58 protein-coding genes (2 of these 58 cut by a window edge) are annotated in these 57,671 nt (G+C 46.6%); 1 reads left to right on the forward strand and 57 read right to left on the reverse strand.

Going from position 1 to position 57,671, the window contains the following annotated elements:
- From ACESLK_RS11360 to sucC, 55 genes are all read right to left on the reverse strand, one after another.
- Window positions 1–3,864 carry the 5' portion of a PolC-type DNA polymerase III gene (locus ACESLK_RS11360; protein ID WP_373229630.1) on the reverse strand. Its footprint begins 447 nt before the window's first position, so only the first 3,864 of its 4,311 coding nucleotides appear in the window; it begins with the start codon at window positions 3,862–3,864; its stop codon lies off the left edge, out of view.
- Window positions 3,865–4,101: 237 nt separating this feature from the next.
- A complete protein-coding gene (gene proS, locus ACESLK_RS11365) occupies window positions 4,102–5,550 on the reverse strand; it encodes a proline--tRNA ligase (RefSeq protein ID WP_373229554.1) in 1,449 nt (482 codons plus the stop codon).
- A gap of 26 nt (window positions 5,551–5,576) precedes the next feature.
- Window positions 5,577–6,836, reverse strand: coding sequence for an RIP metalloprotease RseP (gene rseP, locus ACESLK_RS11370; protein ID WP_373229631.1), 1,260 nt, complete (start codon window positions 6,834–6,836; stop codon window positions 5,577–5,579).
- 87 nt (window positions 6,837–6,923) lie between these two features.
- Window positions 6,924–8,066, reverse strand: a complete 1,143-nt coding sequence (locus tag ACESLK_RS11375; protein ID WP_373229555.1) for a 1-deoxy-D-xylulose-5-phosphate reductoisomerase — start codon at window positions 8,064–8,066, stop codon at window positions 6,924–6,926.
- Between the two features lie 39 nt (window positions 8,067–8,105).
- Entirely contained in the window at window positions 8,106–8,894 is a 789-nt protein-coding gene (locus ACESLK_RS11380; RefSeq protein WP_373229556.1) for a phosphatidate cytidylyltransferase, read from the reverse strand.
- Between the two features lie 4 nt (window positions 8,895–8,898).
- The gene (locus tag ACESLK_RS11385) at window positions 8,899–9,699 is read right to left on the reverse strand and encodes an undecaprenyl pyrophosphate synthase (protein ID WP_373229557.1); all 801 of its coding nucleotides are present in this window, start codon (window positions 9,697–9,699) and stop codon (window positions 8,899–8,901) included.
- 85 nt (window positions 9,700–9,784) lie between these two features.
- Window positions 9,785–10,339 (reverse strand): ribosome recycling factor, encoded by a 555-nt coding sequence (frr, locus tag ACESLK_RS11390; protein ID WP_373229558.1) that lies wholly within the window; start codon window positions 10,337–10,339, stop codon window positions 9,785–9,787.
- Window positions 10,339–11,067: a UMP kinase gene (gene pyrH / locus ACESLK_RS11395; protein WP_373229559.1), complete on the reverse strand. Its 729-nt coding sequence runs from the start codon at window positions 11,065–11,067 to the stop codon at window positions 10,339–10,341. Before pyrH ends, frr begins: the two co-directional genes overlap by 1 nt.
- A gap of 71 nt (window positions 11,068–11,138) precedes the next feature.
- Window positions 11,139–11,789, reverse strand: a complete 651-nt coding sequence (gene tsf / locus ACESLK_RS11400; RefSeq protein WP_373229560.1) for a translation elongation factor Ts — start codon at window positions 11,787–11,789, stop codon at window positions 11,139–11,141.
- 138 nt (window positions 11,790–11,927) lie between these two features.
- The gene (gene rpsB / locus ACESLK_RS11405; RefSeq protein ID WP_373229561.1) at window positions 11,928–12,626 is read right to left on the reverse strand and encodes a 30S ribosomal protein S2; all 699 of its coding nucleotides are present in this window, start codon (window positions 12,624–12,626) and stop codon (window positions 11,928–11,930) included.
- Between the two features lie 205 nt (window positions 12,627–12,831).
- Window positions 12,832–13,413: a hypothetical protein gene (locus ACESLK_RS11410; protein ID WP_373229563.1), complete on the reverse strand. Its 582-nt coding sequence runs from the start codon at window positions 13,411–13,413 to the stop codon at window positions 12,832–12,834.
- Window positions 13,406–13,987, reverse strand: coding sequence for a hypothetical protein (locus tag ACESLK_RS11415; protein WP_373229564.1), 582 nt, complete (start codon window positions 13,985–13,987; stop codon window positions 13,406–13,408). The genes ACESLK_RS11410 and ACESLK_RS11415 overlap by 8 nt, the downstream gene beginning before the upstream one ends.
- A 23-nt stretch (window positions 13,988–14,010) precedes the next feature.
- A complete protein-coding gene (locus ACESLK_RS11420; RefSeq protein ID WP_373229565.1) occupies window positions 14,011–14,328 on the reverse strand; it encodes a hypothetical protein in 318 nt (105 codons plus the stop codon).
- Window positions 14,329–14,382: 54 nt separating this feature from the next.
- Complete coding sequence (locus ACESLK_RS11425) at window positions 14,383–15,801, reverse strand: flagellar assembly protein A (protein WP_373229566.1); 1,419 nt, start codon at window positions 15,799–15,801, stop codon at window positions 14,383–14,385.
- A gap of 19 nt (window positions 15,802–15,820) precedes the next feature.
- Entirely contained in the window at window positions 15,821–16,609 is a 789-nt protein-coding gene (locus ACESLK_RS11430) for a FliA/WhiG family RNA polymerase sigma factor (protein ID WP_373229567.1), read from the reverse strand.
- 16 nt (window positions 16,610–16,625) lie between these two features.
- Window positions 16,626–17,039, reverse strand: a complete 414-nt coding sequence (locus ACESLK_RS11435; RefSeq protein ID WP_373229568.1) for a hypothetical protein — start codon at window positions 17,037–17,039, stop codon at window positions 16,626–16,628.
- A gap of 1 nt (window position 17,040) precedes the next feature.
- A complete protein-coding gene (locus ACESLK_RS11440) occupies window positions 17,041–17,535 on the reverse strand; it encodes a chemotaxis protein CheD (RefSeq protein WP_373229570.1) in 495 nt (164 codons plus the stop codon).
- Window positions 17,535–18,119 (reverse strand): chemotaxis protein CheC, encoded by a 585-nt coding sequence (locus tag ACESLK_RS11445; RefSeq protein WP_373229632.1) that lies wholly within the window; start codon window positions 18,117–18,119, stop codon window positions 17,535–17,537. Before ACESLK_RS11445 ends, ACESLK_RS11440 begins: the two co-directional genes overlap by 1 nt.
- A 36-nt stretch (window positions 18,120–18,155) precedes the next feature.
- Window positions 18,156–18,617, reverse strand: coding sequence for a chemotaxis protein CheW (locus ACESLK_RS11450; protein ID WP_373229571.1), 462 nt, complete (start codon window positions 18,615–18,617; stop codon window positions 18,156–18,158).
- 30 nt (window positions 18,618–18,647) lie between these two features.
- Window positions 18,648–20,717 (reverse strand): chemotaxis protein CheW, encoded by a 2,070-nt coding sequence (locus ACESLK_RS11455; RefSeq protein ID WP_373229572.1) that lies wholly within the window; start codon window positions 20,715–20,717, stop codon window positions 18,648–18,650.
- 46 nt (window positions 20,718–20,763) lie between these two features.
- Window positions 20,764–22,212: a protein-glutamate methylesterase/protein-glutamine glutaminase gene (locus tag ACESLK_RS11460; protein WP_373229573.1), complete on the reverse strand. Its 1,449-nt coding sequence runs from the start codon at window positions 22,210–22,212 to the stop codon at window positions 20,764–20,766.
- Window positions 22,213–22,276: 64 nt separating this feature from the next.
- A complete protein-coding gene (locus ACESLK_RS11465) occupies window positions 22,277–23,143 on the reverse strand; it encodes a MinD/ParA family protein (protein WP_373229574.1) in 867 nt (288 codons plus the stop codon).
- Window positions 23,136–24,566 (reverse strand): flagellar biosynthesis GTPase FlhF, encoded by a 1,431-nt coding sequence (flhF, locus tag ACESLK_RS11470; RefSeq protein ID WP_373229575.1) that lies wholly within the window; start codon window positions 24,564–24,566, stop codon window positions 23,136–23,138. The genes ACESLK_RS11465 and flhF overlap by 8 nt, the downstream gene beginning before the upstream one ends.
- On the reverse strand, window positions 24,563–26,596 hold the full coding sequence (flhA, locus tag ACESLK_RS11475; RefSeq protein ID WP_373229576.1) for a flagellar biosynthesis protein FlhA: 2,034 nt from the start codon (window positions 26,594–26,596) through the stop codon (window positions 24,563–24,565). Before flhA ends, flhF begins: the two co-directional genes overlap by 4 nt.
- 220 nt (window positions 26,597–26,816) lie before the next feature.
- A complete protein-coding gene (gene flhB, locus ACESLK_RS11480; RefSeq protein ID WP_373229577.1) occupies window positions 26,817–27,905 on the reverse strand; it encodes a flagellar biosynthesis protein FlhB in 1,089 nt (362 codons plus the stop codon).
- A 32-nt stretch (window positions 27,906–27,937) separates the two neighbouring features.
- Window positions 27,938–28,723 (reverse strand): flagellar biosynthetic protein FliR, encoded by a 786-nt coding sequence (fliR, locus tag ACESLK_RS11485; RefSeq protein ID WP_373229578.1) that lies wholly within the window; start codon window positions 28,721–28,723, stop codon window positions 27,938–27,940.
- A 6-nt stretch (window positions 28,724–28,729) separates the two neighbouring features.
- Window positions 28,730–28,999, reverse strand: coding sequence for a flagellar biosynthesis protein FliQ (gene fliQ / locus ACESLK_RS11490; RefSeq protein ID WP_373229579.1), 270 nt, complete (start codon window positions 28,997–28,999; stop codon window positions 28,730–28,732).
- A gap of 33 nt (window positions 29,000–29,032) precedes the next feature.
- On the reverse strand, window positions 29,033–29,779 hold the full coding sequence (fliP, locus tag ACESLK_RS11495) for a flagellar type III secretion system pore protein FliP (protein ID WP_373229580.1): 747 nt from the start codon (window positions 29,777–29,779) through the stop codon (window positions 29,033–29,035).
- A complete protein-coding gene (locus ACESLK_RS11500) occupies window positions 29,776–30,312 on the reverse strand; it encodes a flagellar biosynthetic protein FliO (RefSeq protein WP_373229581.1) in 537 nt (178 codons plus the stop codon). The genes fliP and ACESLK_RS11500 overlap by 4 nt, the downstream gene beginning before the upstream one ends.
- A gap of 20 nt (window positions 30,313–30,332) precedes the next feature.
- On the reverse strand, window positions 30,333–30,695 hold the full coding sequence (locus tag ACESLK_RS11505; RefSeq protein ID WP_373229582.1) for a response regulator: 363 nt from the start codon (window positions 30,693–30,695) through the stop codon (window positions 30,333–30,335).
- Between the two features lie 21 nt (window positions 30,696–30,716).
- Window positions 30,717–31,943 carry a flagellar motor switch phosphatase FliY gene (fliY, locus tag ACESLK_RS11510; protein WP_373229583.1) on the reverse strand — a complete coding sequence of 409 codons (1,227 nt, stop codon included), beginning with the start codon at window positions 31,941–31,943 and terminating at the stop codon, window positions 30,717–30,719.
- Complete coding sequence (gene fliM / locus ACESLK_RS11515) at window positions 31,933–32,934, reverse strand: flagellar motor switch protein FliM (RefSeq protein WP_373229584.1); 1,002 nt, start codon at window positions 32,932–32,934, stop codon at window positions 31,933–31,935. The genes fliY and fliM overlap by 11 nt, the downstream gene beginning before the upstream one ends.
- 94 nt (window positions 32,935–33,028) lie before the next feature.
- Complete coding sequence (locus ACESLK_RS11520; RefSeq protein WP_373229585.1) at window positions 33,029–33,511, reverse strand: flagellar basal body-associated FliL family protein; 483 nt, start codon at window positions 33,509–33,511, stop codon at window positions 33,029–33,031.
- Window positions 33,508–33,741 (reverse strand): flagellar FlbD family protein, encoded by a 234-nt coding sequence (locus tag ACESLK_RS11525; RefSeq protein ID WP_373229586.1) that lies wholly within the window; start codon window positions 33,739–33,741, stop codon window positions 33,508–33,510. The genes ACESLK_RS11520 and ACESLK_RS11525 overlap by 4 nt, the downstream gene beginning before the upstream one ends.
- 67 nt (window positions 33,742–33,808) lie before the next feature.
- Complete coding sequence (gene flgG, locus ACESLK_RS11530) at window positions 33,809–34,627, reverse strand: flagellar basal body rod protein FlgG (RefSeq protein WP_373229587.1); 819 nt, start codon at window positions 34,625–34,627, stop codon at window positions 33,809–33,811.
- Window positions 34,628–34,715: 88 nt separating this feature from the next.
- Window positions 34,716–35,102: a TIGR02530 family flagellar biosynthesis protein gene (locus ACESLK_RS11535; RefSeq protein ID WP_373229588.1), complete on the reverse strand. Its 387-nt coding sequence runs from the start codon at window positions 35,100–35,102 to the stop codon at window positions 34,716–34,718.
- The gene (gene flgD / locus ACESLK_RS11540) at window positions 35,095–35,562 is read right to left on the reverse strand and encodes a flagellar hook assembly protein FlgD (RefSeq protein WP_373229589.1); all 468 of its coding nucleotides are present in this window, start codon (window positions 35,560–35,562) and stop codon (window positions 35,095–35,097) included. The genes ACESLK_RS11535 and flgD overlap by 8 nt, the downstream gene beginning before the upstream one ends.
- A 24-nt stretch (window positions 35,563–35,586) precedes the next feature.
- A complete protein-coding gene (locus ACESLK_RS11545) occupies window positions 35,587–36,996 on the reverse strand; it encodes a flagellar hook-length control protein FliK (protein WP_373229590.1) in 1,410 nt (469 codons plus the stop codon).
- Between the two features lie 37 nt (window positions 36,997–37,033).
- Window positions 37,034–38,029, reverse strand: coding sequence for a MotE family protein (locus ACESLK_RS11550; protein WP_373229592.1), 996 nt, complete (start codon window positions 38,027–38,029; stop codon window positions 37,034–37,036).
- A complete protein-coding gene (fliJ, locus tag ACESLK_RS11555; RefSeq protein ID WP_373229593.1) occupies window positions 37,989–38,414 on the reverse strand; it encodes a flagellar export protein FliJ in 426 nt (141 codons plus the stop codon). Before fliJ ends, ACESLK_RS11550 begins: the two co-directional genes overlap by 41 nt.
- A gap of 30 nt (window positions 38,415–38,444) precedes the next feature.
- Window positions 38,445–39,764: a flagellar protein export ATPase FliI gene (gene fliI, locus ACESLK_RS11560; RefSeq protein ID WP_373229594.1), complete on the reverse strand. Its 1,320-nt coding sequence runs from the start codon at window positions 39,762–39,764 to the stop codon at window positions 38,445–38,447.
- Entirely contained in the window at window positions 39,751–40,485 is a 735-nt protein-coding gene (locus tag ACESLK_RS11565) for a FliH/SctL family protein (RefSeq protein WP_373229595.1), read from the reverse strand. Before ACESLK_RS11565 ends, fliI begins: the two co-directional genes overlap by 14 nt.
- A 100-nt stretch (window positions 40,486–40,585) precedes the next feature.
- Window positions 40,586–41,602 (reverse strand): flagellar motor switch protein FliG, encoded by a 1,017-nt coding sequence (fliG, locus tag ACESLK_RS11570; protein WP_373229633.1) that lies wholly within the window; start codon window positions 41,600–41,602, stop codon window positions 40,586–40,588.
- A gap of 10 nt (window positions 41,603–41,612) precedes the next feature.
- Window positions 41,613–43,184 (reverse strand): flagellar basal-body MS-ring/collar protein FliF, encoded by a 1,572-nt coding sequence (fliF, locus tag ACESLK_RS11575; RefSeq protein WP_373229596.1) that lies wholly within the window; start codon window positions 43,182–43,184, stop codon window positions 41,613–41,615.
- Window positions 43,185–43,272: 88 nt separating this feature from the next.
- On the reverse strand, window positions 43,273–43,560 hold the full coding sequence (gene fliE, locus ACESLK_RS11580; RefSeq protein WP_373229597.1) for a flagellar hook-basal body complex protein FliE: 288 nt from the start codon (window positions 43,558–43,560) through the stop codon (window positions 43,273–43,275).
- Window positions 43,561–43,621: 61 nt separating this feature from the next.
- Complete coding sequence (gene flgC / locus ACESLK_RS11585; protein ID WP_373229598.1) at window positions 43,622–44,065, reverse strand: flagellar basal body rod protein FlgC; 444 nt, start codon at window positions 44,063–44,065, stop codon at window positions 43,622–43,624.
- A gap of 3 nt (window positions 44,066–44,068) precedes the next feature.
- Complete coding sequence (gene flgB / locus ACESLK_RS11590) at window positions 44,069–44,482, reverse strand: flagellar basal body rod protein FlgB (protein WP_373229599.1); 414 nt, start codon at window positions 44,480–44,482, stop codon at window positions 44,069–44,071.
- A gap of 255 nt (window positions 44,483–44,737) precedes the next feature.
- A complete protein-coding gene (codY, locus tag ACESLK_RS11595) occupies window positions 44,738–45,508 on the reverse strand; it encodes a GTP-sensing pleiotropic transcriptional regulator CodY (protein WP_373229600.1) in 771 nt (256 codons plus the stop codon).
- 26 nt (window positions 45,509–45,534) lie between these two features.
- Complete coding sequence (gene hslU / locus ACESLK_RS11600) at window positions 45,535–46,923, reverse strand: ATP-dependent protease ATPase subunit HslU (RefSeq protein ID WP_373229601.1); 1,389 nt, start codon at window positions 46,921–46,923, stop codon at window positions 45,535–45,537.
- A 14-nt stretch (window positions 46,924–46,937) separates the two neighbouring features.
- Window positions 46,938–47,480 carry an ATP-dependent protease subunit HslV gene (hslV, locus tag ACESLK_RS11605; RefSeq protein WP_373229602.1) on the reverse strand — a complete coding sequence of 181 codons (543 nt, stop codon included), beginning with the start codon at window positions 47,478–47,480 and terminating at the stop codon, window positions 46,938–46,940.
- Between the two features lie 96 nt (window positions 47,481–47,576).
- On the reverse strand, window positions 47,577–48,917 hold the full coding sequence (trmFO, locus tag ACESLK_RS11610; protein ID WP_373229603.1) for an FADH(2)-oxidizing methylenetetrahydrofolate--tRNA-(uracil(54)-C(5))-methyltransferase TrmFO: 1,341 nt from the start codon (window positions 48,915–48,917) through the stop codon (window positions 47,577–47,579).
- A gap of 29 nt (window positions 48,918–48,946) precedes the next feature.
- The gene (topA, locus tag ACESLK_RS11615) at window positions 48,947–51,043 is read right to left on the reverse strand and encodes a type I DNA topoisomerase (RefSeq protein WP_373229605.1); all 2,097 of its coding nucleotides are present in this window, start codon (window positions 51,041–51,043) and stop codon (window positions 48,947–48,949) included.
- Between the two features lie 59 nt (window positions 51,044–51,102).
- On the reverse strand, window positions 51,103–52,257 hold the full coding sequence (dprA, locus tag ACESLK_RS11620) for a DNA-processing protein DprA (protein WP_373229606.1): 1,155 nt from the start codon (window positions 52,255–52,257) through the stop codon (window positions 51,103–51,105).
- Window positions 52,258–52,416: 159 nt separating this feature from the next.
- Window positions 52,417–53,343, reverse strand: coding sequence for a succinate--CoA ligase subunit alpha (gene sucD / locus ACESLK_RS11625; protein WP_373229607.1), 927 nt, complete (start codon window positions 53,341–53,343; stop codon window positions 52,417–52,419).
- A gap of 31 nt (window positions 53,344–53,374) precedes the next feature.
- Window positions 53,375–54,535, reverse strand: coding sequence for an ADP-forming succinate--CoA ligase subunit beta (gene sucC, locus ACESLK_RS11630; protein WP_373229608.1), 1,161 nt, complete (start codon window positions 54,533–54,535; stop codon window positions 53,375–53,377).
- 438 nt (window positions 54,536–54,973) lie between these two features.
- On the opposite strand from sucC, the gene ACESLK_RS11635 reads away from it, so the two are divergent.
- On the forward strand, window positions 54,974–56,533 hold the full coding sequence (locus ACESLK_RS11635; protein ID WP_373229609.1) for a YifB family Mg chelatase-like AAA ATPase: 1,560 nt from the start codon (window positions 54,974–54,976) through the stop codon (window positions 56,531–56,533).
- A 16-nt stretch (window positions 56,534–56,549) separates the two neighbouring features.
- On the opposite strand, the gene ACESLK_RS11640 is transcribed toward ACESLK_RS11635, so the two are convergent.
- A complete protein-coding gene (locus ACESLK_RS11640; RefSeq protein WP_373229634.1) occupies window positions 56,550–57,299 on the reverse strand; it encodes a GTP pyrophosphokinase in 750 nt (249 codons plus the stop codon).
- Window positions 57,300–57,377: 78 nt separating this feature from the next.
- Window positions 57,378–57,671 carry the 3' end of a protease modulator HflC gene (gene hflC, locus ACESLK_RS11645; protein WP_373229610.1) on the reverse strand. Its footprint extends 573 nt past the window's final position, so 294 of the gene's 867 nt are visible here — the last part of the coding sequence; its start codon lies off the right edge, out of view — the gene reads right to left on this strand; the stop codon is at window positions 57,378–57,380.

Here is a 57,671-nt window from a genome sequence, read left to right on the forward strand (position 1 = left end):
TTGAATCGGATAATAGAGCTTAAAGAAAGCTGTTCTTACAGCAGAGATAACATAAGCGGCAGCATGGGCTTTCGGGAACATATATTCAATGCGAAGGCAGGAATCGATATACCACTGCGGAACCTTGCAGTTTTTCATCTCTTCGATCCACTCTGGAGTAAGCCCTTTTCCCTTCCGCACGCTTTCCGTGATCTTAAAGGCGAGTGAAGCATCCATGCCCGCTTTATAAATAAGAAAAAGCATGATATCGTCACGGCAACCGATAACCGTCTTGATTGTGCACGTATTATTCTTGATGAGCTCTTGTGCGTTACCAATCCAAACGCCGGTACCGTGTGAAAGCCCGGAAATTTGCAGTAAATCCGCGAAGGAAGCCGGTTTTGTCTCATCTAACATTTGCCGTACGAACCGAGTTCCCATCTCGGGCACCCCGAAGGTTGCGACTGGAGAACGAATTTGCTGAGGGCTGACTCCAAGCGCTTCCACGGAATTGAACATGCTCATAACCTTCGGATCGTTCATCGGTATTGTGGTGGGATCAATTCCAGTCAAGTCCTGCAGCATCCGCATCATCGTCGGATCATCGTGGCCTAGAATATCGAGCTTGAGTAAATTCGCTTCGAAGGCGTGATAATCGAAATGGGTTGTTTTCCACTCAGAGTTCTTGTCATCTGCAGGGTATTGCACCGGCGTAACGTCTTCCACATCGATATAATCAGGAACGACGACGATTCCGCCTGGATGCTGGCCGGTGCTTCTCTTAACTCCTGTGCATCCGGAGGCCAATCGGTTCAGCTCAGCCCCGCGCCAGGACTTCCCTTGGTCTTCCTCATATTTTTTCGTATAGCCGAAGGCGGTCTTGTCGGCTACTGTGCCGATCGTTCCCGCACGGAATACGCTTTTCTCACCGAATAACTCCTTGGTGTAATTGTGTGCGGTAGGCTGATATTCTCCCGAGAAGTTTAAGTCGATATCGGGAACCTTGTCGCCCTTAAATCCAAGGAAGGTTTCGAACGGAATATCCTGTCCTTCGCCCCTCATTACCGTAGAGCATTTAGGGCATGGTTTATCCTTTAGATCGAAGCCGCTAGGGACGCTTCCATCGAGGAACCACTCGCTGTGCTTGCACTCTTGGTTCCTGCAGAGGTAATGGGCGGGTAACGGATTAACTTCGGAAATTCCCAGGAAGGTGGCAACGACCGAAGAGCCGACCGACCCCCGAGAGCCTACTAGATAACCATCTTGATTTGACTTTTTAACTAGCTTCTCGGAGATCAAATAGTTGGCGGAAAATCCGAACTTGATAATCGGTACCAGCTCTTTCTCCAACCGATCGATAACGAGCTGGGGCAGCTCCTCGCCATACAATGATTTGGCCGTATTGTAGCAGGTGCTGCGAATTTCCTCGTCTGCTCCCTCGATAATCGGAGTATAGAGCTGATCCGGAAACATCTTAATCTCCTCAAAACGATCCGCTAGTTCAGAGGTATTCTTAATGACCACCTCGTGAGCTTTCTCTTTCCCAAGGAACTGGAATGCTTCCAGCATCTCTGTCGTCGTACGGAAATGAGCATCAGGCTTACGCTGATCCTTAAGCGGACTGAAGCCGGTTATGCCATGGATGGTAATGTCACGATAAATCTTCTCGCGCGGAATCAAGTAATGAACATTACCGGTTGCAATAACGGGTTTAGTAAGCTTCTCGCCTATACGGCATATTCGGCGAAGAGCTTCCTCCAGCTCACTCCGACTCCCAACCAAACCCTTATCTAGAAGATGCATGTAGAAGTCAACCGGTTGAACCTCCAGGACATCATAGAAGCCCGCCACTTCCTCTGCTTCCTCCTGAGATTTATTAAGAACGGCTTCGAACAGCTCACCCTTCTCACAGCCTGATATTACGAGTAAGCCTTCACGGTGCTCTATCAGCTTGCTCTTTGGGATGCAGGCAACACGATTCAAATATTCCGTGTGAGATAAGGAAATTAATTTGAATAGGTTTTTCTTGCCTATCGCGTTGAGTGCGTAGATTCCGCAATGAAAAGGTCTAGTTGTACGCCAGCTGTTGACGTTGACTTCATTTAACGATTGAAGCTCAGTTACGCCGCGGGATAATGCATCCTTGAGCAATCCCGCCAATACTCCAGCGAGCGCAATCGTATCATCGATCGCCCGATGGTGATTTTCAAGTGAAACCTTATAGAGTGAAGCCAATGTGTTCAAGCGATGATTTTTCATAGTAGGATGAAGATAACGCGCTAACTCTAGTGTATCGAGCGCCGGGTTCGCAAGCGGAGGAAGTCCATGCTGCTTGCAAGCTTCCTGCATGAAGCCCATGTCGAAGCGAGCATTGTGCGCAACCAGAACGGAGTCTCCGATAAAATCGATAAATTCCTTTAGCTTCGGCTCAAGCTCCGGTGCATCCTTCACCATTTCATCCGTAATATTCGTAAGCTGTTGAATGTTATATGGAATCGGCTCATGCGGGTTAACGAAGGTTTCGAATCGTCCGGTTTCCTGACCGTTAACCACCTTAATGCCCGCAAGCTCGATAATCTTGTTGTGGCTGACAGACAAACCTGTCGTCTCGATATCGAATACCACATATTCCGTATCGACTAAGCTTTGCTCGCGCGGGTTAATTACCATTGGCACAGCATCGTTAACCACATTGGCTTCAACGCCGAACATGACCTTGATACCATGTTTTTTGCCCGCCTTGGCAGCTTCCGGATAACATTGCACGTTCGCGTGATCCGTGACTGCAATGGCTTTATGCCCCCATTTGGCAGCGGTCTTGACGTAGACATCAATAGGTGTAACTGCATCCATTGTGCTCATCGTAGTGTGCAGGTGAAACTCTACGCGTTTTTCCTCGGCATCATCTTTAGGCTCCGCCGGCGCTATTATTTCTCGAAGATCGCTGGGAAACATGACGAGCTCAGGCGGGTTGAGAAAACGGTCATATTCCACCTTCCCCCGCATCTTCACCCATTTGCCGTTAGCGAGCAGGTTAAGCATCTTGATGTCTTCTTTGTTTTTGCCAAAAATCTTAATCGATAAGGAATCCGTAAAATCAGTAACATAGCATTGGAAAAGCGTGCTTCCGGTTCTAAGCTCTTTGGTTTCTAAGCCAAAGATGACGCCTTGAATCGTGATCTTCTTCTCTTCCTCGCGAATTTGCTCAATCGGAACCGCCTGTTCCTTAATCTCATAGCCATGCTGCAATACTTGAGGGGCTTCCCCTTCTGCGACAGGTGTTTCTTCTCTTACGCTGGCCATCATCAACTCGATCGCTTCACGATTTTCCTGTTGGATTTTCTCCGCGAATTCCGTATAGGTATCCGGCCTGGACTCCCCGATCACGAGCTTTACTCGACAGCTTCGCTGGAAACGTTCCTCAAAGAAGCGAGCAGCGTGCACGTCCACTTCTTTCTTGCGGGCTAACTCGTAATTCGTCTCATTTAATAGAGTTACAGTAACGAGATCCCCTTCGACGCCTATATCCGCTTTGCCTAACCAACCATTCACGGAAACAGCTTCCTGCTGCATCCACTCTACGAATACAGGCCAATATTCCTGAACTATGCTTTGGGTAGAGACAGATTGTCCGTAAATAAGTACTTTTTTGATATCTGCAATATGTCCAAGTTTTGTTCTAACCCGTTCAGTAAACCCAACATAAATAAGCTTAGGTAACAAGGTATTCTTACCTATATATAAAATCCACTCATTGCGAGAACGGCTAATTTCAACCCTCTGGATATGCCCGTCCCGAAAATGATTATCCATCCACTCGGTCGGCAGCTCCGCTTGTTGCAGCAAAACCTCAAACCGCTTTCTTTGATCTTCCGTCGGCTGCATCTGCACGATCCTCTCCTATAACTGCTACCCGGTAAATATAAAAGCTTCCGCGGAAAAGGCTCGGATGCTTACGTGAGCATCTGGACAAGCTCTCCCAATCAGAAGCTAGTTTTTAAGCTTTCTATTATTTTACCTGAACCACTTCATCCCATCAATAACTTATTGTAACTAATGGCTGCCGACAAAAAGACAGCCCAGAAGTCGGACTGACTTAAGGGCTGCTGCGCGAACTGTCTTTTAATAAGCTCTAGCGAACACAACCGTATGCTTCGATGGATCCCCGCATACCAAGCAGGTTGATTTCGTCTCGGCTGGCTCGAACGGGATGTTCCGGCTTGTCGCTCCTGTTTCTTCCTTCACTTGCTTCTCGCATGCTTCGGATCCGCACCAGCCGGCAAGGGCGAACCCTCTCTTCTCTTCGATAGCCGATTTGTATTCATCAAGCGTGTCCACAGAGAAGAAATGTTCTTGTCGGAATGCTTCTGCACGCTCATACATATTCGTATGGATTTGCGCGAGAAGCTCCTGCACCTCCGCGACAAGATTATCGAGCGCCACTGCCTTCTTCTCTCCGCTGACGCGAGAGACAAGCACACATTGGCCATTCTCCATATCGCGAGGACCAATTTCCAAACGAATCGGAACTCCGCGCATCTCGTATTCATTGAATTTCCAGCCCGGCGAGACATCCGCACGATCGTCTACGCGCACTCGAATTCCTGCAGTCTTAAGCTGTGCATAAAGCTCGTCCGTCTTAGCCATAACGACATCCCGAGTTTTAGGCGGGCCAATCGGAATCATAATCACTTGCGTCGCCGCAACCTTAGGCGGCAATACGAGCCCGCGGTCATCACCATGGACCATAATGAGTGCGCCAATCAGTCTTGTGCTTACCCCCCATGAGGTTGTATGGCAAAGCTGCTGAGTATTCTCACGGTCCAGAAATTTAATATCGAACGCATCGGCGAACTTCGTCCCCAGATAATGGGATGTACCCGCTTGAACTGCACGACCGTCCTTCATCATAGCCTCGATGGAGTAGGTATCCACTGCACCCGCGAATCGCTCTGAAGGGGTCTTCTGGCCTTTAATGACCGGAATGGCAAGCACCTCTTTGCAGAAGGCTGTATATACATCCAGCATCGTCATCGTTTCCTTGCGAGCGTCCGCTTCGTCCTCATGGGCGGTATGACCCTCTTGCCAGAGGAATTCGCTTGTCCGCAGGAAAGGCATCGTTCGTTTCTCCCAACGAACAACATTCGCCCATTGATTAATGAGCATCGGCAAATCACGATAAGAGTTAATCCACTTGGCATACATATGACCGAACATCGTCTCCGAGGTCGGACGAATCGCGAGGCGTTCCTCCAGCTTTTCTCCCGCTGCCTCCGTTACCCAAGGCAACTCTGGATTAAAGCCTTCCACATGCTCCTTCTCTTTCTGAAAGAAGCTCTCCGGTATGAATAATGGAAAATAAGCATTTCGATGCCCGGTATCCTTGAAGCGTTGATCGAGGTCCTTCTGTATGTTCTCCCAAAGCGCGTAGCCGTCCGGGCGAAATACAATACAGCCTCGAACAGGAGAATAATCCATTAACTCCGCTTTCTTAATGACGTCAATATACCAACGGGAGAAATCCTCGCTTTGCGGCGTAATTTCCGTTACAAACCCTTTATCCTTCGACATGGCGTTCCCCAACTCCTAATGGCTGCTTAATTTCTAACCAAGCCTACAATATCATTATAGGTCACTACAATCATGAGTAACATAAGCATGGCAAACCCGACGAAATGAACCATGCTTTCCCGATTAGGATCAATTGGCCTTCCCCTTACAGCCTCCAAGCCAAGGAACAATAAGCGGCTGCCATCTAATGCAGGTATCGGCAATAGATTAAAGATACCGAGGTATAAGCTTAGAATAGCTGCCCACATCGACAGCTCGGCAATACCGCGTTGAGCTATTTCTAAAGTAACTTGGGTTGTTTTGACCGGACCGCCTAAATCATCGAGTTTGAACTGTCCAAAGATTAACTTGCGGAACCCCTCGAATATTCGATTGGTCCATTCTTTCATACTGATACCCGCGTAACCAATGGTTTCGCTTACGGTTGGATTTCTCATTTCCCCGCTAGGATAAACCCCAATCTTGCCGGTTGTCTCGTCCGGCGTGACTTGAATGGGAATCTCCACGCCGTCACGTTCAACAACCAAATTCATCTGCTTCCCTTTGGATGCATTAATATTCTCGACGAATTTGTTAAGATCACCGCCAATGGTTTTTCCGTTAATGGATTTCACCCAGTCGCCCTTAACTAGCCCCGCTTGCTCAGCGATTGATCCCGGTACAGTTTCAACAAATATTTTGCTGGAAGTTTCCGACGGCACTCCCTGCAGCATTAAAGCTAAACCAAACAGCACAAATGCCAGCAAGAAGTTCATGACAGGACCTGCTACAATGGCAAGTGCTCTTTTGCTCACTGGTTTATGGCCAAATTGACGATCCAATGGAGCAATCTGCGTATCTCTTCCCCTTGCAACAATTAACGCCTGAGGATGAACAGAGTATTTCTCAATCTCTCCATCAACGTCTAAGGTAATAAACAGATCCTTTTCTAGATCAATAGCCTTTACCTCACCACGTATGACGTTGGCACGTTCATCTAGACGATCTAGGTATAACCTTGTTACAACCTCGTTCTTGACCCGAAGCGCAAGCGTCTGCCCAGGCTGCACTTCTATAATTTCAGGATCTTCACCAGCCATCCTTACGAATCCTCCGATAGGAAGTAATCTAAGGGTGTAGCGGGTTTCTCCTCGTTTAATGGAGAATAGCTTAGGTCCAAATCCGATCGCAAACTCTCGCACCAGTATACCCGCTCTGCGAGCAAAGTAATAATGTCCCCATTCATGTAATGACACCAATAGGAAAAACATCAGAACGGTTAATAATACATTCTGTATGGCTTGCATCATTTTCCAACCCCTTTGTACCGCGAACGGCTGTCCTTAGATTAACATTATTCTCCGAGCCGTTACAAGAGAATACCTCTTCGTTCATTATTGCAAAGAAGACGCTTCCCGCCTTGCCCATGCATCCGTCTCCAGGATGGCTTCTAAGCTCGGAAGCATAGTTGCGGTATGGCTTGAAAGCACTCTTTCGATGATCGTTTCAATGGTGAGGAAAGTGATTTCTCCCTTGAGAAACCTAGATACCGCTATTTCATTAGCGGCATTAAATACCGTCGTCGCCGTTCCGCCTAATCTCCCTGCATCGTATGCAAGTCTCAGACAAGGATATCGTTTAAAATCCATTTCACGGAAATTCAGCGTTGCTTGTTTAAGTAAATCTAGCGATGATGCCGGAGAAGGTGTACGCTCTGGATAAGAAAGGGCATATTGAATCGGGACACGCATATCCGGATTGCCGAGTTGCGCTATCACGCTTGTATCGATAAATTCAACCATCGAATGTACAATGCTCTCCGGATGAATAACTACATCGATTTGATCATAGGGGAGACCAAACAACCAATGCGCCTCAATCACTTCAAGCCCTTTGTTAGCCATCGTCGCTGAATCAATCGTAATCTTGGCGCCCATGCTCCAATTAGGGTGTTTGAGTGCATCCTCAACCGTAACATTATTCAGCTGCTCCCGAGTACGGTCACGGAAGCTCCCTCCCGAAGCGGTAAGCATAATTCGCTTGACGGTTCTAGGGTTTTCTCCGTTAAGGCATTGGAATATGGCTGAATGCTCACTGTCCACGGGTAGAATAGCAATACCCTTGTCCTTAGCTCTCTGCATGACCAGATGACCTGCGGTAACCAAAGATTCTTTATTGGCAAGCCCGATATCCGCTCCTGCCTCGATTGCCGCTAGCGTAGATGTTAGCCCTAAGCTTCCCACCAAAGCGCAAACCACATAGTCAGCACCGGAATGTCCTGCGATTTCCGTTAATCCTGCTTCTCCGTATACAACACGTACGCCTGCGGGCACTTGGGAACTGATCTGATCTGCTAACTCTTTGGTGGCCGCAGAAACCCATTCGGGTCGAAATTTCCGAGCCTGTTCCAGCAAAAGAGAAACATTGTTTCCCGCAGCCAAACCGATAACCTGGTAGTTATCCGGTTGGCGAGATATGACATCAAGCGTTTGCATGCCAATAGAGCCAGTACTCCCTAGCACCGCTATCTTTTTCATGGGAAACCTCCACTAGCGAGTTATGTATGATTATTGTTTTTACAACAACAGTCCAAGCATATGGACCAAAGGGAATACGATCAGCCAGCTGTCCGTCCGGTCCAATACGCCTCCATGGCCCGGCAGCAATTGTCCGGAATCCTTAATATTACGGAAGCGCTTGTAAGCAGACTGGACTAAATCGCCTAGCTGACCCGCTACTGCTGCTGTCAAGCCGATAAACAACGCTTGTCCATACGCAAGCCATTCCGGACGGAAGTAAGCAAAGACGAGCGCAGTAATAATTGCGACAGCTAAGCCGCCAAAAGCTCCTTCTATCGTTTTGTTCGGGCTTATTGACGGCCACAGCTTCGTCTTGCCGATGGCTTTCCCAACGAAGTAAGCTCCGGCATCCGATGCCCAGATACAGGCGAAAGTAAGAGCAGACCAGAATATTCCATGCGGGAGTTCTCTTGTAATTGCCATATAGTGGAATCCCAATCCAACATATACAGCCCCCAGCAACATAACACCTGCATGCTCTAAGTTAATACGATTTTTAGTGAATACAGTTCCGCACAAAAGCACAAGCATCAACAGCCAGATAACCGTTGTAGAAGCTGGCATCTCCCATTCGAATGGCAATTGTGGGAGTGAAATCAGTGTAACCGCAACAAATCCTAGAAGCACGTCTATGCGTTTCCAAGATTGCTTATTTAGTCGCGCAAACTCCCAGTAGCCAATAAGCGCTAATAGCAGGAGCAGTACGGAATAATACCAACCGCCTGCGATAAGTAACCCGATAAACCCCGCCCCGGCAATTATACCCGTAACTAAACGTTGACCCATGATATCATAGCCCCCCGTAACGGCGCGCACGCCGTTGATATTCACGGATGGCATCGAATAAATGTTGTTCGCTGAATTCCGGCCAATAAACATCGGTGAACCAGAATTCGCTATAAGCGAGTTGCCAAAGCATGAAATTGCTTAACCGCAATTCTCCGCTTGTACGAATGAGCAAGTCGGGATCTGGAAGCCCGCTAGAGAGCAGCAACCGTTCGAAATCCGCTTCTTCAATCGCATCTGGCTGTATAATCCCGGCTGCCGCTTGTCGTGCCAGCTCTTTAGCTGCGTCTACCATCTCTATTCGACTGCCATAATTCAGAGCAAAATTAAGGATTAGACCTGTATTGTCCTTAGTCTTACGTACCGCTTCTTCGACTGCAGCCAGTGTATGATCCGGTAACAGTTCTCTATTACCCATCATTCGAACCTGTACATTATTCTCTACAAGCTCATCAAGCTCCAACGACAAAAATTCCTGCGGCAGCTTCATCAGGAATTCCACTTCCGCCTTTGGTCTCTTCCAGTTTTCCGTGGAAAAGGCGTATAAAGTCAACACTTTAACGCCGACCCGATCGGCGGCTTTCGTTATGCGTTTGACTGTCTTCATCCCATTATGATGTCCTGCAATGCGGGGCAAACCTCTTGCTTTGGCCCAGCGGCCGTTCCCATCCATAATGATTGCCACATGACGAGGTATGTTTTCCCCTGTGGGTTCGTTTTCTGTTTTCACCTGCTCACGCTTCAAGTCGTTTTCTGAGAAAACCCCAAAGCGAAGCTTACCGAGCCATCTGCTGAAGATACTCATGGTTCTTCCCCCTAAGTGCGAGCAAACTCGCACAATCACCAAAAGAGAATAAACCCCACCTGACGGAGGGGTCTTGCAAGCAAAATCAAACTTCCATGATTTCTTTTTCTTTTGCAACCAAGATTTTGTCCACTTCAGCGACATAACGATCCGTCATTTTCTGGACATCCTCTTGATGGCGGCGCGATTCATCCTCGGAGATCTCGCCTTTTTCTTTTTTCTTGATCTCGTCATTCGCATCGCGGCGAATATTTCGAACGGCGACCTTCGCTTCTTCACCGAATTTCTTGGTTGATTTCGCAAGATCCATACGTCTTTCTTCGGTAAGAGGAGGTATGTTGAGTCTAATGATAGTACCATCATTAGCGGGAGTCAGACCAAGGTCTGATTTCTGGATCGCTTTCTCAATAGCAGCTAAAGCGGTTTTGTCCCAAGGCGTAATAATCAGTGTACGGGAATCCGGCGTGTTAATCGAACCCATCTGATTGATCGGTGTTGGTGTACCATAATAGTCTACTTGAATACGATCCAGCATGGCAGCCGATGCACGACCCGCTCTTAAAGTAGTTAAGTCGCGCTTCAAAGCTCCCATTGCTTTTTCCATACGCTCTTCTGCGTCTTTTTTAATTTCTTGAGGCATCAGTCGATACTCCCCTTTACTATGGTGCCGATCTTATCACCCATTACGGCACGTTTAATGTTTCCTTTCTCGGTAATTGCAAATACGAGAAGCGGAATATTGTTATCCATGCAAAGCGAGGATGCGGTTGAATCCATAACACCAAGGTTTTTGTTAAGTACATCCATGTAAGTAAGCTGCTCATACTTCTCAGCAGTCGAATCCTTAAAAGGATCTGCACTGTAAACGCCGTCCACTTTGTTCTTAGCCATAAGAATGACCTCGGCTTCAATCTCGGCGGCTCTGAGTGCAGCAGTCGTATCTGTAGAAAAGAAAGGATTGCCCGTACCTGCAGCGAAGATAACAACACGGCCCTTCTCCAGATGTCGGATTGCCCGACGACGAATATAAGGCTCTGCGATTTGCTGCATGGCAATAGAGGTTTGCACTCTAGTGGGTACTTCCATTTGTTCAAGCGCGTCTTGTAAGGCTAACGAATTCATTACCGTAGCTAGCATACCCATATAGTCCGCAGTCGCACGATCAATACCCTTCTGGCTCCCCGCAATACCCCGCCAGATATTACCGCCGCCACATACAATTGCAATTTCCACGCCAAGTTCAATAACCTCTTTGATTTGCTCGGCAATCGACAAGATGGTCGTTGCGTCGATGCCGTATCCATTCGGTCCAGATAACGACTCGCCGCTCACCTTTAATACCACACGTTTATAAACAGGACGTTCCAACGTTTGTACCTCCACCCAAGTCTTAAGTTTAAAAAATAGGGAACACACTGTGCTCCCTAGATTCGTTATTATTATTGTTTAACTTGAGCCATAACCTCTTCGACGAAGTTGTCGACTTTCTTTTCTAGGCCTTCGCCAAGCTCATAACGGACAAATCTACGGATGGAAATTTTTTCACCGATTGCAGAGATCTTCTCGTTAAGCAATGTTGTGATGGTTTTGTCTTGATCCTTCACGAACACTTGCTCCATAAGGCAGTTTTCCTCATAGTATTTGTTCATACGGCCTTCAACCATTTTATCAACGATTTTCTCCGGCTTGCCTTCATTCAAGGCTTGGTTGCGAAGAATTTCTTTTTCTTTGTCAAGCTCGTCTTGAGAAACTTCTTCACGGGTCAGGAATTTCGGATTAGCAGCCGCGATTTGCATGGCAATGTCCTTCACGAAAGAACGGAATTGATCTGTTTTTCCTACGAAGTCAGTCTCACAGTTAACTTCTACAAGAACTCCGATACGTCCGCCTGCATGAATGTACGATTCAACAACGCCTTCAGTAGCGATACGATCGCCTTTTTTGGCTGCTGCTGCTAGGCCCTTCTCACGAAGAAGCTCGCCTGCTTTCGTTAGGTCGCCGCCTGCTTCCTCCAAAGCTTTCTTACAATCCAGCATGCCTGCTCCGGTTCTCTCACGAAGTGATTTAACATCTGCTGCACTTACTGCCATGTAGACTCCTCCTATAATTGTGCTCCCTTAGGCGCATGCCCTCGTGGTAAGCAAATTGTATTTTTTCTGAAAAAAAGGGCGGTGAGAAGGTTCTCTTCTGACCACCCTTTGATTGTTTCCTTATGAAGGCAAGGGCGATTAAGCCGTAGTTTCTTCACCTTGGCGCGTTTCAACGATTGCATCTGCCATCTTAGCAGTAAGAAGCTTAACAGCACGAATTGCATCATCGTTACCTGGGATTACATAATCGATCTCGTCTGGATCACAGTTTGTATCTACGATACCCACAATTGGAATGCCCAACTTGCGTGCTTCCGCTACTGCGATACGCTCTTTACGAGGATCGATAATGAATAGAGCATCTGGCAATCTACGCATGTTCTTAATACCGCCGAGGAATTTCTCGAGACGCTCTTTCTCCTTGCGAAGAATGATAACCTCTTTCTTAGGCAGCACTTCGAAAGTTCCATCTTGCTCCCATTTGTCCAATTGGTGCAAACGATCAGTACGTTTTTGGATTGTAGAGAAGTTTGTCAATGTACCGCCCAACCAACGTTGGTTGATGTAGTATTGACCACTGCGCTCAGCTTCCTCTTTAACGGAATCTTGCGCTTGTTTCTTTGTTCCTACGAACAGCATCGTTCCGCCGTTCTCTCCAAGCTGACGCACGAAGTTGTATGCCTCGTCTACTTTTTTAACCGTTTTTTGCAAATCGATAATGTAAATTCCGTTACGTTCAGTAAAGATGTACTTATCCATCTTCGGGTTCCAACGACGTGTTTGGTGACCGAAGTGTACCCCTGCTTCGAGCAGTTGCTTCATGGAAATGACTGCCATCTTCCTGCACCTCCTAGTGGTTTTTGGTGAATCTCCGCCGCTCTTCGCCTTTTTCGCCAAAACTCCCTCGTTTAACACAAGATGAGCACCGTTGACGAAATTGAAAAGCGTGTGTTTTTTACACCAGAAAATAATATACCATATTGGGTTCTTACACGCAATGACTAATTGACGATATACTCTCGGATTCCAAGAAAAACGTAAATTAATCTTCTTTCGTACGGGTTAGCTCATCCATAATTTGTTTATAGGTCGAATTTTCCTTGAAAATAGACGTACCCACACTCAGCTTTTTGGATATGGACCATGCTTTTGTGACAAAATCATCTGCATCTTCAATGACGCCTAGAACCTGCAGCTTATCCGCAACTTCAGTTAAGTTCATTTTATAAGGAATATATATTGTGACTTCTCTATGGCCTTTTGAGCCAGCAGCAGGCTTGCTGGAATCTGCTGTCTCGGAAGGAGTAGGCGAGTTTTCGGCATCATTGGTTTCTAGGGGAGAAAGCTTTAGATCTCCCTGCGTTTCGTCGATCTTAGCAGACTCGTCATTCGATGCTTCCTCTAATGCAGCTGTAACAGCTTCATCCACCTTAGCTTCCAATTGGTCCGTTGTAAGTAGAACTAGACCTGATTTCTTGGCGGTTTCATCTAACTGCTCCCGTGTTAACGATTGTTCTTCAACCATTACCGATTGGTCCTTGGCCATTAGGATCACCTGCAGCATCGATGCACCGATTATTAGTCCAACCCCAAGTCCCATTAACCAACTGCGATATTTACGCATGCTGCTGTTCCTCCCGACGCACGAGCTGCAAAATCAATTGCACCTCTCCTTTGTTCATCCCCATTGCTTTGGCAATTTGTTCAACTGATCTACCTTTATCATGCAGCTCTAACAGCTCTGAATATCTGCTGCGAATGGTCGGCGGCGGTATTGCGATATCCTCATGCATAACCGGATCGGAGGAGGGGGTATGTATGATGGAGGATGCTGCGGCTGTCTCTGTAATAATCTTCTCAGAGGAGGTTGTCTCAGAGGTTTCTAAATCTAAAGTCTCGGATCGCGAGGATGTTGCGGAAGCAGGAGCTTGCTCCAGCCACTTTATCATCTGTTGCTCCATATCAACGATTCGACGTCCTAGTTTCTCGACTGTTTCGTCCTGTTCCCGTTTGAACTTGGCAACTGCATCGACAAGCTCCCGGTTTTCGGTTTCCAAATCTTCGAGAAGTCGATCATAGGCAGCTTCGCTGACAAATTCAGTTTCCTTGCTTTTGCCGCTAGCCTTTGGGATCATCCACGCATAACCGGTAATGGCTACTCCTAGTAACACTATACTTAACCACGGACTTGGACTCACGATAAAACTCCTCTCGTGCCAGATCAACCTATGAAGTCAATATGCCTTCCTTTATACGGGTGCTCCGGTATGCTATTTTGTTCCTGTTCATGGGGCTGCTTCTTCTTATCACGTGATGGAGATTGTTTGTTCTGATTGCGCGGATCTTGCTCTGAGATCGTGCCGTTAGATGTCGATTCTGCTTTTACGCTTCGCTTTGCATCATGCTCTGCTGTTTTCATCGCTTGTTGTCCCAGTAAGGATTGCTCCGTTGCTGAACGTTGCTGCTGTTGGTGCTGCAACGGCGACATCTCTAAAGTACGAGGGAGGGATGTCTGCAAGTCGATTGATTTGTAGCTCATGATTGCTCACCTCATGTCAAGTTTAGAACGAACATCATAACCCCTTAACCTCATCTACCCGATAAAAGGAATCATAATAATATCCCCATCGGAGAAACGGAGGGATACTCTCTGACAGCTATCCTTCACGAAGCGCGTATACCTTCCAATTACAACCTTTGTCCCGCCCCATAAGGTATGAATTGCATCTACACGGGCCAGCGTTGCATCTTCCAGCGTTTTCTCGATTTCGAGCACTCGCTCCTTAGCCGTCTTCAGTTCCTCAATCGTTTGCCGTTTGGTTGCTGAAAACTTGATTCGAAGAGCCAGCTTATCAGGTGATAATTGTCCGACGGAAGCCAGCTGGTCAAGCATGGTGAGTGCTTTGTCGGATTTGTCTATATTTTCAGCTAATTGACGAATGGTTGCTCTGAGGTCATTAAACTCATGGCGCAGCTCAGGGTTAACACCGACCTCAATGACGGTTGCGGTTGACATTGAGTTTCCGATCATTCTCGCGGTAACGCGCTCTCCTGCTTGAATCAAACCTCCAACAATTAAACCCTTAGCCCCTGCACATTGGACGGATTTCCCTGCTCGAACATTAGAATGCATGATGCTTTGAGCTACGATTATGTCCTCGCTCGCATAAACATTACCTTCTTGAATGAAGGAGCATTTTACATTCCGTCCTGCTTTTACAAAACCTTTGTTACTTCCAATTACGCCTCCGGAAATTTCGATCGAGCCTTCCGACTCTACCTCGGCGCCTTCGATCCCGCCTGTTACCCGAATATCTCCTGAGGCCTTAACGCGAAAACCCGTGAGAATATTGCCGCGGATGACAACCGTCCCAACGAAATCGATGTTGCCGATTTTATAATCCACATCACCGTTTACTTCATAGACGGGAAAGACGTTTAGCTTTTCTTTGTCGGTTTTAGTTACCAAACCATCTATCGCCGCATACATGGCCGTTTTCTCTGGGTTAACAACGACATTTTTCCCAACCTTAAAATGTGCTTCTTTCCCGTCCCTTGGCAAGATGTCTTCGCCAGTGACAGCTTTACCTGGATTGCCAGGCTCTGGAGGCACTCTCTCGGCAATGAGTTGACCCGATTTTACATTAGCCAATTGAGTAACTTGTTTATAGTCTACGCTGCCGTCCTCTCTTACCACTGGACGACGATCTTGCTCCTCCGACTCACCGAAGAGGACATTAACAAAGCCATCTTTCCCATGCTGCGGAGCAGTCCCTAAAGCAATAATGTTTTGTGTGAAGAAAAAATCTTGGGGTGTTTGGGCAATTAAATAGAGAGTGTCAGTTTGCAGACCATATTTAATTCCTTGAGAGTGCAGATAATGCTCCAGTTCACGAGTATTAAGCTTAAAATTGCCTTCGACACGCCTGAAAATTAAGAATGCCTGCATCTTATCTTCAGAAATTGTGACCTGTAAGCTTTCTGCTAATGACAAACTCTCAATTTCAGCCATAATTATTCCCCCCCCTTGTTTATCGGTAATGCAGTAATTGATCCTTCTGTTTGGCTAGAGCACCTCTAAGCCTTAAAATCGCTTTTGAATGAAGCTGCGAAATACGTGATGGAGACAAGGACATAACCTCAGCAATCTCGCTTAAAGAAAGGTCTTCGTAATAAAATAAGGAAACAACGGTACGTTCCTTCTCCGTTAATTTCTGAATCCCGAGCACTAAGGAGTCCTTCAAGAAGGTCTCATGAACCTTAGATTCCGGATTCACCGCTTTATCATCAACTAGCAAAGAAAGCCTTGTCTCTGATTCCTCGTCGCGGAGCGGATCCTCAAGAGAAAAAACCGCGGATAGGGCAACATCCTGAAGCATTTGTTGAAACTCTTTATCGCTAATATTCAAATAGTCGCATATTTCGTCATCTGAAGCAGACCGTAAATTTCTCTGTTCCAGAACGGCGTATGCGTCCTCCATTTTTTTCGCTTTATCACGTACTGATCGAGGAACCCAGTCTCCCTGCCGAAGACCATCAATAATAGCCCCGCGGATTCTCCAAGAGGCATAGGTTTCAAATTGCAGCCCTCTGAGGTAATCAAACTTCTCAATAGCATCGATTAAGCCCATAGCGCCATTGCTCGCTAAATCGTCCTTTGTTACATTTTTCGGTAAGCCAACAGCCATTCGACTGGATACATAATCCACAAGTGGTAAATATCGCTCGATCAGAAGCTTTCGTGCATCCGGATCCTCGTCCTCTTTCCAACGTTGCCATAAGTCCTGATGGGATAACCGGGAACGTATTTGATCGACCATAGTTGCTTCACCATCCTTAATCGTCCGTCAAACGACGAATCGCCTGAACTACTTCCTCCGGATCGGGATTGTCGATTGATACCAATCGTTTGGGCTGCAGGGGCTGAAAGCCTTTAACGTGCTTCGCTTTCCCACCCGCCCATTGTTCCTTCATCATTTCAGATAAAGAATCTTCTTCATCCGGGGTCGTTAAATCGAGTACTGCACCGCGCTCTTCTTCTGGGATTAAATCTTCATGCGCGGGACCTCCAGGAACTACTAACTGTCCCAATACAAACCTTACTGCAAATGCAAGAGAAACAAACACAAGAAACGCATAGATACTCCGAAGCAGAGTCGTTCCAATAGGATTATTCGATAGAGAAAACAAGAAGGTTAATAATGCGCCGAACGCGCCGAATCCGACATTTAAGCGCCAGGAACCAATCATCTTATATCTCCTTTAATCCAAACTGCACACTACGAATGCTGAATATTCCGGTTAAGCTGTCCAATTCTACCGTTCTCCCGTAATTACCCCCGGTATCTTCGGAAAGAAGTGGGATCGAGAAATATTCTAATGCTAGTTTTGCGGCTTCTACATTACGAGGACCAATACGCATCGTATCCGATCCCCCCATAAAAGCAAACATCTGAGCGCCGCCTGCCATTTTTGCGATTACGCGTTCCTTAACCGCACCTTTGTCTTTCATTCTTTGCAGGAGCTCCGGGACAGCTGTATCTGCATATTTGGCAATATTCAATTGCCCTTCACGAGCAATTTCGGAGGAAGGCAGCATAATGTGTGCCATTCCACCGAGACGAAGCACAGGATCAAACAAGGTCAACCCCACGCATGAACCCAAGCCCGTTGTTTTGAGCACCGCACCGCCTTCGGCGATATTCAAATCAGCCATCCCTACCTTGATGAGGGTGCCCTCAGCCATTAGATCGGCACTCCCAACGCACGGAAAAGCTTATCGAACGACTCTGGATCCGGAATAAGGAAGAAGTGACCTTCTGCCTCATCATTACCTTCAAGAAAAGTCGTATCGATTAGAAGGGCATCATCGCCCATCGTGCCGAATTGAAGTAGTCCATAACTTAGAATTGCTCCTGCCATATCTACAGCCAGTGAAGGAACAGTAGGTGACATATGAAGTCCTGTAAAGTCAGCGAGGGAAGACAAATAGGAACCAGCTAGAATATTACCGATTTCACTAAGAGCGGACAATTCCAACTCGTTATAGTCATCGTTCCCGGCAGCATCGAACCCAAGTAATCCTTGTAATAAACGCCTTGCTTGTTCCCGTGTGATGATAAAGAACATGTTGCCGGGAGCATCGCCATCAACTCTTAGGAAGATAGCAATAACGACAGCTTCAGATCCGCCAACCTGATCTGCAATTTGTTCAAAGGGAATGAAGCTGACCGTAGGTACTGCCATATCTACTGGCTTATTTAGCAAGGTAGATAACGCAGTTGCTGCATTTCCTGCACCAATGTTGCCGACTTCCCGAAGGACATCCATCTTAAATTCAGGGTCATTCTTAAAGAGGCTCACTGATTATTCTCCAAACTGTTCTAGCTGAATGATTTCGTTGCGGTTTAGAACTTCGACCAGATTAAGCAAGATAAGAAGGCGATTATCGCCAATCTTAGCTACACCGCTCAAATATTTCGCTTTAATTCCGCCAAGTACCTCAGGAGGGTTCTCGATGGCGTCACTCATGACATCCATAACGTCATTAGCAGAATCAACGATAAAGCCTACCTCTAAATCATTGGCAGCAACGATAACTATCCGGGAATTATCAGTGAGATCTGTTTCCGGAAGACCGAATCTGCCTCGCAAATCGATAACGGGAATAACGATTCCTCTTAGGTTAATGACACCTTTAACGAAATCCGGTGTTTTTGGTACTCGGGTAATTGGACACATCCGCTCAATTGTACGAATTCTGTCCACCTCTATACCATACTCTTCATGCGCAAGCGTGAAGACAATCACTTTCAATTCCTCTGCCATGGAATACAACCTCCTTAAGAGTCCGGTATATTATTTAATAAGCGTGTTTGGATCGACGATCAATGCCACTTGTCCGTCTCCGAGTATGGTAGCCCCAGAAACAATACCCAAGTTGCCGCTCAAATATTTGCCTAGCGGCTTAAGAACGATTTCACTTTGTCCAATAAACTCATCAACTAAGACAGCAGCGAGCTTGTCCCCTTTGCGAATAACAAGCATTTCGGTTTCTGTTTCCCCGTCATCGCGATAATCTGGAGAGTCTGTCAAGCTCGCTAATGAAACGACAGGAATGATAGATTGACGATAATCGATCATCCGATTTCCGTGCATGGTGCGAATGTCTGTTTGCTTAACTGAGCCCGTCTCAACAATAGAGGAAAGCGGGAACGCGTATTTCTCTGAACCTAACTTGATCAGCATCGCAGAAATGATAGAAAGCGTAAGCGGCAGCTGTATAGAAAATTTTGTCCCTGTACCCAACGTGGAATGAACGGAGACGTGCCCGCCGAGTGAGGTAATCTTGGATTTTACGACATCAAGGCCTACGCCCCTCCCCGAAATATCCGACACCTTATCCGCTGTACTAAAGCCTGCTGCGAAAATCAGCATATTCACTTCATCATCTGATAAGTTCTTTGCTTCTTCTGCAGTTACTACCCCGCGCTTAATCGCTGTCTCGAGGACTCTCGGACGATTGATTCCTTTTCCATCCTCTTCGATTTCGATGAAGACATGATTTCCACTGTGAAACGCTCGCAAGTGAACCGTCCCTATTTCCGGTTTGCCCAGCTTAATTCGTTCGACAAAAGGCTCGATTCCGTGATCTACAGCATTTCGGATCAAATGGACAAGAGGATCTCCGATTTCATCTATGACCGTACGATCCAATTCTGTCTCCGCTCCAGTGATGACCAGATCAATCTTCTTATCCAGAGATTTCGCTAAATCACGAACCATTCTTGGGAAACGGTTAAAGACACTCTCTACAGGCACCATCCTAAGCTTCAGAACAATACTCTGCAGATCAGTACTAACACGTGCCATATGCTCAACTGTTTCTGTCAAATCGTTACGACGCACCTCTGAAGCGAGTTGCTCCAGTCGAACGCGATCGATTAGCAATTCACTGAATAAATTCATCAGCGAATCTAGACGTTCAATATCAACCCGAATGGTACGCGGGGCTGCATTTCCTGTGGAGGCTGCAGGAGCAGTACGGGGAGCACTTGCATCCATCTTTGGTGAAGCTGGAGATATGTCTGCAGCAGAAGAAGCGGCTGCTGTTTCCTGTGTTGCTTCCTTGGTTGGGGTGGTTGCTAATTTCACGCTTCCCAATTCGTCTAAAGAGTTGCGATCAACCGCTGTTAAGTGAACAGATTCGATTTCGGAAACACGGGAAATGCTATCAATCAGAATAGCTTCATCCACTTGGGAAATATAATAGACGGAGAAGCTATGTTCGAATTGTTCTTGCTCGATTTCCTGTACGGAAGGAAATGATTTAACGACTTCTCCGTTTCGTTCCAGAACATCGAATACCATATATGCACGAGCGGCTTTAAGTAAGCAATCCTCCCGAACCTTAACATTGATATAATATATTTTGTTGCCGCTATCTAAGGATTGACCCAGAACGGACAGCTGATATTGATCCAGTACCAAGGAGGAAGGGATGTCTTGACCTTGACCCGCTGCTTTAGCAGCTTTTTTGCTGCCATCATCACCCTTTACGATCGCTTTTAGTCGCTCAACTAGCTCTGTGACCTCTCCTTTGCCTGTACCGCCGTTAATAACGTCCTGTACCATTTCCTCAAGCGAGTCCAAGCATTTAAAGAGCGTGTCGAAAATATTACCGTTCATCGTTAATTTGTTGTTGCGGACTAGATCAAGCACATTTTCCATTTCATGCGTTAATGCGGCGAGATCCTCGAATCCCATTGTCGCAGACATTCCTTTGAGCGTATGAGCAGAGCGGAATATAACCTGAACGATATTAATGTCCTCCGGTTGTTGCTCCAGCTTAAGCATATTCTCGTTTAATGCTTGTAAGTGATCGTTTGATTCTTCAATAAACATGGACAAGTATTGATTCATTTCCACGGGCAGGACACCTCCTGGTTGGCTGAGCTTTCAGCGAGCAGTTTCATCAATTGCGGTGCTTCACTTTATGTATAAGCGTTGATGCGATTCCTTGAAGAGGTAACAGATGGGACACAGCTCCAAGCTCAACAGCGGAACGCGGCATTCCATATACGACACACGTTTGCTCGGCTTCCGCGATCGTTGTTAATGCACCGTCCGATTGGAGCGCCTTCATACCCCTAGCTCCATCGCTCCCCATTCCGGTCATCAGCACGATATGCCTTTTTAATTGCTGGTGGCCGATTAAGGATTCAAACAACACATCCACTGAAGGCATATGCCCGCCCCTAGGCCCTTCCTCCGACAATTTAATCCGTAAATTGCCTTTCCCATCGTTGCCTAGAGACATATGCTTACCACCAGGAGCAATATAGGCCGTGGCGGTTTCAAGCGGCTCTCCGTCAACTGCCTCTCGAACATGGATGCTGCAAAAGCTATCCAGTCGTTGAGCCAGGGAGTGAGTAAATTTAGGCGGCATATGCTGGACAATGAGTACCGGTGCTGGAAAATCTGCCGGGAGGCCAGTAAGTACTTCATGCAGCGCCCGCGGACCACCCGTAGAGGTGCCAATCGCTACCAAATGAGTAAATGTGGTTGATGCATAATTAATCTTAGCTTTAATCGTCGCTGATGCCGGCTTATCTGAAGGAATAATAGCTTTAGTTAACCGGTTCGCAGGAAGCTTCTTCTCTATTTCAGAAACGTTCTTTATTTCCTGATTGCGAGCGGTTTCAGGAGCTTGCCGTAATTCAGGTAATTTAGGCTTCGTTATCCCGCTATAACTGGTTGGTAAAGGGGCTAACGGTGGGTTTAGATTAATCGTATTCGTTTCCTTCTTTGCCGTCAGATCCACACCTTTCAATTGGGGAGGATCAACCGTTGGTAAGTCAGCTTTTATCATTACCTTCTGTGAAATCGGATCGGCAGATATCAGAGGATTCTTGTTCTCCTCCTTCAGTGGCTCAGCCGGCTTTAGAACAATAGCACCAGGCATAGCAGTTGATTCAACTTTCTCTTCAACGGCTGGCAGCATCCTGAAGTTACCGCTTTTCATCATCTCCACGGCAATATGTAACTTTTCAAGTAATTGCAATCCGACTTGTTGAATATCAAGCTTAACCGCACCGTCCGGTTTGCGGATAAAATCGAAGGCACCATAGTGCAGCGCTTTGATTGTATTTCTCGTGCCATTGTCCGTAACTGCAGACAGCATGATAACCGGGACCGGATGAATCGCCATGATACGTTGCAAAGCCTCTAGCCCATTCATTTGCGGCATTTCTAGATCCATCGTGATGATGTCTGGCTTAAGCTTTAACGCCAAATCTACGGCTTCCATTCCATTAGAAGCGGTTGCAAGCACTTTGAAAGCAGCATCCGCATCAATAAAATCACTGAAGACTTTGCGCATGAATGGCGAATCATCTACTATTAACACGTTAAATTCCGACATTTGGGCCGTCCTCCCCAGTTGATCTAGATGGCTGAGTTATATCAATCATCGAACGAGAATTGGATTAGCTCCAAAGTTTTTTCACTCGTTGCAAGAAGTTGGATAAGCCCCGTGAGGAGGAGTTTTCCCTTTCCTCTAACAAGAATCGGGATGCAATGCGGTCAATTCCCCGTGTCGCAACACTATCTGGAAATGCTATCGATAAGGGTGTTTGACGTTTCACGGCTTTAGATACGTTAGAGTCGTCTGGAATAAATCCCAGTACAGGTATCTCAAGCCCTAAATATTTATTCGCTACCTGACGGATGTTATCAGCAGTTTGCTTTCCTTCTCTTTCGTCAGAAACGCGATTTACAACTAGCTGGAAGGAGATCTGATGCCCCATTGACTTCAACATCTTAATTAAGGCATATGCGTCTGTAATCGAGGTCGGTTCTGGTGTAGTGACAACAATTGTCTCTTCGGCTGCTGTGATGAACCTTACCGTTTCTTTGGATAAGCCTGCACCGGTATCAAAGAGAATAAAGTCTACATGGCCGTGCAGCTTTCCAATCTGTTCGGCGAAATATTCGAGCTCCTGCTCACTTAGCCGTACCAAATCTTGAAACCCCGAGCCGCCTGCAATAAATTGTAATCCTCCCGGACCCTTCTGGATAATTTCCCAGATCGTTTTCTCACCTTTAAGCAAGTGGATGAGATTGTATTGGGCCGGTGTTCCCAGCAGAACATCGATATTCGCGAAGCTGATATCTGCATCAAACACCAGTACGCTGTATCCCCGCTTTTGCAGTGACATCGCGAAATTGAGGCTGAAATTGGATTTGCCTACACCGCCTTTACCGCTAGTAATGGTTATGATCCGCGTTGCACGTGCTGCCTGAGCATCCTTGGAATGAACCAAATGCCGGAGAGCTTCCGCTTGATCATTCATCGGCAGGATCCCCCAGCAAACGTCTTATTAAATCTTCCGGATCGAAAGGTCTAATGTCATCCGGTACCGCCTGTCCAAAAGTAATATAGGATATTCGGAAGTTAAACTCCTTAGCCAAATTGATAATGGCACCGAAGGAGTCCGTCTCGTCGAATTTGGTCAGCAAAAGTTGATTGACTCCGTACTTGACGAATTGAGAAGCTACAAGCTTCATATCGTTATACTTATGCGTCATGCTCAGAACAAGAATCGTCTCCGTCTGTTCACCTGGAGAGAGCAAGCTGTTAACCTCTGATACAAACAGCTCATTACGGTAATTTCTGCCTGCTGTATCCATGAATAATAAATCGTGATTACTAAACTTTTTGTAAGCACGGGTTAACTCGCTTGGCGAAAATACAACCTCAAGAGGCACATTCAAGATATCTGCGTACGTACGCAATTGATCTACTGCAGCAATCCGATAAGTATCTGCTGTTATAAAACCAACACTCCGTTTATGATTAAATGATTGCTCAGCAGCGAGTTTGGCAATGGTTGTTGTCTTGCCGACTCCAGTCGGTCCGACGAAATGAACGATTCGTGTGCTCGTGTTAATACCCGTTCCACGAGCATCCTTCAACCAGTCTAAGAGTACACTGCGAGCAATGTCATAGGAAGACTGCCGCTCTTCTTCACCAAGCTCTTCTAACAGTTGATTGACCTTTTCTGCAAACTGCTCTACGTAAGTCGGGTCAACCCCCTGCTCTGCTAGACGTTTGCTCCATTTCATGACGGATTCCGGCATTGTTCGATAAGTTTGCTGCTTTGCCATTTTCGTCATCATTTCTTTCATCGAACGCAGTTCCTGCAATAAAGCGGACGTCTCATCCTTCGCTTGCTTACTCTCTCTTGCTTCTAAAGTTTGAACGGCTGCGGCTAGTGTCGCAGCTTGAGTGTCAGACCTTTGCTGAAGTGAATGTTGGCGTTGAGCAGACATGTCCATTTCCTGTATCACTTCAGCTTGTTCTATGCTGCCTTGAAAGGCATTCATTTGAACGGAACTCACTTGCGTTTGCAAGCGTTGCATGTCGGTTGGCGGAGCTGTCGGATTTCTGCCGCTATCCGAGAAAGGAGCTTGGGAATAGCGTTCACGCACGGTATTTGAGGGTAGTAAGGCTGAAGGAACTGTAAGTTCCTCTAACGATGCGGCTTGTCTTCTCTCTGAAGGTCGTGCTGCAGGTGTTGGTGCTCTTGCTGGAGCTTTCTTAGAGGTTTCGTCAATAGCAGCAATAACTTCTACACGCTTCTTGCTGAACATACCAAGAAATCCGCCGATGCGGATATCCTTCGTATTCAGAATGACTGCGTCAGAGCCTAGCTCGCTTCTTATCATTTTTACTGCTTCGGGCAAATCATCGACTATATATCGTTTAACCTTCATGCGTTCACCACCCCGACACTTTGCACTTCAATACTTGGCTCTAATTCACTATAAGAAATGACTGGTATATCTTGCAGGCTTCTTTCAAGCAATTGGCGCAAGTACATTCGAATCGATGGGGACGTTAAAATGATGGGCTGCTGCCCCGATTGAACCAATCTATTCACTTGTTCCGTCAGACGTTGGTAAATAGCTTGCGAAGAAGCAGGGTCCATGGCTAAATAACTTCCTTGATCGGATTGCTGTACGGCTTCAGCTATCTTCTTCTCAACCGCCGGACTAACCGTAATCACCTTGAGAGGCTCTGTGGCGTTCGCATATTGCTGCGTTATTTGTCTGGATAAGCTTTGGCGTACATATTCCGTGAGAACTTCTGGATCCTTCGTGAATTTACCGTAGTCCGCCAATGTCTCGAAGATGGTGACCAAATCCCTGATGGAGATTTTCTCTTTAAGCAATTTGGATAATACCTTCTGGACATCTCCGATGCTTAGAATGGATGGGATAAGCTCATCCACAAGAGCGGAATAGGATTCTTTAACGCTCTCAACCAAAGCCTTCGTCTCTTGACGGCCAATAAGCTCATGCGCATATTTCTTGATAACCTCAGTCAGATGAGTTGCCACGACGGATGGTGGATCTACAACCGTATAGCCGGCCATTTCCGCACGTTCCTTCGTTGCTTCATCAATCCATAATGCGGGTAAACCGAAAGCAGGCTCTTGTGTTTCGATTCCCGTGACGGAATCATCATCGAAGCCAGGACTCATAGCTAAATAGTGATGTAACAATAATTCGCCACGAGCCACCATATTTCCTTTCATTTTGATAACATATTCGTTCGGTTTTAGTTGAATATTGTCGCGAATTCGGATAACAGGGACTATTAGACCCATTTCCAAGGCGCATTGACGTCTAATCATAATAATTCTATCGAGTAAATCGCCGCCTTGTTGGGTATCCGCCAGAGGAATAAGACCGTAACCAAACTCGAATTCAATCGGATCGACCTGCAGCAAGCTAATGACGCTTTCCGGGCTGCGAACCTCTTCGATTTGCTTCTCTTCCACAAGTAATTCTTCTTCTTGCATCTTCCGATTTAAGTTCTTCTGCAGACGGTTACCTGCAATAGCGAGAACGACCGCATAAGGAATCGTTGTTAGCAACGGAATTGGTGTCGCTAATCCAAGAAGAGCGATTGTTCCAGCTACAATATAAAGCAGTTTTGGATATCGAAGCATTTGTTTCGCTAAATCATCGGCCATATTGCCTTCCGATGCAGCCCTTGTAATGACAATACCGGCAGCAACGCTGATGAGTAGAGCCGGAATCTGACTAACGAGTCCATCTCCGATCGTAAGAATGGAATAGGTCTCAAGAGATTCCATAGCGCTTAAGCCGTGATAGGCCATACCAACTATGAAACCTGCAATCAAGTTGATTAGGACGATAATGATGGAAGCGACTGCATCTCCTTTAACGAATTTACTTGCACCATCCATCGCACCGTAGAAGTCCGCTTCCTTTTCAATTTTCTCGCGCCGTTCCTTTGCTTGTTGCTCATTAATCATTCCTGCATTGAGATCCGCATCGATACTCATCTGTTTACCAGGCATCGCATCGAGCGTAAAACGTGCACCTACCTCAGCAACCCGTTCAGAACCTTTGGTGATTACGATAAACTGAACCACGACCAGAATAAGGAAGACAACGAACCCTACCGCTAGTACGCCTCCGGCTACGAATCTGCCGAAGGTGTCAACGACATGCCCTGCTTCCGCTTTCGATAATATTAAACGAGTCGTAGAGATGTTAAGTGCTAATCGGAATACCGTCGTAATTAGCAATACCGTTGGAAAAATGGAAAAGTGCAGCGCATCCTGAGTATTCATCGCGATCAATAAGATCATGATCGCAATTGAGATATTCAGGATTAGCAAAATATCCAATAGTGTTGCGGGAATTGGAACGACCATCATCAGGACAATTCCGATGACGCCGATGAGTATGCTTAAGTCCCGAATTTTCATGGCCCATTCCCTCCGCTCGCATTTCATTTCCTATACGTCGATTATTGCTGCGAATCCGGAAAAGAGGTCGTCACTACACCGCTGGTAAATCCAAGTTGTTTATTAATTGATTTATTGGATACAACTCGGATTTAAAGGCGGACGTAAACTTTCCGTGACGACCTTTTTCCTCCTTCTCCGCGCTCGACGTACAGCTCATAACAAGCTCGTTTCTTTAGTTTTACCTCCGGCCTTTGAGCCGGTATACGTATGCCAGGACTTCCGCTACTGCTTGGAAGAGATCGGCGGGTACGCTATCGCCCACTTCCGTCTTCTCATATAGCGCACGGGCCAGCGGCTTATTTTCCATAATCATGACGTCGTTTTGTTTAGCGATTTCCCGGATCCGAAGGGCTAAATAATCTTGCCCCTTAGCAACGATTGTCGGAGCATCCATCTTCGTTCCGTCGTACTTAAGCGCAACTGCAAAGTGTGTCGGGTTCGTTATGATGACATCCGCATTCGGTACTTCCTGCATCATTCTCATGAGCGCCATACGGCGCTGACGCTCCTTGATTTTCCCTTTGATCAAGGGGTCGCCTTCCGAATTTTTATGCTCGTCTTTAATATCCTGCTTACTCATCCTCAATTTCTTCTCGTATTCATATTTCTGATATATATAATCAGGAATTGCGAGGATGAATAAAAGCACAGCGACAAATAGTCCAAGACGGATGGTCAAATCTGCAACAAAAGCGAAGATACCCTCGACAGGCATGTGAGCTAATGCTAGAAACCGATCCTTTTCTGACCAAAGTACCAAATAAACCACAATTCCAATTGCAGTTAATTTAGCAGAGCTTTTAAGAAACTCCACGATTGACCGAACACCGAATATCCCTTTTGCTCCAGTCAGCGGGTTCAGCTTGCTTAACTTCGGACTAAGAGGTTCGAGTGTGAAGAGCCAGCCGATCTGAACATAATTCGCTCCGAATGCTATTATCATTACAAATATAAATATAGGTGCAAGAAAGATTAACATTTGTATGGAGTAGTTACTGAACAAAGCCACCACGTTCTGCTCCGTAACGTTCATGTTAAGCCGGTGAAGCAAAGTGTCGCCAAACATAGCCAGAATCTGTTCCTGCATAAACGGGCCTAGCATGATTAAGCAGCAAATACACCCCAACAAGATAAGCGAGCCCGGTATTTCCGCGCTTTTGGCAACCTGGCCTTTTTTTCGACTATCACTTCTTTTCTTCGGTGTCGCACTTTCCGTCTTCTCGCCTGCGAACAATTGCAAATTCATCCTAAGGCGATAACGGGACATGCCAGCACCTCCGCTAATTTATTAAAGTATGATTATGACGATGATCGAAAGACGACAAACAGCTTCTCTATCGCTTCGAACATGTGATCGAATAACATTTGAAACAATGCACTGAATCCCGGCAATAAAAGAACAAGCATCGCTAAGCCGACCAAAATTTTGACCGGAATACCAATTACAAACACGTTATATTGGGGAGCAGTTCTAGCGAGTAACGCTAAGCCGACATCTGTCAAAAACATGGTAACAACAATCGGCGCTGAGATTTGTAAAGCCAGTAAAAACGTATCTGCGAATGTTCTTGTTAGAAATTCCGTAACATTTCCTCCGTAATAAATTTCAAACAGCTTATTATCCAGAGGCAACCATTCGTAACTATCCATAATGGCCGCGAGCAAGTAATGATGACCATTCAGTGATAGAAATACAAGTGACATTAGCATGAACTTCAGATTACCCATCATCGGAGCCGTAACACCAGTTATAGGATCAATGATGTTAGCCATTGCAAGACCCATCTGCAAATCCATCAGTCCACCGGCAGTCTGAACGATTGCGAAAAAAATGTAGGCTACATATCCGATTAGAAGACCGGCAAATATTTCGCGTATGATGGCTAAAATATAGGTCGCGTCCGCCGTTACATTGGTATCAAATCCAATCGTCATAAAAACGATTAGGGAAACGAAAAAAGAAAGTCCAATCTTCATGGATTTTGGGAAAGTTCGCGTTGAAAAGATTGGTGCTACAATAAAAAATGCGCTAATTCGACAAAGGACGAGCAAAAAGGCAGGAAATGCCTGAGTGATTATATCCATCTGGCATCATCCAATATAATTCGCCAAATTTCCAAGTAATTTACTGGTGAAATCGACCATGATATTAAGTATCCATGGACCGAAGATCAGTATAGCTAAGAAAACGGCGATAATTTTTGGTACAAAGGCAAGTGTCTGCTCCTGGATTTGGGTTGTCGCTTGAAAGACACTGACTAGCAGACCGACAATCAATCCAATTCCAAGCATAGGAGCACTAACCTTAAGCACGGTGTACAACGCTTGGCCGGCTAGGCCAATGACAAATTCGGAGCTCATGTGTCCCCTCCTACCTTACAATTTCTCAGTAGTTCAAGTACTAAAGCTGGTCAACAGTGACTTAACGACTAGATACCATCCGTCGACGAGCACAAAAAGCAAAATCTTGAACGGGAGTGAAATCATAACAGGTGGAAGCATCATCATCCCCATCGCCATTAATGTACTGGCTACGACCATATCAATAACTAGAAAAGGAACGAAGATCATAAAGCCCATCTGAAAAGCCGTTTTCAATTCACTAATGGCATACGCTGGAACGAGTACTGTAATCGGTATATCTTGATAGGTCGCCGGTTTTTCGGTTTGTGTATAGTTCATGAACAATAGAAGGTCCTTCTCCCGGGTATGCTTATACATGAAATCCTTCATGGGAACAGAAGCCTTCTGCAAAGCTTCCGTTTGGGAGATCTCTCCAGCGAGATAGGGCTTTAATGCTGCTTCGTTCAACTGCGAGAAAGTCGGAGCCATAACAAACATTGTCATGAATAATGCAAGACCAATTAATACCTGGTTAGGCGGCATTGACTGAGTTCCAAGTGACGTCCTGACAAATCCAAGTACAATTACGATTCTCGTAAAGCTTGTCATGAGTACTAGAATCGCAGGCGCTAAGCTTAGAACAGTGATTAGAAGGAGCATCGATAAAGCGGAAGCTCCTATTGGCTCCGACCCATCACCAAGGGTGACACCGATAATGGGTTCTGCGTAAGCAGATGCCTGAAATCCAAGCAGCAGAGCTTGAAGCGTTATAACACTATAAATCAGTTTTTTTCTCATAGCTTGTCTGTCCGATCTTCGGAACGGTTTTCCTCTAGCATTTGCTCCACCCGCTGTCTTCTTTCAGATAGCTGGCGAAGTCGGTTTTCCAACGTATGTTCGAAGCTTGTCTGGTTATTCTTCTCTTTGAAGATGAGGTCCTCGTCATGCGGATGATTACGCTGAGTCCATTTGCGCAGCCATTCAGGCATTGAAGGCCCAGCGCTTACCGTGTTGGAGTCATGCTCCGCAAGTAGTGCGGCGACCATTTCCGGTTCTGTAATTGACTCAAGCAAGGTCACATTTTCTCCGATACCGAGCACATAAATACGACCGTTCCATTCTACGATTTGCATGGATTTATTCGTTCCGAGAGAATATCCTCCTAGTGAACGAAGAGAGCGATTCATCCACCACCCTCGATTTCGCTTTGCAAAAAATCGTAATAACAGAACGATCAGGCCGACGATAATACCGAGAACGAACAAAACCCAGATCAAATCCCATGCGGATGCCGACCCCGGCATCTCTTGGGTGAGCCCATAAGTGCGCATGAATCTTCAACGCTCCTGACTTAACCCAGTGTTTTCTTAATAGCTTCGATTACGCGGTCTGCCTGGAAAGGTTTAACGATAAAGTCTTTTGCACCCGCTTGAATAGCATCGATTACCATTGCTTGCTGACCCATAGCCGAACACATGATAACTTTTGCGTTAGTATCGAGCTTGCGGATTTCTTTTAATGCAGTGATGCCGTCCATTTCCGGCATTGTGATGTCCATTGTTATCAAATCAGGATGCAGCTCTTTGTATTTCTCGATTGCTTGTGCACCATCTTGTGCTTCTCCTACAACCTCATAACCATTCTTTGTTAAAATATCACGGATCATCATGCGCATGAATGCTGCGTCGTCTACTATGAGAATGCGGTTTGCCATTAAAATTGCCTCCCGATAAACTTATTGGATTTTTTGGACTCGATCCCATTGACTAACGATGTCGGTAACACGCACACCAAAATTCTCATCAATGACAACGACCTCGCCTTTGGCGATCAATTTGTTGTTTACTAAGATGTCGACAGGTTCGCCGGCCAGCTTGTCCAGCTCAATGATAGAGCCTTGGGACAGTTCCAAAATATCCTTGATCTGTTTCTGCGTCCGGCCAAGTTCAACCGTTACCTTCAGTGGAATATCCAGCAACAGATTAAGATTTGTTTCATCACCGTGTGCAAATCCTCCACTTTGCAGGTTTGCAAATTGGACCGGATTCACATTAACATTCCGGTTAGCCGATGCCCCGATAGTCTGCGGATATGAAGGGCTAGGTTCAGCATACATCGGCGGATTAGCTGCCATCGGTGGCGGTGCATGATAAACCGGCGGCGCTTGAGGAATTGAGGCGGCAGGCTGCTGCGGAGCCGCATATACCTGTTGAACAGGTGTCGCAGCTGGTTGCAGCTGCTGCGGAGTTGTGTCTTCAGATACGCTCCCCATTAAAGAATGCACCAATTCTCTGGCAAAAGGAACAGCCAATAGCTGCATGATCGATGAATCGATCAAATCCCCTATCTTTAATCGGAAAGAGATTTTGACAAACACGCTCTCCTGCGGTAGATTACTCGTTCCAGAATCTTCGCTAATATCCATAATATCAATACCAGGCGGTGATATGTTAACCATCCGATTGAATATGGTGGACATAGAGGTTGCGGATGAACCCATCATTTGGTTCATCGCTTCTTGGACCGCGCTGATATGAATCTCGTTAAGCTCTACTGAAGTTATGTTGCCTTCTCCCCCAAGCATCAAATCTGCAATGACTTGAGCATCGTGTGACTTGATTACTAGAGAATTAATCCCTTCAAATCCTTGAACGTAACTCACATGAACGGCAACATGAGGCTTTGGAAACTCCTGTTCGAAATACTCACGAGCAATAATCGATACAGTAGGAGTGGTAATATCAACCTTTTTCCCTAACAGGGTGGAAAGCGCAGTAGCTGCACTTCCAAACGTTATGTTTCCAATCTCACCTAGTGCATCTTGCTCTAAAGGTGACAAATAGTCATCGATTGACATACTATCTGCGCTACCTGAGGTCACCGGAGTTTCATCTTGCTCTCCAGATGATTGACGAAGCAGTGCATCGATCTCTTCTTGTGACAAATAATCTTTACTCGTCATGGATCTCATCTACTCCTTCACTGATGATTTCATGAATTTGAATCGCCATCTTGTCACGCACCGTGCCCGGGCTTGCTATAAATTTCACCTTGTCGCCAACCTTAACTTCCAAACCCTCGTCCGTTGGCTTATGTAGAGCAATGACATCTCCAATCGAAAGATTCAGAAACTCCTGTACGGAAATTCGGGAAGAACCCAACTCGGCAATAATCGGCAGCTTCGCTTTATTAACCCTTTGCTCGAGCATCAGTTGTTCTTCAGGGGCTCTTGTTTTCTTCTGCGAAACGAACCAGTGATGTACGGATAACCTTGGCATGATAGGCTCGATGACTATGTGCGGAATACATAAGTTGATCATTCCTGTTGTATCCCCGATTTTAGTGCTTAACGAAATAAGAGCAATTGTTTCGTTCGGGGATACAATCTGCATGAATTGCGGATTCGTTTCCAATGCTTCAAGCCTTGGTTGCAAATCAATGATAGTTCGCCAAGCTTCTTGCAGGCTCTCAAGCGCTCGGCTGAAAATTTTCTCCATAATGATGTTTTCAATTTCAGTTAAGCTGCCAATCTTATTCGGCGCAGTTCCCCCGCCGCCTAGCAGTCTGTCGAGCATTGCGAAAGCAACGTTAGGATGAACCTCTAGAACCATTCGTCCTTCTAGCGGCTCCGCTTCAAAGATGTTTAATATCGTCATTTTAGGGATGGAACGAATAAACTCGTCATACGGCAGCTGTTCCACCTGAACAACATTGATCTGGACAAACGTTCGTAGCTGGGCTGAGAAATACGTTGTCAAAAACCGCGCGAAATTCTCGTGAATACGGGTCAAGCTGCGAAGATGATCTTTGGAGAAACGCATTGCCCGTTTGAAATCGTAAGCACGCACTTTTTTCTGCGTATCCTCTTTTTTCAGCTCTTCCGCATCCATTTCTCCCGACGAGAGCGCTGCTAAAAGCGCATCAATCTCATTCTGCGAAAGGACATCTACCATACTTATCACTCCTTTCTTAGACCCAAGTGAAACGAACGTTTCTGACTGGCGGTCAAATTGTACTGGGATTAAACATAGTCCATACTCGGCTAAATTAAATAGGCGTCATTATAAATTCTTTGATTCCAACCTTAGTCAATTTGCCCTCTGACAGCACCGAATTAATAATATTTATAAGTCCAGCGGTTAGTTGGTCCTTGCCTTTGGTTCCAGTCATATCATCAGGGTTTAGAACCCATAATGCTCGGTTTATTAATGGTTTTACCTGATTTTCCTTGAGTTTGTCGAATTCCTCTTTGGCTTTTTCACTGTCCAATTGGAATGACAAGCTGAGCTGAACAACATAATCCGTGTCAGCCAGATTGGTTCTGATATCAATTAATTCGGACGTAACTTTTACTAATTCATCCGCAGATATCGGCTCGGGTTGCACATTCTCAACGCTTTCCTTCGCCGCTTGTTCGGGATCTTTGGACTTATCGCTCCCAAACAATGTATTCCAGAAGTAAAAGGTGACAATGACAATCAACGTAATCGCCAATAATAGCGAAACGAGCCAAGGCAACAGTTTTTTCATGACGTAGCTCCCCCCGATTGAGTGTCTGCTGGGCTGGTAACAGCTGCTAACACGCCGATACTGCGTAAGTAATTCCGGATAGCCCGGATTACATCCGAAGAACTTTCGACAACAATGAATTTCTTTCCCGTTGTAAGTGTAATTAAGGTGTCCGGCATTTCTTCTACCGTTTCGATTAACAAGGCGTTGACATGGAACCTGCTTCCATTCAAGCGAGTGACAACAATCATTATTGGGACCCCCACGAGCTGCCAGGGGGAGGGCTAAGCCCTCCCATGGCAGAAGATCAATTACCTACTATCGTTTAAGGTTTACAACTTCTTGCAGAATTTCGTCTGATGTGGAGATAATTCTTGAGTTTGCTTGGAATCCACGCTGTGCAACGATCATTTCCGTAAACTCGTTCGTCAAATCAACGTTAGACATTTCTAACTGTCCAGATATGATAGCACCTGTTCCAGTTTCCACATCTGCTGCAACGCCTATGGTCAATTCGCCCTCAGGATTTGCATTTGGCGTCATACGATACAAGCTTCCGCCAACCTTCTCTAAGCCGCCTGGATTAACAACCTTCGCAACACCGATTATGAAATCCGTAGGAGTAGCAAGGCCAGTCTGATCAATAGAGATTATCGTTCCGTCTTGTGCAATGGAGAAAGCTGTAACTTCCTCACCCAATTGAATAGGTCCTCCATCAGATGAAAGAACGAACATCCCATCGGCGTTAACCAACTGGCGATTCGAATCAAAGGTGAAGTTTCCTGCGCGGGTTAAGTACTGAGGTCCACCGTCGACAGGGCTTACAACGAAGAATCCGTCACCATCAATGCGAAGATCCTTAACGTCATTAGTGGTCATGGCACTGCCTGGCGTGTGGATCGTATCAATTGAAGCTATTGATACGCCTAGTCCGACTTGCTTGGCATTAACTCCGCCTGTTGTTCCTTCAACCGGTGCTGTAATACCTGACATGGACTGGCTTAAAATATCCTTGAACATAACGCGGCCTGTTTTGAAGCCTACCGTATTAACGTTAGCGATGTTATTTCCGATAACGTCAAGCTTTGTTTGGAAACCTCTCATACCCGAAACACCGGAGTACATTGAACGCAACATGAATTTCCTACCTCCCAATATGGTTTTACTTTGATCGCTTCAATCGGTCGGCGACCTGGGCTTCCTTGGCAGGACCAGCCCAAACTTCCTAACTAACGACGACGGCACTATCAATTTGCGTGAAAATGTGTTCTTTCATCGAGTTACCATCCATGGCGGTAACAACCGTTCGGTTCGGCACATTTACGATCATAGCGATGTCCCGGAATAATACCAAAGAATCCTTGGCACCTTTGGCAGCCGCCTGGTCTACCGCATTGGCAATACGTTCAAGCTGATCGGGCAACAATTCGATACCTCTCTGCTGTAAACGTTGCTCTGCATGATGACTGAACTTAAGCTGTTGTTTATCGAGCACTTCACGGAACGAAACGTTATCCGCGATTTGTTGCCCTGACCGATTAAGGTGACGATTGCCTTGAATGGGTGCCGTACGTCCCGTCGTTAAATGACCAACGAGCATCCGATCATTCACCCCCGACCACCTCTTCCTCATTGTCTTCAGAAGGCTCTGCGATCGAAAGAATTTCATCAATTGGCACTTCTAAGTTCTCTACCTTCACGAATTGAACACCGTCTCGCCAAAGAATGGAGTTCACGATTCCAGAATGATTAATAACTCCGGCATCCGTCGTTTCCATCCATGAAACTTCCTTGCCAATCAATGCAGCTACCATACCCGCCGATTGTCTTAACGAGGTCATCTCCTTGGACATGTTCATCATTTGCTCTAGAGAGGAGAACTGAGCCATTTGCGAAATAAACTCTTTATCCTGCATGGGCTGCATGGGATCTTGGTTACGCAATTGCGTGACTAAGATTTGAAGAAATTGATCTTTACCCAGCTCTTTCACTGGTTTTCTGGCCGCAGTCTGCACGTTTTTCGTGGAGTAGTTTGGCCAAATATTTGTTGTTCCTGCAGTAACGTCAGCCACAGAATTCACCTCCTTTAACCGGTCTTACGCTGTGACATTGAGTGAGCTTCCGTACCCGAATTCTCGAAGCGTAGAGTTTCTCTCAAGCTCCGCTGCGAATAGAGCGGGATCCTCGTATAATCCGTTCTTACCCTGCCCGTTAGAGCCGTTCCCATTATTTCTTGAGTTCGGATGACGATGATCTTGATGCAGGAAAGATGCATTCGATGAAGCTGAAGATTGCTGGACAACCTCCAAGCGATCTACCTGCAAGCCTTGACCATGCAAAGCCAATCGCAGCTGTGACATCTGATTATCCAGCAGATCGCGAGCCATTGGATTATCGGTCATGAATTGCGCCGTTATCTGACCGTTCTGCATAATAATGCGAATGTCGACTTGTCCTAGATGCTCCGGATTTAACGTTAGCTTAGCTTCCGTCGTTCCGTTGCCTTGTGTCAGTAAAAACTGCTTAATTAGGAACTTCTCAATCTGTTGAGCAAATTGTTGAACCGGCACTTGCGCAGGCAATGCAAGCTTGCCAAGCGTTGATTCTGCAGCAGCCGATGCATCGTTGCGTAACAAAGTCCAAGCTGTATGAGAGTTCGAGTCGTTCGACTCCTCTGATGCAATGGCTGCAGGAACAACGGCAGTCTGACCGTCTGAGGCTGTGTTCACCATATTGGCATCTATATTAAATCGCCAAATCGGATCACGAAGCACTTGAACGGGACGCCGAATATCTTGGACAACTGCCGCAGCTTGATTCAAAGCTTCTTTAGAAACGGCAACTCCGTTATCTGGTGCAGCTTTGGATCCGGAAGCAGCTTTATCCGCCTGATCTGTAACGGCTTGTCCTGAAGCAGGCACAGACGCTTTTAATGGCTCCAATGTATCAAGCAAAGCCTTTAGTTGGCCTGCAAAAGCTGCCGCAGCATGAACGCCGCCCTTCCCTTTGGCAAGTAGCGTAGAAAGCTGCTGCAATGTTTCACGCAGCGCTTGCAAGACTGGCTTCGAATTCGAAGTCTCTGTCAATTGGCTTAACAGTGAAACATTCGATGCATTCATTGGGTAGCCGGTTAAATCAGGTTGACTTTGTCCAAGTTGCTGTACAAGACCTTGGATTGCAGTTAACAGAGCGGATAACTGGTCCTCAGCTTCCTTCTGAATGCCGTCACCTTGTTCTAGTTGTTCTAATTGCTCTATCAGCTTAGCAATCAATTCAAGCAGATCTTGGGATTGGTCTTCTGAAGAAAGTGGATCCACCTGACCCAATATACCTGCTAAACCAACCGGCAAAGATAAACCCCCGACGGCTGTAGTAGAATTGCTGCCTCCTCCAATTGCCTGAACAAGAGCACCTGCGAAACCTGCACCAGAAGCGCTGCCTGATCCGGATGTAGCTGCTGAAGCAGATCCAGATGATACCGGTGTTGTTGAAATGGACATATTCATTTTTCTCACCTCCCTTCAAATAGGTTTAGTTCTGCATTTAGGGATTAAGTGGAATGATCTTACCGACCAGCATAGCAGTTGTTTTCTTATCTTGATCCGACATCGAAGATAAGATATCGGACCGGGCGGCATCATCCAATACTCCAAGAATACGTAGAACCTTGCTCTGATTCGTTACGGCCATTTGAAGTAAGAGATTAGCCGCTTTAGCAGCTTGCATGGACGAGAACGTTTGGTTAAGCTCTGCTGTGTCCAAGGTATCTGATTCTGCTCCCACCTTGAGCTCGAGCTCCTTAACTCGCGATTGAAGTGCAGCGATTTCCCGATTATCAACTGTTTCCGCATCCTTAAGCTTCATCGTCACGTCAGCCGCTCTCAAAGGTGTCATTCGCTCCAATACTTTACCGCGTTCCGCAGCTGACATTGCTCCTAGAATGAGCGCGGACTCATCCAAGGTCATATTCTCTAATATAGGTGCTGCTTTATTAGGAGTCATCTTGCCGTACATGTTAGCCAAGGCGGAGATCCGCGATTTATATTCCTCACCCGTTATGGTCTTCTCCGAGTTCGCTTTAGTTAACTCATCGATCTGAATTTGCAGCTGCTCGAGCTGCTGCTTTTGCCCAGTCGTTTGATCCATTGCTTGTTTTAACAACGTCTCCCGATCCATAAGCAGAGCATTCAGCTCTTCTACTTTGGCTTTGGCGTTATTTACCGTCAATTCTTCATCCGTATTTCCACTCGTCTCCACCTGAGACGCAGGATCTGGAATCAAGGAATTAACGACTGGAATCTTGTTCCCAATTTCGAGTGCTGCGTTACGCCATTCTGAATTAAACATCAGTAATAACACCCCTAGCAGCACAGCCGTGAACAAGATCGGGGTTACAAAAAAGAGAAATCGTTCGAAGCCGCTGTAACTGCTCTTTTCTACATTTGCGCTCGCCACGATTCTCACTCCCTTCTCCTGCGATACTTTCTGGCTTCTATTCTTATCTGCGAGAAGCAGCAGCCCGAACAATCGCGATTTCATCTAGCTCGTTTTGTTCCTTAGCTAATCTCTCGTTTCTAAAACGCTCAAGAGCACGGTCCCTGGCATTAAGCCAAACCTTCTCATCAACCATTTTATCGGTTAACATCCCTTGGCATTTTTTCACTTGGATTTCAGCGGAACGGACACCTTCATTCTGTGATTGAATCCGCTCTTCAAGTATGTCTATGTATTGCTGTAAAGTGACCAATCGCGTAAGCGGTGTCGGTCGCATGGAGGTTTCCTGTAATTCCCGCTCCACTCCCTTACGCTCCTGAAACAAAGCCTCTAAGCGTTCTTCTTCCCTTCTCAGCTTGCCGAGCGATGCCGCATATTCCCATTCCGCCATCGATTTCTGACTGCCCTTTAGATCAACGATTTTCTGCAAAGGATATCGAAATGACATAATTCTTTATTCTCATCTCCTATAAAAATCGATAATCAGGCGCTCCTGCGCATCCTGCAGCGAAATTTTCTCGTCTGTTTTTTGCTGAGTGTAAGATTTGATGAGGTCATTGTACTGGATAGCTTTGTCAATCTCAGAGTTTGAACCTCGCTGATAGGCTCCGATATTAATTAAGTCCTCAGATTCCCGATAGACCGTTAATAGCTGTTTCAACTGCTCAGCAGCCCCTTGCTGCTCCTTACTGACAATATCCTTCATAACGCGGCTTACACTTGAGAGGACATCAATAGCTGGGAAGTGACCCTTGTTAGCCAGATTACGATGAAGGACAATATGACCGTCTAATATCCCTCTTACAGCATCCGCAATGGGCTCATTCATGTCATCGCCGTCAACTAGCACCGTATAGAAGGCTGTAATAGATCCCGTGGCGCCTGTACCCGATCGTTCTAAAAGCTTAGGAAGCGCCGCGAAGACGGATGGCGTATAGCCTCTAGTTGCAGGCGGTTCGCCGATTGCCAGCCCCACCTCACGTAATGCCATAGCATATCTAGTTACAGAATCCATCATTAACATGACATTAAGTCCACGATCACGGAAATATTCAGCGATCGTTGTTGCGATTAAGGCGCCTTTCATTCGGATAAGCGCCGGTTGATCCGATGTCGCTACGACTACAACTGAACGAGCAAGGCCTTCTGGACCTAAATCCTTCTCTATAAACTCTAGAACTTCTCTTCCACGCTCACCAATAAGGGCAATGACATTCACATCAGCTGACGTGTTTCGGGCTACCATTCCTAGCAGTGTACTCTTACCCACGCCCGATCCTGCAAAGATACCCATACGTTGCCCTTGACCGACAGTCAACAATCCGTCGATCGCCCTGACCCCTACACCTAATGGTTCCGTCACTCTTGGGCGCTGAAGAGGGTTTCCTGGTGAATTATGCGTGGAATAGTGGGGCATCCGGACGGGCAGCTTAGAACCATCAAGCGGCCGGCCTAATCCATCCAATACTTTGCCAAGCAATTCAGAACCGACCTGGACAGTCAGTGGACCTCCAGTTGCAACCACATCGCATCCGGGACCTACGGAGTGCAGTTCTCCAAGAGGCATGAGAAGTACTCTATTATTGCGAAATCCAACTACCTCAGCTAAGACGGGCTTACCGCTCTTCATTGGATGAATCGAGCAAACATCCCCGATACTAGCATCTGGCCCCTCTGATTCAACAGTTAGACCAATGACCTGTGTGACTTTACCATTAACGCGAACGGGATCCAGAAGGTTCAATGTTTCCGTATAACGATTAATGTCAAGGAGCGGCATCTCGGATCCCCTCCTCCGCGCTATGTGCCGCAACCCGGAGCAATTGCTCACGAATGGCTTCCAACTGCGTGTCCACTCGCGCATCGATGCTGCCAAAAGCAGAGCGTACAATACATCCGCCTTCTTTAATCGATGAATCAGGGACAATCCGTAACTCAGCTTGGGAATCCAATAACATAACTAACTCATCCTTAGCAGCTTGCACATATGTAAATTGCGAAGGGGATACGCAAAGAACTATAACTCCCTGTTCTTTTCTTCGCGAGAGCGCACTCTCGAATAACGTCATCGCCATTTCTGGGGCATTAGCCAACTTGCGGCTTATAATTTTCTCAGCAATAGAACAGCTGAGTTCCACTAGGAAAGCTTCACCTTCCATAATGACTTCTTCTTTGATTATATACGCTTGTTCAACAATGGCTTGAACTTCCTGTAGTCGGGCTGCCCAGTTCTTAGCTATATCTTCTTCGGCTTGCGCAGCACCTATTTTGTATCCTTCAGAATAACCATCACGCTGGGCTTCCTCCCGGTGCACAGCATCATCATTCCGTCGGGATTCCCACCAATCTTCGGCTTCCTGTCTAGCAGCAGCTAATATTTCGTCTCTAGCAGAATGGGCTTGCAGTAAAATTTGCTGGGCTGTTTGTTCAGCATCGCTAAGGATACGTTCTTTTAACGTTTGTGTTTCGACATCAATCGTCGGATTTCCTTCGCTGTCCACATCAGATTCTGAAATATTTTGCGAAATTGGAGGGATTATCCGAGAGAGCTCCAGTCTCTTTAAATCTTCTAACGACACTACATGAGAGGATTTGATGAGATTAGACAATGATATCGTCTCCTCCACCGCGAGCTATAATGATCTCTCCCGCTTCTTCCAGTCTGCGAATCGTTGCTACGATGCGTGTTTGAGCTTCTTCGACATCACGCAAGCGAACAGGCCCCATATATTCCATTTCTTCTTTGAACGTCTCCGCCATACGCTTGGACATATTGCGGAAAATAACTTCCCGAACCTCTTCGCTAGCCACTTTAAGCGCCAACTGAAGATCTGCATTCTCAATATCTCTGATAATCCGTTGAATCGAGCGATTGTCCAGATTGACGATATCCTCGAATACAAACATCCGTTTTTTGATTTCCTCCGCCAGTTCTGGATCTTGAATTTCCAAGGAGTCCAGAATAGTACGTTCTGTCCCTCTATCTACACCATTCAGAATGTGTACAATAGCTTCAATACCGCCCGTATTTGTATAATCCTGAGTTACCGTCGCAGAAAGCTTCTGTTCCAGCACTCTCTCCACTTGAGAGATTACCTCTGGAGAGGTGCTATCCATCAACGCGATTCTACGGGCAACATCGGCCTGCTTATCTTGCGGCAAAGAGGATAGCACTGCAGAAGACTGCTCTGGCTGCAGATAAGAGAGCACCAATGCAATCGTCTGAGAATTCTCGTTCTGAATAAAGTTCAATATTTGCATAGGTTCGGCTTTACGAGCAAAATCAAAGGGACGAACCTGCAGGGTTGCTGTTAACCGATTAAGAATGTCGACTGCCCTCTGAGAGCCGAGTGCCTTCTCCAATATCTCTTTGGCATAAGTAATACCGCCCTGAGAGATATACTCCTGCGCGACGCAGATTTGATGAAACTCATTTAGAATAGTCTCTTTATCGCCGCCGTCAACCTTCCGAACATTTGCGATTTCTAGAGTCAGCTGTTCAATCTCATCATCTCGCAAATGCTTAAACACCTGCGCCGAAACTTCAGGTCCCAAGGTGATCAGCAGGATGGCTGCTTTCTGCCTGCCGGACAACTGTATTCCTGTTCCTTTAGCCATCATGCCACCTCTATTCATCCACTAGCCAAGTTCGAAGAAGATTAACGAATTCATCCGGCTTACGCTTGGCCAGACTTTCAAGCTGCTTACGCACCTGATTTTCATTTGCAACATTATCGATATCAATAGTCGGCAACTCTACGCGAGGCATTGCCGCAAGCTCCGCGGCTTCTTGTGCGGTTTTACGACGGCGATAGAAATAATAGCCGCCTCCACCAAGCAACGCAAGCGCCAATAGCCCAAGACCTGCTAACCAAACTGTGGACGTTGCAACGCCGCCGTTGGCGTCAATATTTCCTTCGAACGACTGCGACATAACGGAAACCCGCTCAGCCAATGCTTCATCAGTCAATTCCAATCCCGACTCGGCAAGCAGTACTCGTGCGCTTCTTAGAAGAACACCTTGGATCTCAGTTAGCTTCTCGGGTGTCATATTGGCGGAGTCTACACCAACATTTATCGATAAGTCCTTCACTTTATATGGGCCGTAGTCGATATTATTAGTAATACGGCTAACTTCAAAGTTCACTGTGCTGGATACTTTCTCAGAAGTTGATGAACCAGAGCTTCCTCCACCGGGATAATTCGTGATGTCCGTTTCCCCGGTACCGACGACACCACCCGCTTGCCCATCTTGTCCAGTGAAGGTTTCACTGGTTTCCTGACGGCTAATCGGAATCCCGTTATTATCATTATCAGGAAGCGGTTGCACTAAATTTTCTTGGGAAATCTTCTTATCAAAATTTAGAGCAGACACTACGCTGACAACCATGTTGTCCATCCCAACAATGGGGTTCAGGAATTGCTGAATGTTTCTTTTCAGATCGTTTTCAAAATCACTTTTAATGGCAGACTGGATTTCGTATTGCGCTCCACCCAATCCACCTTGTCCTCCCAATTGTGACGAAGGCGTTAGATCTCCAGAAGTGCTGCTGCTTATCGTAATTCCATCGATATCTAAGTTAGGCACAGCGGATTTTACTAGATTATAATAGCTGTCGACCTCTTCCTGTTTAGGGCGATATCCCGGCTTGAAGGTCATCACGACGGCCGCGGTTGCCTTTTCCTTATCGGACTCATTAAGAAACACGCTGTCTTCAGGCAGATTAACTAGAGCCTTGACTTTTGCGACACCCTGTTTACTGAGCAATAGCTGCTGAATTTCTCCGTTTAATGCATTCCTGAACTTCACTTGGAACTCTTGATCTGTCGTGCCGATTGTAGAAGAGGATTGACTCAACTCTGCAAATCCGATCGAACCGTTCTGTACTAAGCCTTGTGAACCTACGTCCACTTTCACCTTAGAAGCTGATGCGCTAGGAACCGAGATGCTGGTTCCTCCGTTATTCAATTCGTAGCTGATGCCAGCCCCATCCAAATATTCCATAACAGCAGCAGCGTCTGTGCTGTCCAAATTCTGAAAGGCGAGTTCGTACTCCGTTCTTGTGAACAAATACGTCAATAATATGATTGCAAATAGCAAGAATGCTGCCGTTGAGGCGAGAACCCATTTTTGCGCTTTGCTGTACTGGTTCCAAAAACCAAGCAACTTATCTCGAACCTGTGCCCACTTCTCGTTCACAATTTCACCTCACCTGCGGTTGGCACAACTGAGAAGCGGAAAACCTGCTTCCACCCTGTTGCGTTATTGCTGCGTTCTTAGACTAGGACTACATTTGCATCCGCATTATTTCTTGGTACGCCTCTATGACCTTATTGCGCACCTGTGAGGTTAATGAGAGACTGAGCTCGGCTTGCGCCGATGCAATCATCACTTTATTCTCATCCACTTCTCCGATCAAGAATTGTTCGTTGACCTTATGAACGTTCTGTTCTTGTGCTGCAACACCGTCTATAGCACTCTTAAGAAAGGAAGCAAAGCTTTCTGTTGCCTCAGCAGGAGTTGCCTTTGTTTGAAGCGGACTGCTACTGGATAAGATTCCGACTGGCGTTATCATTGAGTTTGTTATCAAGCTGACACCCCGCTTTCAAGAAGTGATTGTTCTTCGCCTATAAAAATTAGCGCCCCATCTCCAATGCTTTCATAAACATGGCCTTCCTAGCATTCAAAGCAGTCACATTCGCATCATAGGAACGGGAAGCGGCTAGTAAGTCGACTTGCTCTTTCAGCATATCTACGTTCGGCATATAAACCATTCCATTGCCATCCGCATCTGGATGCGATGGATTGTAAACTTGCTTGAAAGGTGCGGAATCCTCTTTAATAGCAGTCACTTGAACACCTTGAGCAGTTGACCCATTCATCTGTTGGTTTAACAAATCCCGGAATTGAGGCTGGACCGCCTCCATAACAACCATTTTCCGTCGGTAAGGAACGAATTGACCATTCACATAACCGGCACGAGTGGTTTCAGCGTTCGCGATATTGGACGATATAACGTCCATTCGGAGGCGCTGGGCAGTTAACGCTGAAGCACTTACATCAAATCCTCCAAGCTTCATTCGTTAACGTCTCCCCTCAATACCGATTCTCATCATCTTCACATCGTGACTTACTTGCTGGACAAGCAAGTTATACCGCAATTGATTTTCAGCTAATAAAGACATTTCTTTGTCGATGTCCACGTTGTTGCGATTGTTATTAATAGCTGTCGATTTATCTGTAACTACTTGCGGCGTGGGGGTTGAATAAGAATTATTAATTGGGATGTGCTTAGCATTCGTCATCTTTCCCGCAAGACCCGACTCTCCTTGTACACCAAGTGCATTCGTCAACATTTCCTCAAAAGCGACATCAGATCTCTTAAAATTAGGGACATCTAAGTTTGCAATATTATTGGCTACAACCCGTTGTCGTAAAGAAGCGGCGTTAATCGCGCTTTCCAAACGTTGGAACGCAGCGCCACCTAATATTTCCATTAAAGTCGCCCCTTTTCATTTAAAGAATTCTACATCCTCAAACTGCATCCCAACTGTAATTCCACGTTACTCGCTCATATTCCTGCTTAGTTCGACAATTATTTCATCTTTTCTACAAAAAAATAGTACTTGCTACTAAATCACATTATAAATTTCTAATAACATCATCTACGAGTGAGGGATAATAGACAATAAGAAAAAAGCCCTAATCTTTATACCAGATCGGGCTTTTCGCATATATTGTGAAAACGATTATTAAATTTTCCGGTGCTTGAGCTCCTGCAGCAACTCCGTGTTTAGAATACGGATATAGGTCCCTTTCATTCCAAGCGAGCGAGTATCTATAACTCCTGCGCTCTCTAATTTCCGAAGGGCATTCACAATGACTGACCGAGTAATCCCTGCTCGGTCAGCAATCTTCGAAGCGACCAGAAGCCCCTCTTTTCCTTCAAGCTCCTCGAATATTTGCTCAACAGCCTCCATTTCACTGAAGGATAAAGAGTTAACGGCTACGGTTACAATCGCTTTATTCCTTGCATCCGACTCCCTTTCCTCTATTCTTTCCCTCAGTATCTCCATACCTATGATCGTGGACCCGTATTCAGCCAAAATCAGGTCATCATCACCAAACGATTGATTTTCACGAGACAGGACTAAAGTCCCTAATCTATCGCCGCCACCTGTAATTGGAACTATTGTTACGATGCCTTTCTCGAACGCGGCTTCCACCGGAGCTAATATCTCCCGGTCGGAAGAGATGTTGGCCGCGGTTTCCTTCACTTGTAAGAACCTCTCGTTCGTTTCCATAGGAAACCGCAGCTCCTCAGCAGCATTGGAACGAAGGAACAATTCTGGGAAACCCGCAGAATGAGCGTAACCTAGCACCTTCCCGCGCCTGCTCACAACAAAAACGTTTCCTCGAATGGTTTCCTGAAGCCCTTCAGCCATTTCATGAAAGTTAAGCGGTTTGCCTGCCGCATTCTGCAATAAATTGTTCAACGTCCGGGTTTTCATCAAAAGACTCATGATTCACTTTCCTGTCTGTATTTACATTATAGAATATATTGACTCAAATCACGGTTGCTTGCAATGCTTGCCAGCTTCTCACGGACATATTCAGGAGTAATCGTCATCTCTTCAAGCTGCAGCTCCGGCGCTTCGAATGATAAGTCCTCCAGCAGTTTCTCCAGTAAGGTATGCAGCCTGCGAGCACCGATATTCTCCGTATTACGGTTGACCTCTTGCGCCATACGGGCGAGCTCGGAAATGGCCGTATCGGTAAAACTCACCTTAATTCCTTCCGTTTGCAGCAGTGCAGTGTATTGTTTAGTCAGAGCATTTTCGGGTTCAGTTAAAATTCGCACGAAATCCTCATCCGTTAAGCTGCTTAGCTCAACTCGAATAGGAAATCGCCCCTGAAGCTCGGGAATCAAGTCAGATGGCTTTGCAACATGGAAAGCTCCAGCAGCCATGAAGAGAACATAATCCGTTTTTACAGGACCATACTTCGTTACAACAGTCGAGCCTTCTACGATCGGCAGGATGTCTCTTTGAACCCCTTCACGTGAAACATCTGGCCCTTGACCCCGGCCTTGACTGGCAATTTTGTCAATCTCATCGATAAAGATAATTCCGGATTGTTCTGCCCGCTGGACGGATTCCGAAATCACATCATCCATATCGATTAGTTTACCAGCTTCTTCGATGATCAGAACCTTACGAGCTTCCTTGACAGCTAGTCGTCTCTTCTTACGGCGTTTGGGAAGGAATTGTCCAAGCATCTCCTGCATATTCCCCATTTGATCTTGACCTGGACCGCCCAACATATCCATGAGATTCGGCGCTGCCTCTTCAACCTCAATCTCTACGATCTCGTTCTCCATTTGGCCTGAGTCCAGCTTAGCCTTGGCATCCTGCCTCTTATCCTTCAAGGCGGGATCAACTGGATCCGGCTCATCGCTTGGGGTGTTGCCGCCGCCAAATAACATTTCTAGCGGGTTTCGCTGTGATTTCGGCTTCATGGGAGACGGAACGATTAAAGAAGCCAGCCGTTCGTTAGCCGCTTGCTCTGCTCGGTCCTTCACCTTCTCCATTCGCTCTTCCTTCACCATTCGAATGGAGGTTTCGACCAGATCTCGAACCATAGACTCAACATCTCTGCCCACGTAACCGACTTCGGTAAATTTCGTGGCTTCCACCTTGATAAAAGGAGCATGAACAAGCTTTGCAAGTCTACGTGCAATTTCTGTCTTCCCAACTCCTGTTGGTCCAATCATAAGGATATTCTTCGGCACAATTTCATCGCGAAGCTCTTCTGGAAGACGACTACGGCGATAACGGTTGCGCAGTGCGACTGCTACAGATCGTTTTGCCGGTTTCTGACCGACAATATATTTATCTAGCTCCGCCACGATTTGGCGGGGCGTCAGCGTATCATTCATCGGAATCCCACCCTTCAAATTTCTTCGACGACCAGGTTATTATTCGTGAAAACACATATGTCTGCAGCAACCTCGAGTGATGCACGAGCGATCTCCTTAGCCTCCATGGCCGGAGCATGGCGTATCAAAGCACGAGCAGCTGCAAGTGCAAAGCTGCCTCCTGAGCCTATCGCTAGAATTCCGTCATCTGGCTCTATTACCTCGCCATTTCCCGATAAGAGCAGCATCCCCGTCGCATCTACAACAATCATCATCGCTTCCAGGCGGCGCAACACCCGATCGGAGCGCCAATCCTTCGCCAATTCAACAGCCGCTCGCTGAAGATTACCGTGATGCTCCTCTAGCTTGCCTTCAAATTTCTCAAACAACGTAATCGCATCCGCAACGGATCCTGCAAAGCCTGCAACAACCTGGCCGCGATATAACCTGCGAACCTTCTTGGCCGTGCTCTTCATCACCATACTATTGCCGAAGGTGACCTGCCCATCCCCCGCTATGGCACCTTTGCCATTATGCCGTATCGCGCATATCGTCGTTGCATGAAAGCTCATCTCCATGTGCCTTCCTCCTTGTCTGTAATAAGGGATTCACCATCTCGCAAGATAATTAAAGCCGTAAAAGCAGCAGCTATGATTCAAACGCTGCTGCTTCCCCTAATGAGTCAACAAATTGGAGCTCTGCTCAAGTTCCTGCTTCAAGGCATCGATACCTTCCAATGCTCTTGCGGCAATCGCTTCATTCTTTTCCTTCTTGCTTCGAACGCGATGTCCGAGAGGCGGAAACAAACCAAAATTCGCGTTCATAGGTTGGAAATGCTTGAAGTCTGCTGTTGTTATATATTGGGCCATGCTTCCAAGCGTCGTGTGCGGAGGCAGAGTAATCGGCACTAGTCCCTTAGCTAATCTTCCTGCATTCAAACCGGAGATAAGACCGGACGCAGCAGATTCCACATAACCTTCAACACCCGTCATTTGACCTGCGAAAAAAAGATTCTCCCTGCCGCGGAACTGATAGGTTGGATGTATTAACTTCGGCGAGTTAATAAAAGTATTGCGATGCATCACTCCAAATCGGACGAACTCTGCGTTCTCCAACCCGGGAATCAGCGAAAAGACACGCTTCTGTTCTCCCCACTTCAGGTGGGTTTGAAACCCGACAAGATTGTAGAGCGTCCCTGCAGCGTTGTCTTGCCTCAATTGAATGACGGCATGAGACTGCACACCCGATCTTGGGTCAACGAGTCCTACCGGCTTCATAGGCCCGAACAGAACGGTTTGCTTGCCTCGTTTAGCGATGACCTCAATGGGCATACAGCCCTCAAAGTACATTTCTTTCTCGAAATCTTTAATATCCGCTGTTTCGGCTGTAATAAGCGCTTCATAGAAAACGTCGAATTCGGCCTCGGTCATCGGGCAATTTAAATAAGCTGCTTCGCCTTTATCATATCGAGAGGCGAGAAATACTTTATCTAAATCGATGGAATCCTTCTCCACGATCGGCGCTGCTGCATCGAAGAAATAGAAATACTCCTCGCCTAACAGCTCCTTAATACTGTCTGCCAATTCCGGAGAGGTTAGAGGCCCGGTCGCTATCACGATAATTCCATTCTTAGGAATTTCCGTGACCTCATCGTTCACAACCGTAATGAGCGGGTGATCTTGAAGTCGCCGAGTCACTTCATCGGAGAAGCCTTCGCGATCAACAGCAAGAGCACCGCCGGCTGGAACAGCATGTAAATCCGCGCAGGACAGAATTAAAGAATCAAGCCTTCTCATCTCTTCTTTCAGTACACCTACCGCGTTAGCTAAGCCGTTTGCTCTAAGGCTATTACTGCATACAAGCTCGGCAAATTTATTCGTATGATGCGCGGGCGTACGTTTCTTAGGACGCATCTCGTATAAAGTAACGGGAACTCCTTGTTTGGCGATTTGCCAGGCGGCTTCGCTGCCGGCCAAGCCTGCGCCGATAACCGTCACGGATTGGTATTCATTCAAACAAAAGCCCCCCTAACCTTTCAACAAAACTATTCCACTGCCTCATCGACCTCTTCAACGCTTTCGGAGTGGTTGCATACCGTGCAATGATGCTGCGCTTCTCCGCGCACCCTTTTCTCCACCATCAGCCCGCCGCAGCTAGGACAAGGCTTCTCTATTGGCTTATCCCAAGACACATAGTCGCAATCAGGATATTGGTTGCACCCATAGAACATTCTGCCTTTCTTACTCCTCCGCTCGACGACTAAACCATCTGCGCATTTCGGGCAATGGACCCCGGTATCTTTGATGATCGGTTTCGTATTGCGACAGTCTGGAAATCCAGAGCAAGCCAAAAACTTACCAAAACGACCCATCTTGTAAACCATTGGACTTGAACATTTCTCGCATACTTCATCGGACGGTTCATCTCTGATTTCAATTTCCTTCATCTCTTCTTCGGCGAAATTGAGTCTAACCTCGAAAGATTTATAGAAATCGGCAATGACATTTACCCAATCCTGAGTACCTTCTTCCACATGGTCTAAATCACCTTCCATGTGTGCCGTAAATTCAGCATCCAGGATTTCCGGAAAAAATTCCTCCATTAGCTGGATAACCAGCTCTCCTAATTCCGTCGGAATGAATTTCTTCTCTTCCATGGCTACGTAATATCTCTTCTGGATGGTTTCCAGTGTAGGCGCATAAGTACTTGGACGACCGATTCCGAGCTCCTCCAAGGTTCTTACTAGTCTTGCTTCCGTGAAACGCGGCGGCGGCTGAGTGAAATGCTGCTTAGGATCGATTTCCGAGGTTTTTACTTTGTCACCTGCCGCAAGCGCTGGGAGCAGTTTATCCTCGTCTGTCGTTCCATCATCATTGCCTTCTACATATACCTTCATGAACCCCGCGAATTTCAGCTTTGAGCCGTTTGCGCGGAACGTTACAGGACCGTCCGCCAAATCAACCGTCATCGTATCCAGAATGGCTGAAGCCATCTGACTAGCTACGAAACGTTCCCAGATTAGCTTATATAAGCGAAGCTGGTCTTTAGACGTAAACGCTTTGACCGTTTCGGGACTGCGAAGAACGGAGGTTGGTCGAATGGCCTCATGCGCATCTTGGGCATTCGCGTTTTTCTTCGTATATACACGCGGAGTTTCCGGCATGAACTTGTCGCCGTATTTCTCTGTAATGAACGCCTTGGCTTCCTCTTGCGCAACTGGAGAAATCCTCGGTGAATCCGTACGCATATAGGTGATGAGACCAACGGTACCCTCTTTGCCGAGATCAACCCCTTCATAAAGCTGCTGGGCTATCTGCATCGTCTTGGAGGCACGGAAATTAAGCTTGCGCGCCGCTTCCTGCTGTAAGGAGCTCGTAATAAACGGCGGCGAAGGATTACGTAACCGCTCCTTCTCCTTCACTTCCCCGACCACGAAGGCTTTGCTTCCCATTAGAGCAAGAACTTCCTTCACGTCAGCCTCGCTCTTCAGCTCCTTCTTCTCCCCGTTTAAAGAGTGAAACTTCGCTTCGAACGATGCGCTCTCTTTCATCAGATGCGCTGTAATGCTCCAATATTCTTCCGGAATAAAGGCTTTGATCTCATTCTCGCGATCATAGATTAATTTAACGGCAACAGATTGTACCCTGCCGGCGCTTAAGCCCTTCTTGACCTTCTTCCATAACAAAGGACTAATCTTATAACCAACAAGCCGATCAAGCACTCTTCTAGCCTGCTGGGCATTAACCAGATCCATATCAATAGGGCGCGGCGTCTTAAATGCATCCTTCACCGCTTGTTTCGTTATTTCATTAAAAACAACTCGGCATTCATCCTTCTCGTCTATTTCCAAGTAATGTGCCAAATGCCAAGCGATCGCTTCGCCCTCCCTGTCGGGATCCGCCGCGAGATACACTTTTTTCACCTTTTTACTAGCGTCTCTTAATTCCTTCAGGATACTACCCTTGCCGCGGATCGTAATGTACTTAGGCAGAAAATCATTATCAACCTCTACCCCGATCTGGCTTTTAGGTAAATCACGTATATGGCCCATGGACGCTTTGACGATAAATTTACTTCCTAGATATTTCCCGATCGTCTTAGCTTTTGCTGGGGACTCTACAATTACGAGTGCATCCGCCACGTCCATTCCTCCTCTCCTACGGTCGACAAGTCCTCATGCAAAACACGCTTATGTCTTCTTTAGAGGACAGTATATACAGAACCGGGTTGCTGGTGAATCCGTCTTTTTATTAGTAAAGATAGCAGAACCGAGTGTAAAAGTCCAAATGTCATCCCGGATTCTATGGATAGTTCATTAATTGTCCGATGCTGATCGAGTAAAAAGTTGTAAATTAGCGTCTCATCTTCACTGAGACTAATCGCTTGCAGACGATGGTCGATTTGTCCATTGTAACTGCGTTTAGGCGCAGGAATTTCAGGAAGAATATGGCTGTACGCTCGAAAAATATCACTTTCGTCCAGAACAGGCGTTGCACCTTTCCGATAATACTTCAGTGCACCTTCGCTTCGAGGAGAAGTAATGGGTCCGGGGACAACAAATACATCCCGCTCATAACCAATGGCTAAGTCGGCCGTAATAAGCGCCCCGCTCCTTTCTGCCGCTTCAACAACAATGACTCCATGGGAGAGTCCTGCAATAATGCGATTGCGAAGTGGGAATAGGCCCGGGCGAAGCGGAGTATCCGGTACGGTTTCAGAAATAAGTAAACCCTTCTTTTCGATATCGCGAAAAAGCGCTTTGTTCTCGGGAGGATAGCAGTAATTCACTGGAGCACCCAATACCGCTATCGTACCACAGGGCTTATTTAACGCTCCCAAATGGGCTGCAGTATCAATACCTCGCGCAAGGCCGCTCACGACTGTCATACGCTCTGCACAGCCCGCAGCGATCTCCTCCGCTGCCTTGCGGCCATAACTTGTGGCCAAGCGAGTGCCGACCATCGCAATTGCCGGGTGTAATGCAAGCTCGCAATTCCCCTTATAATAAAGCACCCAGGGAGGATCAGCTATTTCTCTTAATAAAGCCGGGTATGTGCGATCTATGTATGTCATGTATGATATTCCCCTGTTCGCATATTTCTGAATACGCTCATATACGACATCCGGCCGCAAGCCTTCGACGATCGCCGCTGCCTGTTTTACAGATAGGCCAATTTCACGCCAATCTCCTTCACGAAAGCTTTCCGCCTGCCTTAATGCTGCGTTCCCCTCTTTAATTCCGTAATTTACGATTTTCTTAATCGTAAGTGTACCCACACCATCCGTCTCATGTAAGGCAAGAAATGTATTCGGGGATATCTTCGTTTCTAAAACGTCCTTGATAGGTATGCCCATTGGTTTCCCTCTCCCTCTTGATCAACCCTTAATGTTAAATCCGAGTAAACAAAAAAGCCTCCCACACCCTCTTGTTGAGGGGCGGAAGGCTGCTTGCCTTGCCGTTATCGCGCAGAGCTATCGATCTCTGCACGATTTCTATATTCATTTACAGTAACATTAACCTTTGCATTTTTCCAGAAGGCCGCGCTCTTCAAGCACGCTAACTAGTGTTGCGCCCATGTCCGATGGAGTTGGAGCTACGCGAATACCGCATGCCTCCAGCACGGAGATTTTCTCAGCAGCCGTACCCTTACCGCCAGAGATGATTGCACCCGCATGTCCCATGCGTTTGCCTTCAGGAGCAGTTGCACCGCCAATGAAGCCAACTACCGGCTTGGTCATGTTCGCTTTAATCCACTCCGCTGCTTCTTCTTCCGCAGTACCGCCGATTTCACCGATCATGATAACTGCATAGGTATCCGGATCGTCGTTAAACAGCTTAAGAATATCAACGAATTCCGAGCCTTTAACAGGGTCTCCTCCGATTCCTACAGCTGAAGATTGTCCAATTCCGCGAGTCGTCAATTGATGAACCGCTTCATAAGTCAATGTTCCGCTGCGGGAAACGACGCCTACATGGCCTTTTTTGTGAATATAGCCGGGCATGATTCCGATTTTGCAAGCTTCAGGTGTAATAACTCCTGGGCAGTTCGGTCCGATCAGTCGGGTTTTCTTGCCTTCCATAAAGCGCATAACCTTAACCATATCTAGGACTGGAATACCTTCAGTGATACAGATAACAAGCTCAAGCTCGGCATCTACAGCTTCCATGATAGCATCAGCTGCAAAAGGAGGAGCAACATAGATAACCGATGCTGTAGCACCTGTTGCATTAACAGCTTCTAAGACTGTGTTAAATACAGGCAAAGAAACAGTTGTGCCGTTCTCCAAATTGAAGTCTACGTTCGTTCCACCTTTACCAGGTGTAACGCCGCCGACCATTTGCGTACCATAATCCAGTGCACCCTTGGCGTGGAAATTTCCCGTTGCGCCCGTAATGCCTTGGGTGATCACCTTGGTGTTTTTATCGATCAAAATACTCATGATTTTACACTCCCCGGTAGGTTCTCCCTTGTCATTTCACAAGCGAAACGATTTTTTGCGCGCCATCGGACATGGAATCGGCAGCAACGATGTTAAGGCCTGATCCATTCAAGATTTCTTTGCCAAGTGCAACATTCGTGCCTTCAAGACGAACGACCAATGGACGATCTAGTCCAAGATCACGAGCCGCAGCTACAACGCCTTCTGCAATGATATCGCATTTCATGATACCACCGAAAATATTGACGAAAATTCCTTTAACGTTAGGATCGGAAAGGATGATCTTGAACGCTTCTGTTACTTTCTCTTTGGTTGCGCCGCCGCCAACATCAAGGAAGTTAGCCGGCGAGCCGCCGAAATATTTAATGATGTCCATCGTTGCCATTGCAAGTCCGGCGCCGTTAACCATACAGCCGATGTTGCCATCGAGCGCAATGTAAGACAAATCAAATTTGGAAGCTTGAATTTCTTTAGCATCCTCTTCATCCAGATCGCGAAGCTCCACGATGTCCTTATGACGGAACAGCGCATTGGAATCGAAGTTAAGCTTGGCATCAAGGGCGATAACATCACCTGAGCCTGTAACAACAAGCGGATTAATCTCTGCGATGGAGCAATCCTTTTCTTCGAAAGCTTTGTACAAAGCAAGCATAAACTTGATCGCTTTGTTAATCAGCTCTCCTGGAATCTTGATGTCGTATGCCAATTGGCGAGCTTGGAACGCTTGAAGGCCAACTGCAGGATCAACAATAACCTTGACGATTTTCTCTGGAGAGTGAGCGGCGACCTCTTCAATATCCATACCGCCTTCTTCGGAGCCCATCATAACGACGCGACCCGTACCGCGGTCAACAACTACGCCGATATAATATTCTTTCTTGATGTCACAGCCTTCTTCGATCAGCAGGCGTTTAATTTCTTTGCCTTCCGGACCGGTTTGGTGAGTGACCAGTACCTTGCCAAGCAGCTCTTGGGCATAGTTCGCGACATCGTCCAAGCTCTTAGCGATTTTTACACCGCCGGCTTTACCGCGTCCGCCTGCATGAATCTGAGCTTTAACAACAGTAATCGAGCTTCCTAATTCTTTAGCTGCGCTTACGGCTTCCTCGACAGTAAAGGCAACTTTACCGCGCGGCACAATGACGCCGTATTGCTTCAAAACTTCCTTGCCTTGATACTCATGAATATTCATGGCTCTGGCATCCTCCCGTTTTGCACGTCATATCTAGTGCGACTTAATATTAGCAATGCCTTGGCATCACTTGCAGTCGTCACATTGTGAATCTATGTAACAAAACCTTCCCTATTGTATCACTATTTGCACGCGGCTTCATCTCTTATTCATCAATTTTTTAGTTCAATTTGGCAACGATTTCATCTCAATCTGATATGAATAAGCACTGAACATATATAGCATGAGCGATTACAGCAGAAATCATGCTTATATATTGATGAAAAATGTCAAAGAAACATACTCATTAGCTTGTCCATTCTTGCCGCTATCGTTTCATTGACAGCTTTGCCCGCCGGTAGTAGACTTAAGTTAATTATATCGTGTACGGAGAGGAAGCACCTTTCACGTCAGCAACAACATTGACGGAGGAAGGTGCTTTTTGTGTATGTCAAAATCATGAGCGCGAGCGTCCTTGGCGTAGAAGGTCGTTTTATCGAGGTTGAGGTTAATATAACTTCGGGGCTGCCGCAGGTTAACGTTGTTGGTTTGCCGGATTCAGCGGTAAGGGAATCTGTCGAGCGGGTAAGGGCAGCTATACAGAACGGCGGCATGAAATTTCCGATGGATCGTATAACGATAAATCTCGCTCCTGCCGATCTTCGAAAGGAAGGCAGTGCATTTGATCTGGCTATAGCTGCCGGTATTTTATGCGCGAGCGGACAAGTCGACCCGAGACTTCTCGTGGATACTTTGTTTATTGGAGAGCTTTCCTTGAATGGAACCGTAAGAAATGTGCCCGGAGTGCTGCCGATGACTGAATTAGCACGTTCTGCAGGAATTCGGCGTATAGTCGTTCCACACAATGCCGTCACCGAAGCATCGCTAATTCAAGGCATTGAGGTGTTCGGCATCACTTCTTTAGCTGAGTGGATTAACGGCTTCATTGATGACACAGTCAATAATGATGAGAGTTCATCTGACACCAGCTTTCGTGCAAAAGGCTTGCAGATGACACCGGGCGCTGCGGGGTGGGGAACAGGAGCCTCCGACGGAGAGATTGATTTGTCTGATGTCGTTGGACAAACACAAGGTAAACGCGCTCTCCTCATTGCCGCTTCCGGCATGCATAACCTGCTGTTCGTAGGTCCTCCCGGCACTGGAAAAACCATGCTCTGCCGCAGACTCCCTACACTCTTGCCTCCGCTGGATGATGATGAAGCTCTGACCGTAACGAAAATCTTCAGCGTGTGCGGCAAGCTTGGCAGCGGACCCTCCGGACTCATTCGCAGACGTCCTTTCCGTTCTCCGCACCATACCATTTCCTCGGCCGGACTTATTGGGGGAGGCTCTATTCCTAAGCCTGGAGAAGTTACGCTTGCTCATCACGGAATCTTGTTCCTGGATGAGATGCCTGAATTTTCGAGAGCTTGCTTAGAAGCTCTGCGCCAGCCGCTCGAGGATCGGGAAGTTACGATCGGACGCGCACGCGGCGTTTGCCGTTTCCCAGCTAGATTCATGTTGGCCGCATCCATGAACCCCTGTCAATGCGGCTTCGCCGGAGGCGGTCTGGAGGATCGGCCCTGTACATGCACGCCAGCAGCTATTGCGAGATATCGAGCGCGCATGTCAGGTCCTCTCGCCGACCGGGTTGACTTACAGGTTGAGTTACCTCGCCAATCGGTACGAACTCACGATGATGCCGGGCTTAGTTCTGCGCAGGCCAGTGAACGGGTAATGGAAGCTGCTCAAAGACAGAGATCCCGTTACCGCAAATACGGGTTTCATTGGAACAGTGAGCTGCAAGGGCCATTGTTAAAGAAATACACGAAGCTCTCCTCAGATGCCGAGATGCTGCTTCAACAGGTTTACGAGGAGCTCGGACTCAGCTTTCGCGCACATGACCGTATCTTGAAAATGTCTAGAACAATTGCGGACCTAGCCGGTAGAGACGCGATTCGATCCGAGGATGTGGCGGAGGCGGTTAGTTATCGCTGCTTGGATCAGGCGACAGAGTAAAAAAAAGGTAAGGAAACTAGTCGTTTCCTTGCCCGTAATCCATTAATTCCAGTAAAGCTGCAGGGATTTGAAATTGCTGATCGCGAATAACGATTTGCTTCATTTCATCTCCCGCAACTTCCTGATTGCTTTCTTTGATTTCCGCAATTTCATTATGCAGTCTTTCCATCTGCCGATCCAGAGCGGAAGCGGAATCCGCAGCTTGCTTTAGCTCCTGCAGCAATGTCTGCGGTACAGCTTCTTTGTATTTGTAGAAGATTTTGTGCTCTAAGCTTGCCCAGAAGTCCATGGCAATCGTACGAATTTGTATTTCAACGCATACATTTTCCTGCCGATCCGACATGTACACAGGCACGCCGACGAGCAAATGAAGACTCTGGTAACCATTAGGCTTAGGATGCTTGATATAATCCTTCGTCTCCAGGATGGTTAGATCATTCTGACCTTGAAGCATATCGCTGATGCGATAGATATCGGAAACAAAGGAGCATGTGATCCGTAACCCTGCAATATCCTTGATGTTTTGTTTGATACTCGGAAAAGAGATATCGCATTCCTTGCGCATGATCTTGTTTATAATGCTTTCCGGCGATTTAAGCCGAGACTTCGTATGCTCGATTGGGTTGTAGTCGTGTAAGAATTGAAATTCTTCCTTGAGAATTTCAATTTTGGTTTCCAATGCGTCGAGCGCGAATTTGTACATCATCATAAACCGAGTGATTTCATCCTTGAATTGCTTGAACTGTTGTATTTGCAGTGTTTTCAGTGCCAATCACCCTTCAATATGACTGTTTTATTTCGGAAAAAAAAAGCATATCGCCGCCCATAGGACGGCGAATTATTTTTACTTACCCAGAAGAATTCGTGTATACGGCGATTCGATCGGAAGCAAGATGACTGGCTCGTTCTGCAGTGTCGTCACGTAGCTTTGAAGCGTCCGATAGAAGCTATAAAACTCGGGATCTTTCCCATAGACCTCATTATAAATTTTAGCGGCTTCCTGCTCACCTTGGGCAATGATTTTCTTAGCATCAGCTTCAGCCTGAGCAAGCAGTTCGGTTGCCGTACGGTCCGCTTTTGACGTGATCTTACGCGATTCCTCGTCACCCTCGGACAAGTAACGTGCTGCGATAGCCTG

Origin of the sequence: Cohnella sp. (assembly GCF_041640265.1) — a bacterium.
Classification (GTDB): domain Bacteria; phylum Bacillota; class Bacilli; order Paenibacillales; family Paenibacillaceae; genus Cohnella.

Bases quoted from the DNA above. Each gene is read 5' to 3' on its own strand.
- proS (WP_373229554.1), bottom strand. From the start codon at position 5,550: ATGTCGAAGGATAAAGGGTTTGTAACGGAAATTACGCCGCAAAGCGAG.
- rseP (WP_373229631.1), bottom strand. From the start codon at position 6,836: ATGCAAGCCATACAGAATGTATTATTAACCGTTCTGATGTTTTTCCTA.
- ACESLK_RS11375 (WP_373229555.1), bottom strand. From the start codon at position 8,066: ATGAAAAAGATAGCGGTGCTAGGGAGTACTGGCTCTATTGGCATGCAA.
- ACESLK_RS11380 (WP_373229556.1), bottom strand. From the start codon at position 8,894: ATGGGTCAACGTTTAGTTACGGGTATAATTGCCGGGGCGGGGTTTATC.
- ACESLK_RS11385 (WP_373229557.1), bottom strand. From the start codon at position 9,699: ATGAGTATCTTCAGCAGATGGCTCGGTAAGCTTCGCTTTGGGGTTTTC.
- frr (WP_373229558.1), bottom strand. From the start codon at position 10,339: ATGCCTCAAGAAATTAAAAAAGACGCAGAAGAGCGTATGGAAAAAGCA.
- tsf (WP_373229560.1), bottom strand. From the start codon at position 11,789: ATGGCAGTAAGTGCAGCAGATGTTAAATCACTTCGTGAGAGAACCGGA.
- rpsB (WP_373229561.1), bottom strand. From the start codon at position 12,626: ATGGCAGTCATTTCCATGAAGCAACTGCTCGAAGCAGGGGTACACTTC.
- ACESLK_RS11410 (WP_373229563.1), bottom strand. From the start codon at position 13,413: ATGCGTAAATATCGCAGTTGGTTAATGGGACTTGGGGTTGGACTAATA.
- ACESLK_RS11420 (WP_373229565.1), bottom strand. From the start codon at position 14,328: ATGAGCTACAAATCAATCGACTTGCAGACATCCCTCCCTCGTACTTTA.
- ACESLK_RS11425 (WP_373229566.1), bottom strand. From the start codon at position 15,801: ATGGCTGAAATTGAGAGTTTGTCATTAGCAGAAAGCTTACAGGTCACA.
- ACESLK_RS11430 (WP_373229567.1), bottom strand. From the start codon at position 16,609: ATGGTCGATCAAATACGTTCCCGGTTATCCCATCAGGACTTATGGCAA.
- ACESLK_RS11435 (WP_373229568.1), bottom strand. From the start codon at position 17,039: ATGATTGGTTCCTGGCGCTTAAATGTCGGATTCGGCGCGTTCGGCGCA.
- ACESLK_RS11440 (WP_373229570.1), bottom strand. From the start codon at position 17,535: ATGGCTGAGGGCACCCTCATCAAGGTAGGGATGGCTGATTTGAATATC.
- ACESLK_RS11445 (WP_373229632.1), bottom strand. From the start codon at position 18,119: ATGGATGTCCTTCGGGAAGTCGGCAACATTGGTGCAGGAAATGCAGCA.
- ACESLK_RS11450 (WP_373229571.1), bottom strand. From the start codon at position 18,617: ATGGCAGAGGAATTGAAAGTGATTGTCTTCACGCTTGCGCATGAAGAG.
- ACESLK_RS11460 (WP_373229573.1), bottom strand. From the start codon at position 22,212: ATGTCGGAATTTAACGTGTTAATAGTAGATGATTCGCCATTCATGCGC.
- ACESLK_RS11465 (WP_373229574.1), bottom strand. From the start codon at position 23,143: ATGAATGATCAAGCGGAAGCTCTCCGGCATTTGGTTCATTCCAAGGAT.
- flhF (WP_373229575.1), bottom strand. From the start codon at position 24,566: ATGAAGGTTAAACGATATATAGTCGATGATTTGCCCGAAGCAGTAAAA.
- flhA (WP_373229576.1), bottom strand. From the start codon at position 26,596: ATGAAAATTCGGGACTTAAGCATACTCATCGGCGTCATCGGAATTGTC.
- flhB (WP_373229577.1), bottom strand. From the start codon at position 27,905: ATGTCCCGTTATCGCCTTAGGATGAATTTGCAATTGTTCGCAGGCGAG.
- fliR (WP_373229578.1), bottom strand. From the start codon at position 28,723: ATGGATATAATCACTCAGGCATTTCCTGCCTTTTTGCTCGTCCTTTGT.
- fliQ (WP_373229579.1), bottom strand. From the start codon at position 28,999: ATGAGCTCCGAATTTGTCATTGGCCTAGCCGGCCAAGCGTTGTACACC.
- fliP (WP_373229580.1), bottom strand. From the start codon at position 29,779: ATGAGAAAAAAACTGATTTATAGTGTTATAACGCTTCAAGCTCTGCTG.
- ACESLK_RS11500 (WP_373229581.1), bottom strand. From the start codon at position 30,312: ATGCGCACTTATGGGCTCACCCAAGAGATGCCGGGGTCGGCATCCGCA.
- ACESLK_RS11505 (WP_373229582.1), bottom strand. From the start codon at position 30,695: ATGGCAAACCGCATTCTCATAGTAGACGACGCAGCATTCATGCGCATG.
- fliY (WP_373229583.1), bottom strand. From the start codon at position 31,943: ATGACGAGTAAAGATTATTTGTCACAAGAAGAGATCGATGCACTGCTT.
- fliM (WP_373229584.1), bottom strand. From the start codon at position 32,934: ATGGTAGATGTCCTTTCGCAGAATGAGATTGATGCGCTTTTAGCAGCG.
- ACESLK_RS11520 (WP_373229585.1), bottom strand. From the start codon at position 33,511: ATGAAAAAACTGTTGCCTTGGCTCGTTTCGCTATTATTGGCGATTACG.
- ACESLK_RS11525 (WP_373229586.1), bottom strand. From the start codon at position 33,741: ATGATTGTTGTCACTCGCTTGAATGGAAGCAGGTTCCATGTCAACGCC.
- flgG (WP_373229587.1), bottom strand. From the start codon at position 34,627: ATGTTGCGTTCAATGTACTCCGGTGTTTCGGGTATGAGAGGTTTCCAA.
- ACESLK_RS11545 (WP_373229590.1), bottom strand. From the start codon at position 36,996: ATGAATATGTCCATTTCAACAACACCGGTATCATCTGGATCTGCTTCA.
- ACESLK_RS11550 (WP_373229592.1), bottom strand. From the start codon at position 38,029: ATGAAATCGCGATTGTTCGGGCTGCTGCTTCTCGCAGATAAGAATAGA.
- fliI (WP_373229594.1), bottom strand. From the start codon at position 39,764: ATGCCGCTCCTTGACATTAATCGTTATACGGAAACATTGAACCTTCTG.
- fliG (WP_373229633.1), bottom strand. From the start codon at position 41,602: ATGGCTAAAGGAACAGGAATACAGTTGTCCGGCAGGCAGAAAGCAGCC.
- fliE (WP_373229597.1), bottom strand. From the start codon at position 43,560: ATGATAACGCCAGTCGGAATCTTATCCAGTAGCAGTCCGCTTCAAACA.
- flgC (WP_373229598.1), bottom strand. From the start codon at position 44,065: ATGAAGCTTGGAGGATTTGATGTAAGTGCTTCAGCGTTAACTGCCCAG.
- flgB (WP_373229599.1), bottom strand. From the start codon at position 44,482: ATGGAAATATTAGGTGGCGCTGCGTTCCAACGTTTGGAAAGCGCGATT.
- codY (WP_373229600.1), bottom strand. From the start codon at position 45,508: ATGAGTCTTTTGATGAAAACCCGGACGTTGAACAATTTATTGCAGAAT.
- hslU (WP_373229601.1), bottom strand. From the start codon at position 46,923: ATGAATGATACGCTGACGCCCCGCCAAATCGTGGCGGAGCTAGATAAA.
- hslV (WP_373229602.1), bottom strand. From the start codon at position 47,480: ATGGAGATGAGCTTTCATGCAACGACGATATGCGCGATACGGCATAAT.
- dprA (WP_373229606.1), bottom strand. From the start codon at position 52,257: ATGGGCATACCTATCAAGGACGTTTTAGAAACGAAGATATCCCCGAAT.
- sucD (WP_373229607.1), bottom strand. From the start codon at position 53,343: ATGAGTATTTTGATCGATAAAAACACCAAGGTGATCACCCAAGGCATT.
- sucC (WP_373229608.1), bottom strand. From the start codon at position 54,535: ATGAATATTCATGAGTATCAAGGCAAGGAAGTTTTGAAGCAATACGGC.
- ACESLK_RS11635 (WP_373229609.1), top strand. From the start codon at position 54,974: ATGAGCGCGAGCGTCCTTGGCGTAGAAGGTCGTTTTATCGAGGTTGAG.